The following is a 57,671-nucleotide window of genomic DNA, read 5'->3' as shown; positions in this document are numbered from 1 at the left end:
TGGTAGATGGTAGCGATGGATTTGTCGGGCGGCTGGATATTGTCGATCCTCGCCGAGGCTACCGACACTGGTCGACGGAATTGAAAGCGCGGATTGTTGCTGAAAGTCTTCATCCTGGCGCTCGGGTTGTGGAAGTCGCGCAACGCTATGATTTGAGCGCGAACCAGCTTTCTTATTGGCGCAAGCAGGCGCGTGATGGCCATCTGATCTTGCCAGCAGAGTTGATGCCGTCGGTGCCGGATGCGGAAGGTTGTGAACCTGCGTTTGTGGCGTTGTCGATTGCGGATGAGCCGGAGATGCCTGCCGTCACCTCGTTGATGCCAGAGACGGTAGCGGCGACAGCAGGGATTGTGACGATAGAGATAGGTGCCGACCTCGTGGTGAAGGTGCCGGGCGATGTGTCTGTGAGTCGGGTCGCGGCTTTGGTTGGTGCGATACGAGGATTGGCATGATCGTCGCGGGTCAACGACTGCCCATCCTGATCGCCACGCAACCCGTGGACTTTCGCTGCGGTCATCAGGCTCTGGCCTTGATGGTGCAGACTGAACTGAAGCTTGATCCACATTCCGGGATCACGGTGATCTTCCGGTCGAAGCGGGGTGATCGGCTGAAAATCCTGGTATGGGATGGCACGGGACTGGTTCTGACATATAAAATTCTTGAAAACGGCAGTTTTGCCTGGCCCAGGGTGCAGGACGGGACGATGCGTCTTTCAAGAGCTCAATATGAGGCTTTATTTGAAGGTCTCGATTGGCGTCGCGTGATGGCGCAGCGCGTGACGCCGCCCTCTGCTGCGGGGTGATCTTCCTTCCATTTTGTCATTGTTTTATTTGGATTTTATGGTTCGACAATGCTATAAAAACGCATGTCGCAACCTATTGATCTCAGCCAGTTCCCAGAGCTTCCGCCAGAGGTGGTGAAGGCGTTTGCGGACATGCAATTTGAGCTGTCGGTCGAGCGGGCGGCGCGTCAGCATGAGCAGGCGGTGGTGGCCGAAAAGGATGTGTTCATCACTGAACTGAAGGAACTGATCGAGAAGCTGGAAGGTCGGGTTCAGGAGTACCGGCGCACGAAGTTCGGGCCGAAATCGGAAAAGCTTGATCCGGCGCAGCTGGAACTGGCGCTGGAAGATCTTGAAACGGCGATTGCCGAAACACAGGCGCGGATTGCGGCTGTTGAAGAGAAAATGGCGGCCAGCACTCTTAGTCCCGACAAGGCGGCATCTCCACGCAAGGAACGAAAAGCCCGTGCGCTACCGGCGAACCTACCGCGTGTCGAGCGTGTGGTTGAGCCTCTAAGCATTGCCTGTCCCTGTGGCTGTGGCGACATGGTTCGGATTGGCGAGGACAAGACGGAGCGGCTCGATTACATTCCGGCAAACTATCAGGTAATTGTCACGATCCGCCCGAAATATGCTTGTCCCAAGGGGCGGACGGGGGTGGTTCAGGCCAAAGCACCGGCGCATCTTTTGGAAGGCAGTTGGCCGACAGAAGCGTTACTGGCCCAGATCGCTGTCTCCAAGCATTCCGAACATATGCCGCTGAACCGACAGGCGGTAGTCATGGCCCGGCACGGGGTTCCGATTGACCGTTCTGTTCTGGCCGACTGGATGGGGCGCACAGGCGCACTGATCGCGCCGGTCGTGGACCACATGGCGAAGATGCTGAAGACGGACGGTTCGCGGCTTTATGTCGATGAAACAACGGCTCCTGTATTGGATCCGGGACGCGGCAAGACGAAGACCGGTTATCTCTGGGCGGTTCTGCGCGATGATCGGGGCTGGGGCGGATCTGCACCGCCGGGTGTGGTGTTCCATTATCGGCCAGGGCGTAAAGGAGAATATGCCGCCGAAATCCTCGACGGCTTTAACGGCACGATCCAGGTCGATGCCTATGGCGGCTATTCCCATCTTGCCACGGTGGAACGCACGGGTGGCGATCCGTTACGACTGGCATTTTGCTGGGCACATGGGCGCAGAAAACTCATCGCGGCAACACCGAAGAAGGGTTCGCCTATCGTGGATGAGGCGTTGTTGCGCATCGCTGCGCTCTACAAGATCGAGGAAGCCATTCGTGGCAAGGAACCTGAACATCGCCGCTCAATGCGACAGGAATTGTCTCGGCCACTGGGGGACGAGCTCTTCGCGTGGCTTGCGGCTCAGGCAAAGCGCATCTCGCGCAAATCCGATCTGGGCAAAGCACTTGCCTATATGCTCCGGCGTCAGGACGGCTTCCGGCTGTTTCTCGATGACGGTCATGTCGACATCGACTCCAACCTCGTCGAAAATGCCATCCGCAGTCCGGCCATGAACCGTCGCAATGCGCTTTTTTGTGGTCATGATGAAGGTGGACGCAATTGGGCCCGGTTCGCCAGTCTCATCGGCACATGCCGGATGAACGGCGTCGAGCCCTATGCCTATCTGCGCGATCTCTTCACCAGCCTCGCCAACGGTCACCTCGTCAGAAACATCGACACCCTGATGCCTTGGGCATATGCACGCCGAGTGAATGAGAGCAAAAATTAGCTCATTTGTGAGTAACAAATACGCTCATTCATCGAATGAGCGAAACCGCAAAAGTTCAAGCGCAAACCCAAAATCAATGGGGCAGAGACGGCGCATACGAAGAATACACCGCACCTCCTGAATGTCGGGCGTGAATACGATGGCAAAATACCGACGTTCACCGCATAAAGAGCTGGCGAAACAGTTCCTCTGAACGGCGCAGACCTTCATCCGTCAAGATCAATGATTTCGACTTGTTCACCGGATCACAGATCAGGCCTTTGTCATGCAACCGATCCGTCGTTGACCAGTCAAACCCCTTCCAGGCGCAACGCTCGTTGTGGAGCGTCAGCCACAGCAGGGCCAGAACCACGTCATCGATTTTGTCCTCGTCTATCTCCATCCGTCAATAATACCACGCACAAGCAACATAGTCCTTCAGTTTTGAGCGCGAGCGTCCGTTATAAACATATGACTGCAGGAACCATCGCGTTTTTTCAAGCATTCTTGTTCCATCTCATTTAAGTCGAGTTTATCGGTCTATGCTCTGCACCTGATTGATGCTGTGCTGCTGCCGCTGGACAATTATCTTGTCGCGCGCTTGCTTACGAACGGTTTGCTGAAGAATTTTTAACCTGTTCCGCATTGCCTCAAAATCTGAACGCTGTGCTGACGAGACGTGGTTGATGGCCGTTTTCTCCCCACGCAAAATTGCATCACGTCCGAATCTAAGGTCAAGCGCCCGACTAACCCGTTCAAACTCTTGACGGATGACGGCATCAAGCGAGTTGGCGGCAACATTGGGTTTGGCACCCTTCGTCTTCGTGACATCTGTAAGCTTACGCAATGCATTTTCGGCAGCTGACGACATGCCCGGAATGGCGATTGCCATGCGTCGACGTTCCTCGGTGATTGATTTGATCTGGTTTTCAAGCGCCGTCCTATAAGACGAACCAAGTGACCGGATCTGACTTTCCGCATCACTCAAGGCCTTAAGGGCGTTTCGGCGCTCGCGACCGATTGCCAACAGTCTATCCATGATACGATCAGATCCGCGAATTGCACCATAGGCTGAGGGTTCATTCGCGATGGCTCTAGCAATCCGCTCGCCAGGAAAACCCTTCAAGATAAGAACCTCGATCTGTTCGACAGCGCCAGCCGGGTCACGCCAGATGCGTTTGGCTATTTCAACTAAGGCTATTCGATCATGACGATAGTGTGCAACATCGCGCGCCCTCGCCCGAGCCTCATCTTCAACTGGTATTCGGAACTCCGTCACAGCAGCAAGCATGGGCAACAAGGCTCTCGTTTTCTTCCCCGGCTCCACGCTGGCGGCGGCAACCACCTGCGAACGGTCTTGCCGTTCAGCAAGTTTCTGTTCGTCGCAAAATCGGCGTATGGCTCCAAACAGATCGGTCAGTTTATCGCGTTTACCGGAATCAAAATCCTCCGGCATGCGTTCAATCATGTTGCGTTCGCCGACGGCATCAACATTTTTAGTAAAAGCAGTCCGGCCGAAGCGAGCCGTCAGCGCCTCATTGACTGCCTTTACCTCCTGAACCAGCAAACGATCTTCGACGGCATAAGCAAAAGCAATCTTGTAGGCATCCGGTCCACCGTGTTCTCGCACGTTTTCAATCTCGGTGAGGCGGGCCATTGCCGGCTTCGAGAGTGCCGGGATAGATAAGGTCATATATGAACGACGTTTTTCTTCGCGATTTTTGAAGTGCTCAGCCTGACGTCGGAATTCTGTCGCATGGGCTCGCACCAAGGGAGCGAGTAGCGACAGCGCGTTGAGTGCAGCCTTGCGGTCATTTCGGGCAATACGATCGTCGATCAGGCGACCCGATCCACGCAGATGGCCAAGATGCTGCAGATTATCGGCAAGCCGACGCGGTTCGACGCTGACATCCGATGCAAGTCCATTCAATGTGACCAAAGCGCTATCGGGATCACGATAGATCTTTTCCAAAAACGGCCGGAGGACCGCCTCTTGCTTCTTCCAGCCACCTGAACTGAGCTGAGCACGCCTGGCATCGTCCTCTATGCTACGGACAAATCGGGTTGTCGGTGGAATAAGATAGGCCCGCTCGATGGGGTTGTCGGCCGCACGCTTTTCAGATCGCTCTTCATCATAGGAGACATTTTTCTCATGCTCGATTGTAAAGCCAAGCGCGACATTTGCTCGCTCCCAAAGTTTTGCCACCTGCTCACGCTTTTCCACAATCCATGACCATTGGCGCGCCGCCTTATCTTCTATGTCTGCAGCCATCCCGGAAATTGTGTTGATACCGCGCCTGCGGGCAAAGTCGCGAACATGCGCCTGATAGTCGGCCTCGTTCTCGAAATCGAGCGTTGTGGTTTTTGCGCCTGAACGGCCAAGACGTTCAACCAACTGCGCAAAGAGTTCCGGGCGATGGCTTTCGCGCTCAATGCGCTCAAGACGCATGGCTGCGGTTTCGATCTGCTTTGCCGTCCAGACGTTTCGCTCCACCTGCCTTTCCTCGTAAGTTTTCTTTCCCGTTTCCGTGTTGAGGACCGGAATTGTGACCTTGACGATTTCAACACCGTCTTTTTTCAAAAGAACAGTATCGCCTTCCGATACGCCTGCGTCGGACAACGCCTTGGGCAAGCTGACGCCCCACAGCCGATGCACAATTCCGTCATCAGTCTTCACGTCGGCATAAGGGCTTTCGTCAACATCATCGTCCTGCGGCCGGAACTTTGCCATGCCGGTCTCAACCAATTCCCCAGTAACGCCGGCCGCATGGTCAATACGCGATTTCCCACCCCATTCCGGTTTGGGCTCAAAATCCTCACGTGCTGCATAAAGATCTGTCCGATCCCGATGTCGCGTCATCGCCACATAGGTCAGATGCTGATCCATCATGCCGGTGGCAAGCACGAAGGTCCGCTCGACAGTCGTTCCTTGCGCTTTATGGATGGTTGCAGCATAGCCATAATCAATATTTCGATAGCTATCCTCGCTTATAATAACGTCGCGGCCGTTATCGAGACGGACGGAAAGCAGCGGATCATCATGTCTGCCGCCGGTGGAAACGACAGTACCAAGCAAACCATTCTTGACATATTGTGGGCCAAGCCCGGTTGCCCGCTTTTCAACAAACCTGGAATTTTCGAGGAAGATGATCCGGTCACCAACAGCAAATTCCCGCATACCACGTTCAGTTCGGAATTCCCGCGGCACCGTCAACCCACTTTCCTTCTTCATTTCTTCACGAAGAGCTGCGTTGAGGCGCCTTACATCCTTGTTGGTATGGGCAAGCACGAGCAATTTGTCACAATATGAAAATGCACTTTCCTCTCCCTTTGATTGCTGGAGAAACGAGCGGCGTGCATCTGCCCAATCTGAAACCAGACGGCCGATAATCTCGTCGTGGGTTCGCGCTTCGACAAGGTGTCCATGCTTTACATATGCATCAAGACCTTTTTCGACTTCACCGCGTGCAAACAGATGTGAGGCGTCGCGTGCCCATCCTTCGCGCTGGCGACGAACACCAGCAAGTTCTGCAGAACCTATCCGCTCAGCAATAGCGCGGAACGCTGCCCCGGCCTGAATTGGTTGAAGCTGCATCGGGTCACCGACAAGGACGACTTTTGCTCCGGCATCCTTTGCTGCCTCCAACACACGGGCCATCTGCTGCGACGGCACCATTCCTGCCTCTTCTATGACAAAAACATCGCCGCGTTTCAGCAAATCGCGTTCGTTCGCCCAGGCAAGTTCCCATGCGGCAAGAGTTCGCGATTTGATACCCGAACTTTCCTCCAATCCTTCGGCTGCCTTGCCAGCAAGTGCCGCACCCAAAACGCGATGATGTCCGCTTTCCCACGCAATACGTGCAGCGGAAAGAAGCGTCGATTTGCCCGCTCCGGCAAGACCAACAATGGTGGCAATAGCGCTGTCACCGGTGACATGATGGACAGCGTCAATCTGCTCCTGCTCAAGTCTGAAAGGCTTCTCAGGATCAGCCGTTTCGATGGCCCCCACCGCCGACGCCCTCTGTTTGTCAGTGATCCTGAAGCCAGTTCGCTTGGACAAAACCTCCGCCGAGCCAACCATGTCAAATTCTGTGCGCAAGATCTCTTGCGACGTAAAGACAGCCGGTTGCGCCACCTTACCAGTTTGCCGGTCAACTTGCTGAGGCCTTAACAACACCAGATTATTGGACACCATCACCCGTGTGCGAATACTGACAAAATCGGCTGGATCATCAACATAACGATGTAACGCTCTGGCGATGTCGCGTTCGTTGAAAGTGGAACGTTCGCGCTCAAGCTGCTTTAAAAGAAGTTCAGGCTCTAAAAGAAGCCGATCTGCCATTTCCTGGCGGCGAACAAGATCGGCCGGCGCGAAATACATCTCCATATTCTTGCGCGCCAAAGCAGCCTTCTCCGGTCCAAGATGCTTTTGCGCGATCCCATCGAGCCCCTGTTCGGCATAAGAGCGTCCGTCAAGACGAATGTCATGGCCAGCAAGCGCCAAATGCCGATTGGTCGTTTCTGCCCAGGCAATCTTCCACTCCTTCATCGTCTCCTTGTCACCGGCCCAGCGTGAGTAAACGATAGCACCGTTCGGACGATCGGGCTTGATCACCCGCAACGGCTTGCCGTCGGGTCCAGATACCGCCACCATCTTGCTGCCAAACCCTTGTTCCGTCAGCGGTCTCAACGTCATCATCAGATGGATATGCGGATTGCTGTCCCTGTCGTGATAGACCCAGTCGGCAACCATGCCCTTTGCGGTCAGATTTTCCCTGATAAATTCGCGGACGAGCGCAATGTTTTCTGCACGTGTCAGTTCCTCCGGCAGCGCAATAACAAGTTCACGGGCAAGCTGTGCGTCGACCCGCTTCTCAAAAGCGTCGACCGCATTCCACAAAACCTCGCTTGCCGCGGCGACCGTCTTTCCTTCAATGGCTGTCGTCAGCCAGTTAGGGATTTCATCGGGAAGCGCCAGTTCCTCATGCTTGAGTTCATCAGCCCCGCCACGATAGCTAAATGAAGTTCCCGACTGCTCGTCCATCATCCGTGCACGATGGCGATAGGCAGCAGCCGAGACAATACTGCGCCCCGCTCCTCTGCTGATCACCTGCGCTCTGACGAACATGATCGCCATGACACTCCTCCAGACCTCCAAAGAATGTCGTATCTCGGCACACGAGCTTTGATCGACATCGATTTTTTAGACAGTTAAAACAGCCCTTACCGCACAAATAGTTGCATACTTGCGCTTTATAACATATTTAACTATCTTGTTATATACAGTTAAATAAACAAGGGGCAAAGCGGTGAAATGGGAAGGAACCCGATAGATGGCAGGCAAAAATTCTATTCTTGATATCGACACACAAATCGAGAAGCTGCACGAACGTAGAAAAGAACTACTGGTAAAGTCCGCCGAGCGCTTTGCGCGTGCAGCCACGAAATCCGGTTTGGCGGAAATGGACATCGCCGATACGGAGATCGATCAAATCATTAGTGAAATTACGACACGATTTCGCGAAAGGAAAAAAGGGAACAGCGGTGGCGCATCCGCTGCGTCGCATAGAAAGACAAATGGTGGGACTGGAGCGTCGACGGAGGTTCCTCGTGTCAGTTAAACGCAAGAAAGACCTTCGCAAAAAATACCTACTCGGCGAAATTGTCGTTCGTGCCGGTCTGTCGACGGCAGACCGGGCATTCCTACTAGGTGGCTTGCTGGAACTGGCGCGACTTTTACCGGATACGGCTGAGTTTCAGCGCTTGCGCAATCGCGGTGAAATGGCTTTCCGCGCAAAAGCATCAGATCCTCATTGGCAAGAAGAGCCGGATGCTGCGCAATGACGACTGGCGCAAAACCGCATCCAAGCCAATTGCTCGTCCTGGTGCCAATCGCTGTTTCCAGTTTAGCATTCTATATTGCCAACTGGCGTTGGCCGGAATTGGCCGCTGGCTTATCAGGGAAACCGCAATACTGGGTTTTGCGAGCGTCTCCTGTACCAGCCCTTATATGCGGCCCACTTGCCGGGCTCCTGACTGTCTGGATGTTGCCATTGCATCAGCGGAAACCAATCGCGCTGGCAAGTCTTGCCTGCTTCCTGCTGATAACTGGCTTCTACGCATTGCGCGAAATTACCCGTCTTTCCCCCTTCGTGGAAAGCCGGGCATTGAGTTGGGACCAGGCGCTGTCATACCTTGATATGATCGCGGTCGTCAGCGCTGTCATTGGCTTTATTGCCGCGGCTGTATCAGCACGCATTTCCAGTGTCGTGCCTGAACAGATAAAGCGGGCCCGGCGCGCAAGCTTCGGCGATGCAGACTGGCTGCCAATGCGGGCGCTAGCACGACTATTCCCGGAAGATGGCGAAATCGTCGTTGGCGAACGTTATCGCGTCGACAAGGAGCTCGTTCATAAACTACCATTCGATCCAAATGACTCAGCCACATGGGGACGCGGCGGCAAAGCACCGCTTCTTACCTACAAGCAGGATTTCGATTCAACGCATATGCTCTTCTTTGCCGGATCAGGCGGCTACAAGACGACGAGTAACGTCGTGCCGACAGCGCTGCGCTATATCGGCCCGATCATCTGCCTTGATCCCTCAACCGAAGTCGCCCCGATGGTCATCGAACATCGCCGCAACAAACTTCAGCGCGACGTGATGGTGCTTGATCCAACCAATCCGATCATGGGCTTCAACGTCCTTGACGGTATTGAGACCTCCACGAAGAAAGAGGAGGACATTGTTGGAATAGCCCATATGCTTTTGTCGGAAAGCGTTCGCTTCGAAAGCTCTACCGGTTCGTTTTTCCAGAACCAGGCGCACAATCTCCTGACCGGGCTCCTTGCCCATGTGATGTTGTCGCCGGAGTTTTCCGGACGGCGTAATCTACGTAGCCTGCGCCAGATCGTTTCGGAACCTGAAACGTCTGTGCTTGCCATGCTCCGTGACGTTCAGGAACATTCTGGGTCCACCTTCATTCGCGAAACGCTCGGCGTTTTCGTCAATATGACCGAACAGACCTTCTCCGGCGTCTATTCCACCGCCTCAAAAGATACCCAGTGGCTGTCACTGGACAATTACGCGGCGCTTGTCTGCGGTGACAGTTTCAAATCCGCCGAAATCGCGACCGGCAAGAAGGACGTATTTCTGAATATCCCCGCATCGATCCTGCGTTCCTATCCGGGGATCGGGCGAGTGATCATCGGCTCCCTGATCAATGCAATGATCGAGGCCGATGGTGCATTTGAGCGCCGTGCCCTCTTCATGCTCGATGAGGTCGATCTGCTTGGCTACATGCGCGTGTTGGAAGAAGCACGCGATCGCGGACGCAAATACGGCATCAGCATGATGTTGATGTACCAGTCCGTTGGCCAGCTTGAACGACATTTCGGCAAAGACGGTGCCCTCTCATGGATCGATGGATGCGCCTTCGCAAGCTACGCCGCGATCAAGGCGCTCGACACCGCTCGAAACGTCTCGGCGCAATGTGGTGAAATGACGGTGGAAGTGAAAAGCAGTTCACGCAATATCGGCTGGGATGCAAAAAACAGCGCTTCGCGGAAATCTGAGAACCTGAATTTACAGCGCCGCCCCCTGATCATGCCGCACGAAATTACTCAGTCGATGCGCAAAGACGAGCAGATCATCATTGTACAGGGACACAGTCCAATCCGCTGTGGGCGCGCCATCTATTTCCGGCGAAAGGAAATGGACGAGGCTGCGGAAGTCAACCGGTTCGTCAAACGATAAAGGCCGCAAAACTGCGTTTCATTTAAAGTTTCCTCCCGTCCGGTTAAAGCGGCGAATCGCAACGATACAAAAGCGTGATCTTCATCTCTGCTCGGGGGCCACGCTCCCCTGTCATGACCTTTCGTGGCGAACTAAGCGATAGGTGCCATGGCCATCTGGCAAACTGAACGGCAAATCTCAAACAAACCTGAACGAGATTGGTTTTTAGCTCCGCCTCTTCTTCAGGCTGGATCGCGGTGCTCAATGGTCGGACCAACCTTTCAACAATCGCCCCAACGATACACATTGAGATGATGCGAGCATCTTGTGAAACAAATATAACCTGATGACCAACTTTTCTTCCATGGAATCTGGCCCAAGCCGAATACATGTTTATTCAACCGCGAGCACCACAACATTTCTTGAATTTCTTGCCCGATCCACATCGACAAGGATCATTGCGTCCGACTTTTCAATATCGCTCTCAGTTCAGAGGTTAATTCACCACGTTCGGTTGCCGACATACTCCAGTAATCAGCGATGGCAACCATCACGTCAGGCAGCGCATAGATCGCATCCTCTTCGATCCGCAAAAATCGTCAAATCCCAGATCTGCCCCATCAGTAAATGTGTCTATGTCAGTCAGCATCACGACCGGAGCCAGAAGCACACCAGCTTCAGATCCCATCATCTTTTCCCATCGGCGCGGCCGCAAGGCAATCGCACGCATAAAGCCTTTCACCCAACCGTCAACTATAAACTCATCGGTTTCTGCAATGTGCATTAATATGGGTTCAGCAAGACCCTCCGCTAGCTGACTGACAATCTCATTATAGAGATTGACGATAGCTTGGGTGGCCGCAGATTTCTCCTCATCATCGACGAATGCAGGATCCTCGCCCCAGACCTCTGATAGCCATTCGCCTATCGGAATCTCGTCGTGGCCAACAGCTATTCTCGTCAAGAAGCCATCAAGATTAGTTAATTGCATGCACTCTAAAGGGGCATCCGCCGATTCGAACTAGTCTTCCAGCACTTCCAAGCTCATTGTTTTTACAGCAGACCGGAACTTACTCGTGTCACTATTCATCATCTCGTTCCTATTGCCATTGCTTTCGCGTCTTGGCTGGAGATCACGACAAACAGTTGCCTCAACGAGCCTTTGTCAATCGCGAACTGGATCTCTTCCTCTGCCCATCAGCTCTCACATTCAAGACGAGCACTCTCCAAATCAGGCAAGAATCCGTTAATCATGCTGGTGAAAACCTGTTCAGTCCGCTATTCAGATTTCAGCTATGCATTAATCGAATGGCTTTTATTTCATGGCATCCAAAACGACGCTCAATGCAAAAAATCTCGAAGCACTCGGCGTAGAGAAACTGGCTGAACTGCTGATCGAAATTAGTACCGGAAATGCCAACCACAAGCGACGTCTTCGAATGGAACTTGCTGGTAACTCTAGCGGGGAAGAATTGGCCAGGGAGGTTCGCAAACGTCTCAGCAGTATCGCTCGCGCCAAGAGTTGGATCGACTGGCAGAAAGTCAAGACGGTCAAATCCGATCTGGAAACCCAGCGTAAAACAATCGTCGAAAAAATAGCTCCGACGAATCCCGATGAGGCTTTCGAACTCATATGGCAGTTTTTGTTGTTAGGAGATTCTATTTACGAACGCACACATGACGGTAGCGGATTGCTCACCGAAAGCTTTCATCAGGCAATTGATGACGCAGGACGGATAGCTGGACAGGTCAAGATTTCCACGGAGAGCCTTGTCGGGCGAATTTATGCAGCACTCCAGAATAACAATGGCTACAGTCAATTCGACAGATTGATCCCATCCATGGTACCGGCCCTTGGCGAAGAAGGGCTGCGGCAATTGCAGCAGCTATTCGAAGGCGGAACGAAGACACGCGACACGAAACGAACCAACGAAAGCAGACAACTGACAGGGCTGAGCTCAAACGAGCCTGTTTATCGTGACGATGTCTATGCGAGTAGCGCATTCTTCACAGCAAAAGTGTCCTTGCAGCAAATCGCTGACGCGTTAGGTGACGTGGATCTGTATATCGCTCAGCATGCCGAGCACACGCATATTGTCCCCACAGTAGCGACAGAGATCGGCAGGAGGCTGGTTTCGGCAGGGCGAGCCGAGGAAGCTTTGAGAATCCTTGACAAGGCACAAATCGGTGAGCGGTATCAAGTTCCCTACGATTGGCAGGCGACACGAGCCGACGCTCTTGGAATGCTCGGTCGTGGTGAAGAAGCACAACAGTTTCGCTGGCAATGCTTTGAACAGTCTCTCGATGACGAGATGCTGAAGGAATTTGTGCGCCGATTACCGGATTTTGACGATGTGGAGGCTGAGGAAAAGGCATTTGCATACGCTCAGACCCATCCCGATGTCCAGCAGGCATTAATACTCTTTTTGAACTATCCTTCTCCTGCCGAAGCAGCCAAATTGGTAATGCACCGAGCCGCCGGATTAGATGGTGATCGTTACGAATTGCTCTCTCCTGCAGCAGAAGTGCTAAGCGCAAAATATCCACTGGCAGCGACCCTCCTTCTGCGTGCCATGATCGACTTTACACTCAATTATGCTCGCTCCAGTCGTTACAAGCACGCCGCGCGACATCTCATGGAATGTGCGTCTCTGGCACATCAGATAGAAGAGTTCGCAGAGTTCAAAACGCATGATGACTACGTTGCGGATCTGAAAAAGGTGCATGGTCGTAAGCATGGCTTTTGGAGCCTGATGCGGTAGTTATCTTTCCCCTTGATGTCCCAAAATCGCTCGCATTTGGCGATTTCCAAGCTGGATTGATGGTTTCCGCTGATTGGAGAAAAGCGGCCAGCGATGAGGAGAGCTATTTATCGCTAAAGATGATAAGCGTCTCACAGCACAGTTTGGAAGGTAGCTGATCTGGCTACTCGCCTTAAACACCTAATGCATCAAGCGCAATCTGCCGAGCACGGCGCGCGGTTTCCTCGTCGCAAATGAGTACATTGCCGGTGCCGGAGAGCAGCGCGGCAGCAAGCGCTTCTGCCTTGTTAAGCCCGCCCGACGCGAACACCACAGTCGGCACGCTTTTTAGGGTCTCGAATGACGGCGCTATGGCGCGCCGGTTGATCGGATGGTCGATGGGCTTACCATTCCGGTCAATAAACTGCGCGACGATATCGCCGCAGGCACCAGCTGCAATCAGTTCATCCAACGAAACGTCACTCGGCAATCCGTAGCGGATTAGCAGCGAACGCATCGTCAAGTCGCCAATACTGACAAGGATGATGTCGTTCTTCCTGATCCGCTCAAAAGCGCTTTCGAACACGTCCTGACTGACAATGGCGTCGCGAGATTGGGGGCTGCCAGCGTAAATCGGCGCGGCGAGATAAGCGCATTGCGCATTGAGCTGTCGCGCCAGATCACTCGCAATATCGAAGGTGTTGATCTCGATGCCGTGCGTGAGACCGCCGAGGACGGAATTAACGGAAACATCGGGCCGTTTCAGCTTAGGCATGTGACGCACCATCTCGCGCAATGTCGCGCCCCACCCCACGCCGATCCCCGATATGTCGGTGGTGTTCAGCTGGTCTACGAGATAATCGGCGGTCGCCTGTCCCACCAGCACCGGCACCAGATCAGGATTGTCGGGCGTCGGCACGATACTGGCGTGGCGCAACGAAAAATCGGCGACGAGCTGTCGCTCCAATTCTACGCATGACACCAGTCGCGAGTTCAACGTGATCGTCACCAGCCCCGACCGGCGCGCTTCGGCGATAATCTTGTTGATGCGCAGGCGATTGGTGGAGAAGGCCTGCGCGATTTCTCCCTGTGTGCGACCTTCCATGAAATATTGCCAGACAACGCGCATCTGCATCTGTTCTTCAGAGAGCGCAGCTGGACCGTTCAACAAAGGCTTTCCGTTCATCCTCAGAACCTCATTTGCCAACCGGGCCTCGCCAGGCGGACCCTCTGCCTGTCTGCTTTGGTGTAGCAGCGCTTGTCCTGCACGGAAAGATAGCGACCGTTAGAATGTACGGGACAAATCGCTGATTCCACGGTTTCAATATCGAGTATATTTACATCTGTAATTAAACGTTTACAACTGTTTCAACCTATCTAGACTGAATGTCGTCAGAGTTGAAGCACTACCGGGAGCAATGCCGCACGACTTGATGGCATGGGCGAGCTTGAAATCATCTGGCGCATCGTCACGCCGAGCGCCATGCCGGCAATCGCCGCTTTCGCGGTATTTTCGATCGTCGCGCATTGGAACGACCTTTACTGGCCGCTCATCGTCATTTCCGACAATCAGCTCGCTCCGCCACCGCTTGGCATGCTGCTCTTCGCAGACGCGGAAACTGGCTCGAATTATGGAGCCCTGACGGCGGCCGCCACCATGCTTACAGCCCCGCTCGTGATCTGCTTCCTGATTGCGCGCAAGCGTTTCATCCAGGGCATCACCATGACCGGTGTCAAATAAGAAGCCTCAATAAATAAACGTCTTAATCCAGGGAGGAACATATGAAACATATAGCAAAATTCATCGCCGCCGGAACCCTGACGCTTTGTATGGCGGGAACGGCACCCGCCTCCGAGGTGACACTGGACGTGCTCTACGCACAATCCGGCTTCGCGAAGTTCCATGATCCAATTTCGCAAGCCTTCATGAAGGAACACCCGGATATCAAGATAAAATTCCGGGCTCCTGCCAAGGACTACGACGAAGGCCATCTCCTGATGCAGCGGCTGGCCGTCACCAATCAGCTTCCAGACATCTACTTTCCCGGCTATCATCTTATGCCCGAGCTTGCGCGCACTTTGTCCAAGCGCAATCAGATCGTGGACCTCAAGCCGTTTCTGGATGCCGAACCACAAAACTGGATAACGGAGAATTATTCACAGTCCATGCTCGATATCGGCGTTGTAGATGGTACCAAATACGGTATGGCCTTCAACGCGTCGCTCCCAATTCTTTACGTCAATGAAAGCGCCGTCGAGAAAGCAGGTTTGGACCCCAAGGAGGTACCGGCGACCTGGGACGATCTTCTGGCGCGCGCCAAGAAAATCCATGACGCAGACCCGAAGATGGCGGGTATCGGTTATACAATCTACGATTGGCCCGACGATTGGCTCTGGCAGACCATTTTGCGGCAGAAAGGAACGCAGCTCGTCGAGCCTGAAACGGGAAATGCCGGTTTCGACAATGAAAAGGGTCTGGCAGCCCTCAAAATTCTCCGTCGTATCGTGACTGAGGGCGGCGAGAATTTGTTGGAATTTGAACAGGCGCGCCAGCAATTCGCAGCCGGACAAACAGCCTATTTCATCGATACACCCGCCCGCCTTGCACAGATTATCGGTCTTGTAGGAGACCGCTTCAAACTGAACACGATAAGAGTACCGGTTGACGATAAGGAAAATGGCGGCCTCCCGACGGGCGGCGCGGCGGGCATCATTCTTTCACAAGATGAGGCAGTGCAAAAGGCGGCCTGGGAATATCTGAAATTCGCCACCGGTCCGAAAGGACAGAGTATCGTGGTAGAAACGACAGGATATCTGCCGACGAACAAACTGGCTGACGGCGCTGATTATCTTGCTCCTTTTTACGAAAAGGAACCGCGCTTCAAAACAGTGGCATCCCAAATCGAGCTGGCGCGCCCGTGGGAGGGCTATCCGACCGGATCGTCGGTGCGCATCTGGCGCGCGGAACGCGACATCATTGCCAAGGTTATGCGGGGCGATCTTACCCCCGAAGACGGCCTGCCTATGCTCGTGAAGACGGTCGATGAAATGACGAAGTAAGTCCGTCATCACTAACAGCTAACCCGGTTAATTCATAGCGGAATGGATATGGCGCGCATCGTGCAAATTGCCGTGTGCCGAAGTGAGCGTTTTTCACAGGGGGACATTCGCCGGTTTTAACCGGTCGTTGTGTCATCTGGGTTTGGAAGTTGCGACGAACGGGTTGAGGTTTCGGGGCGTTTACGCCCTTTTTTTACGTTGCCAGCTTTGGAATGCGTTCAAGCACGAGGCGCAGGATATTCTGGCTTGGGCAAGAGGTCGGCAGATGGAGACGGATCTGGGTCTTCATTTCGATCACTCGCGCTGCGATCTTGATCAGGCGCAGCCGCAATGTGTCGAACTGAGCGACGGCGAAGCGTGAGCGTTTCGGCATCGCAGCGCGCAGGCCCCACATCAGCCAATAGGCCCCAGCATGCAGGAAGAGGCGGAACTGGTTGGCGGTGGCTCTGGTGCAAGACGTGCGGTCAGCCGCCAGATGCGTCTTCCACGACTTGATATGGTTCTCGGCCATGCCACGTCGGCAGTAGACGCCCTCATAAAGCGTTTTCGGTCTGTTGCCTGTGAGGTTGGTCACGATGAAGCGGGTATCTGTCCCCTGGGCACCAGCTTCCATACGCGCGATGATGCGTTCCACCCGGCTCCAGCTCGCCGCCCCATCGAAGAATTCCGTGAACCTGCGCACCTTGCCCGCCTTTGCCGAGGTCTCGAAGCGCTTGCGCAGTGTCGTGGTCGGCGCCACGCCAAGGATGAAGTCAACGTCATTGGCGCGACACCAGTCAATGACGAGTGGGCTGGTGTAATGGCTGTCGGCCCGGATCAGAATACAGGTATTGGGCCAGTTGTTTCGGATCATCCGTTCAAGGCGGCGCAGGTGGGCGCGGATTTCAGCGCGCCTGGTCGCTTGGCCGGGCGTAGCACTGCGGCGACGAACCGGCCGTCACCATCGAAGACGACAATCGGCTGAAAACCGTATTCGTCATGATGGGCATTGAACAGGCGAAGCTGCTGGCAACCGTGAACAGCATCAAAAGTATCATCAATATCAAGCACGATCCGCTTCGGTACCTGCCGGAAGGAGGCGCAGTAAAGGTCGATCATGGCCTGGCCCATGGCGAGGAGTTCACGAACGCCCGGAAGGTTCTCCAGCCGACACATCGTTGATTGAGAGGCCAGCGACCGGCCTGAGGGCAAACTATTGTGCGCCATCTTGAAGACCGGATCGCTGCGAAGCCGGTTGGCATCATTGCCATCCTCATAACCTGCTGCAATCATCTGTATGCGGAAGCTGATCATCGTCGAAAGACCATGTACAATCTGATCTGAACGGCGCGGATCCTTGATGCAGCCTGCCAGGCGCTCGGCAATACGATAGCGCTTCTCGACTTCATTCAAAGCCAGAAGGCCACCATCCGATGACAGCATTCCGCCGTCAAACCGGGCAACAACATTCTTGCCATCAATGGGTGACAAACCGCTCAGCGGCACCGTATGATCGTTCATGGCGGATGTAGTCTCCCGGAAACTGCACGGATCGGCTTCGACAACCATTTCTTACGCTGTTTCAAAAGGTTAGGCTACATCCGTCAACTCGACATGAATTATTCAGGCTAATTTTGCCCTGTAGCCCCTAGCAGCGTATAGATTGTATCGCCAGCCTGCCATCGGTCATATAACCGTTGGCAGGCAAATTCCGAAACGGCGCAGGAACACCCATGACAAACGAAACGTTGATCCCTAGCCGGCGCGCTTTTGCATTGAAATGTGGTGAGCGATACATCCCGAGGCCTTGCTGCGGCCGTTTCGCGCAAACCATGATCCGTCACGCCGGGCGACTGGCAACTTGCGGTTCGGTCAATCCGCGTTCTACGAAATCGGTGTAGATGCGCTTGACCACTTCGAGTTCCTCTGGTGGTCCCGGTTTAAGAATGACGCGATCGGTCTGGATGTTCTTGTGTTCGCGTGGGCGAAGTTAACTCTTTGGATTGCCAGCATCATCGATCAGGAAACTGCGCAATCCGAAACCCGAGGGGTCACCTTGACGGAACCCTTTCTTGATGAAGGTCGTCTGGCCCATATGCACTCTCGTCGAGAGCACGCAACTATGTTCCCGGGCGAAGCTTGACGAAATCAGACGGTGAAAGGCAATCTTGAGGGTTTTCATTCCATCCACGTCACCAAGCAATAGCGGTTGGCGTTCCGATGAGGTGGAAATAAGGGTGAAGCGTCCGGCCTTTATCTGGACGATCACAGCTATCGTTGAGGTGACGAAAATGCCGATGACCGTACGTAAGCCCGCGACAGTTGGTGAAATTCTGGTGGAAGAGTTCATGCAGCCTTGGGAATTGACACAATCGGCGTTGTCCGGGGCGATGGGGGTTCCGCGCAAGTATGTGAACGAGCTTTGCAACGACCGCCGTACGGTGACGGCTCCGACCGCGTTCATTCTGGCGCGTGTGTTCGACAATAGCCCTGACTTCTGGGTGAACGTGCAGCGCCGGACGGATTTGTGGGAAGCGATGCATTCGCCGCGCGAGCGTGAGCGGATCGAACGGGCCAAGCTGCTCGCTTCCGCAGCATGAAGGCTAAGCGCTAGCCTTGGCAGGGGCCGCGTGATAGCGCGGATTGAATGTCAGTCAGCGCAAAGTCATCACCGACATAGAGAAGGGGAGCGGAATGCCGCTTTGCCAAGGCATAGGCAAAACAATCACCGAAGTTCAAACCGGCTCTCGTTCCAAATCCCTTGCCGTATTCCACCCGCGCCTTCATCGCAGCTCGTGCAAGCCTGTCATCGATGGACGCAACCAAGATGCCGAAATCAGCAAGGAATGCATCCAGATCGGCAATCGCAGCATGCCGATCTCCCTCCCTGATCCTGCCCGCAAGAACTGTACCGGCCTCGACGTAATTCACCGCCGATATCAGACGCGCCGTATCAGACTGGAGAGCATCCATGCACTCCGGCGCTTCCACCTCATCGAAGAGGATCGCTATGATCGCTGATGCGTCGACAATCATCATTGATGATAGCCTGGCTCTTCTAAGGTATCGCCGACGGCTTCGTCCCATTCCTGTTTCGTAACCGGACGGCGGTCATAACGACTGGCACGCTCACGAACGAAAGCTTTCATACGCGCAACGTAATCGCGCTGCGCCTCGCGCTCGGCACGAAGCCGGTCCAGTCGCTCTCGCATGGCCTGAGTGATAGCGTCAGTCATGGTCTCGCCGGTAAGACGGGATAGTTCCCGCGCCAACCGGTCTGCTTCATCGGTCTTGATGCTCAAGGCCATGGTAATCTCCTCATATAGACACACTTTCTAGATATCATTTCTATATTGTATCTTCAACGGAGAAACGGAATGTGGACGTTATTCATCGTCCTGATTATCGAGCCCGATTTCCAACTCTTATCCCTTTGATTGTCATTTGCAGCCCGCAGGGACTTTTCGAAATCCTCGCGCGCCATCTGCCTGCCGGTCAGCTGGGCACTGGATAATACCACTGCGCCAAGCCGTTTGGCGGCATCGGCCTTGTCATCAGCATCCGGCTTGTCGCCAGCGTGATTGCCGTTGGCTGATCTGCATTCGTTCGCTCGCCTTTTCTGGCCTATCTCCAAGACCGACGGTGGCACAGGCTCTCCCGGCTGCACGGTTCACTGTGCCAATCATTTCCAATACCCAAGGGCCTCCAGGTGGCATAGCTCGACCACCCATGGCGGCCTTTGTCACGAGGCTTCAGCCCGACCGGTTGCCCGGCAAGCCGCTTGTTAACTACCAGACCTATAGACAATTATCTGGGGGGATCCTTCCTCCACTGGTGATACGCGCCTTCGAGGCGCCCTGAACGGCGACAGTTATCGTCTCGCGCAAAGCCGAGCCAGTAAGGCCGGCTGAAACCCTCGCAAAATCGCCGACGCCGCCAGCGGCCTACTTTTACACCGCCCTTTGGCCTGATTTTATTCCGCCGTTGACACGGGTGTGCATACGAAATCAATGGTGATAGATTCCGGTATGAACGACACCGTCCACACCGCACCATGCACGATGCATGCCCGGGCTATTGAAGGGCAGGCAGATATTGCCCTTTGCGTCCACGGCCACAAGCCCGCCTGAACCGCCGATTTCACCAAGTTCGGTCACGACGTCGCCTGCTGCTTTGTGCAAGTCCTGCCCTGCCCAGCGCATACGCGCATCTATCTCGTGTCCAACCGCCCGGCGAATAAAATATTCGCCATGTCCAGTTGCCGAAATGGCCGCAGTGGCATCGTCCGCCCAGGTTCCGGCGCCAATAACGGGACTATCACCGACGCGACCGGGCGTCTTGGCGGTCATGCCACCTGTAGAAGTTGCTGCAGCGAGATGACCGAAGCGATCGAGCGCGACCGCCCCGACGGTTCCGTGCTTGCGAGCAGGATCGCCGTCATCGGGAAGCCCCTTCTTGCGACGGTCCATTTCGACCTTGAGGGCATGGAGCCGATGTTCCGTACCGAACCATTCCGGGCTTTGCATTTCAAGACCGGCATTTTCACAGAAACGCCTGGCGCCATCACCGGCCAGAAATACATGCTCGGTCGTTTCCATCACCGCGCGTGCAGCAAGTATGGGGTGACGCGGGCCGCAAATTCCTGAAATCGAACCGCATTCACGCGTCATTCCATTCATGATGGCCGCATCCATTTCGTGGGTGCTGTCGGTGGTATAGACCGCGCCACGTCCCGCGTTGAACAACGGGTCGTCTTCCAATGCCATGACCGAAGCCGTTACAGCATCGAGCGATGTGCCACCCTCGCGCAGAATATTTAGCCCCGCCTCGAGACAGGCGCGTAAGGCAGCATGATAGGCCGCTTCGCGCTCCGGCGTCATAATAGATTTCAGTATCGTTCCCGCACCACCATGCAGCGCGATAACCGGCATCGTTTCAGACATTCTAACCTCAATGTGGAAGGAGTTCTGCTTTATCCAATCGCGTCAGCGCAACGCGAAACTCATGGCGGAAAGTGCCGTCATCCAGCCGACCACCTCTGCCATTGTCACACAATCAAAACCCACCGTGACGGCATCAACCCGTCTGGCTGGGGGGAGTATTGCCATTTGATCGGCGAGTGCCGCATTGCTCATCAAGAATTCTGTCTTGTATGGCCCATTCAGCCGGAAGGCTTTTTTACTACCAGCTTCTCGGACTGCACGTATCGCCCCTTCCCTTAGCATAGCGCGCGCCCGCTGAACGGATATCTGTCGCGCAGCCCGGTGACCGAAAGATTGTTTGACAACGATAAATTCAGCATCCGGGAAAAATCCAATATTCTCGTCCCTCGTGCAATCATCGCCGGAAACCAGACCAACTGGAACGCCAAGCTCTCCAGCATAAGCACCGTAAATACCCGGTTCCCCGTAAGGCAAGTTGTTGATGCGGACTTCCCGGAAGGCAAAACCGTTTGTGGTGTGAGCAAGCACCCCACCCTTGCCGGCCATGGAATGATGCCCGACCATAAGGAACAGATCGAACTCAGCCGTCAAACCGCAGGCCATGTTCATCGGTTTAGGCTTGCCCAGAAGCAGATCGGCTGCCGGATGCAGCAGAGATGGCAGGATATTTGTCATCGGCCCGTGAGAGTCGTTGACAAGGATTTCGGTCGCGCCCGCTTCTACCAACCCCTCGATTACGGCGTTTACTTCCTCGGTCATGAGAATGCGCGCCTTCTCATATTCCGCATGACCAGCCTGCCCTTGCGCTGGAGCAACTACACCTGCAACTCCCTCAATATCGGCGGAGATATAGATTCGCATAACAACCGCTCCTCAGTCGGATCGTAGCTTCGGATCGAGCGCGTCGCGCAAGCCATCGCCAAAAAGATTGAAGCCCAGCACGGTGACAAAAATTGCGATGCCGGGGAATAACGTCAAATGGTCAGCTACGCCCATATAGGTCCGGCCATCAGCCAGCATGGCGCCCCATTCGGGACTTGGCGGTTGTGCGCCGAGACCGATGAAGGACAAGGCAGCGGCTGTCAGAATGGAGGTGCCTATACGCATCGAAAAATAGACGATGACGTTTGGCAAGGTGCCGGGCAAGATATGACGAAGCATGATAACGCGATCAGCCACGCCGATGGCCCGCGATGCATCGACATAGACGGTTCGCTTCAACTGCAACGTCGTACCGCGCGCAAGTCGGGCAAAAACCGGAATAGAGAAGATTGCGACTGCGTAGATCACATTGGTAATACCAGGTCCGAGCACGGCAATTACAGCTATAGCAAGCAGAATGCCTGGGAAAGCAAGCAGCAGATCGCAGAATCGCATGATAATCGAATCCACCCAACCGCCGTAAAACCCGGAAACGATACCCAGAGTGACACCAAAAAGAGCACCCAGCGTCACCGAAAGAAAGCCAACGGCAAGCGAAATGCGCGCACCCCAGATAATACGGCTGAATATGTCCCGTCCGTAGGCATCCGTTCCTGCCCAATGCCCGGCACTGGGTCCTTGCAGAACAGCATTATAGTCGGGTGTACTCGGATCGTAGGGCGCGAGCACGGGAGCCAGAATTGCCGCCAGTACCAAAGCAATGATGAAGACGAGCGCCACGAGGGCCACCTTCTGCTTTTTGAACCGCCGCCAGAATTCAGCTAATGGTCTGCGCATTTTCTGGGAGGGTTCCACCAAAACGGTTGTCGTGCTCATTTGTAGCGGATCTCCGGGTTTGCAAAGGCATAAAGAACGTCAACCAGCAAATTGATGAAGATGAACTGTAGCGAAAACAGCAGGATCAATGCCTGTATGACGGGATAATCGCGATAGGAAACGGAATCGACCAGCAGTCTTCCTACACCTGGCCAAGAGAAAACGCTTTCGACCACAATCGATCCACCGAGCAGAAAGCCGAATTGCAGACCGACCATTGTAATAATTGGGATCAAAGCGTTGCGCAGCGCATGTTTCCATATGACCCTGCGCTCCGGCACGCCTTTGGCACGTGCTGTGCGAACATAATCCTCCCGCGCAATTTCGATAAACGCTGAGCGGGTAAAGCGCGCCATCACGGCTGCAACTCCTACCCCGAGGGTGAATGAAGGCATCACGTAATGCTGCCACGTACCGTACCCGCCGGTCGGAAACCAGCCAAGTTTCACCGAAAAGATATTGATCAGCAACAGGCCCAGCCAGAATGGCGGAAATGAAATGCCGGATACTGCAACGATCATTCCGGCATAATCAGGCCATTTGCCCCGTTTTACTGCGGAAATCACGCCAATGAGCAAACCGAGAAGCGATGACCAGAGCATTGCAAATACGGTGAGCCAGACGGTAGGCATCAGGCGTTCGCCAATCTCCTCGGTGACCGAACGACGCGTTTTCAGCGAAACACCGAAGTCGCCCTGAGCTGCGCGCGCTATATAGCGCGTGAATTGCTCCGGCAACGGTCTATCCAGCCCAAGCGACGAACGAACTGCGGCAACATCCTGCGGGCTGGCGTCAGGCCCTGCCACGAGGCGGGCGGGATCGCCTGGCAGCATATGCACAAAGGCGAAAACGCAAACCATCACCAGCACGATGACAGGTAGGGTGGCAACAAGCCGTTTGATGAGATAGGAAAACATAAATTCCCTTTCGGAAAGGTAGCGCCGGCCCCCAAAGGCCAGCGCTCTTTTCACGAGCTGTTAGTCAGCAAATGCTGCTTCTTCGAGCAGGAAACCACGATCGGGAAGCATATAGACGCCGGAAAGCGACTTGGTCTTGGCCGATAGGTTCTGGTTCACACCGAGGAATATCCAGGGCGCGCCTTCCCAGGCGGCCTTTTGTGCGTCCGCGTAGAATTCTGCCCGCCTGGCCGGATCAGCCGTGCTGATTGCACCTTCGATGGCAGCATCGACCTTTGCGTCCTTGAAGTAAGCAACGTTGAACATTGCTGGCGGAAAGCTCTGGCCATAAAGCAGCGGACGAATACCCCAATCGGCATCACCTGTCGAAGCAGACCAGCCGCCATAATACATCTGTACGGCAGCATCCTCCGGCTTCTCGATGGACCAGATTTTCTGCGCAGCAACGCCAGCCTCAAGCGGCATTACGTTCACCTTCACATTGATCTGTGCCAGTTGCTGCTGGATGAACTGAACCGCACGTATGGATTCCGTATTGGAGTTCGCCCAGATTTCCGTTTCGAAACCATTCTCCAGGCCTGCTTCCGTCATCAATTCTTTGGCCTTGTCGAGATTGTACTCGTAATTGCCAACCGGAACATGGAAAGCAAGGTTCTTGGGAATGATCGAATCTGCCGGCTCGCAAAGATCGTTATAGACGATCTTGCAATAGGCTTTCTTGTCTACGGCGTAATTGAGCGCGTGCCGGACGCGAACGTCATCGAAAGGCTTTTTCAGATTATTGAGAGAAACGTACCACTCGACGATAGAAGGATCTTTGTCGACCTCGACATTCGGGTTCTTTTCGGCGACCTGCATCAGTTCAGGAGGGAAGGAAGGGATAAACTGGGCTTCACCCGTCTGGAGCATTGCAAAGCGCGCGCCCGATTCCGGCACTGAACGAACCGTAACGCCATCGATCTTGGGAAGCCCCTCTTTCCAGTAGTTGTCATTTTTCACGACTTCAAGCGTATCTGCCGACCAGTTTTTGAACTTGAACGGGCCGGTTCCGACCGGATTGCGTCCGATCTCCTTGCCATATTTTTCAAGCGCGGCCGGTGAAATGATCATAGCACCTGGATGAGCAAGCGAAGCGATCATCGCGCCAAACGGTTCCTTGAGGATCAATTTGACTGTAGCATCGTCAACAATCTGCACTTCCTTGACCATTGAGACCAGGCTGCGGCGCGAAAGCTTGTTGTCTGGGTTGGCAAGACGTTCGATATTGACCTTGACTGCTTCGGCATTGAAATCCGAGCCGTCGTGGAACTTGATACCTTTGCGAATCTTGATGGTAAATTCGGTCGCTTCGCCATTGGCTTCATAGCTTTCTGCCAGCAGAGGAATGAGTTTCATATCCTTGTCGAAGCCAAAAAGACCCTGATAGATAAGACGAAGCGAGGTCTGCGACAGCGTGTCATTGATGTTCGTTGGATCAAGACCTGTCAGGTTATTTGGTACCGCAACGGTAAGGGATTTCGCCCAGGCCGTCGCGCCCGGGAGCATCATCACGGCGGCCAACGCCGACGAAAACAGCAAGTTCTTCAGTTTCATTGTCAACTCCTTCCTAAGATCAATGAAAATCGCCGATGGGATGGCGTGCTACGAAATGGCCAGGCTCCACCTCGATAAGAGAGCTGACGAGCGGCATGTCGTCCGGTGAACGCACCGGGCTTGGGATTTCCCCCTCGATAAGCGGGCGACTGCGCTCACGTCGCTGGGGATCGGCAATTGGAACCGCAGAGAGAAGCCGTCGCGTATAGGGATGTTGTGGATTCTCGAAAATCTGGCGCCGCGGACCAATTTCAACGATCTGCCCGAGATACATCACCGCCACACGATGGGATATCCGCTCAACAACCGCCATGTCGTGACTGATGAATATGTAGGAAAGTCCGCGTTTTTCCTGCAGTTCCATCATCAGATTAATGACCTGAGCCTGAATGGAGACATCAAGCGCGGCAACCGCCTCGTCGGTAATGAGAATATCGGGGTCTCCCGCAAGAGCACGCGCTATACAGATGCGCTGACGTTGCCCGCCCGAGAACTGATGTGGATAACGATGTGCATGTTCTGGCCGCAGACCTACATCCCGAAGCAATTCCACTACACGCTCGTGAATTTCCGCCCCTTTTGCGAGTCCGTGGGTGATTAACGGTTCCGCAATTGAAAAGCCTACAGTCAGGCGCGGATCGAGGGATGCGAACGGGTCCTGAAAGACGTATTGGATCTTGCGGCGAATGGATTGCTTTTCCGCTCTTCCAAGTTTGAAAATATCCTTGCCATTGTAGAGGACCGCTCCAGAAGTGGCTTCCTGAAGCATCATAATTGTGCGTCCGGTCGTTGACTTGCCACAACCCGATTCACCGACCAGCGCCAGTGTTTCACCCTGGTGCAAACTGAAACTGACCTGTTCCACAGCATGCACGCGACCAGTGAGTTTCGAGAAGAGCCCGTTCCTGATATCGAACCGTGTCACCAGATCACGCACCTGCAATACCGGGTCAGGTGATTTGATCGTGTCTTGCGGAGGATACTCGGCAAAACTGTCCGAGCCGCTGTCATCTGCTTTCAATAGAGGAAAACGACGCGGAAGGTTTTCACCGTTAAGGGCTCCAAGACGTGGCACTGCGGCAAGCAACGCGCGGGTATAAGAGTGTTGCGGTGCAGCAAAAATGGTTTCTACTGTGCCTTCTTCCACTTTCTCGCCGCTACGCATAACAAGTACCTTGTCTGCGACTTCCGCCACAACGCCCATATCGTGAGTGATGAAGAGTACGGCCATGCCCATCTCTTCCTGCAGCAAGCGGATGAGACGCAGAATCTGCGCCTGAATGGTGACGTCCAGAGCCGTGGTAGGCTCATCGGCAATCAGCAGGCGCGGCCGGCAAGAAAGAGCCATGGCAATCATGACACGCTGACGCATGCCACCCGACAACTGGTGCGGATGACGGTCAAGTATGCGCCTGGCATCGGGAATACGGACCTTTTCCAACATGCGCAGTGCTTCAGCCCGTGCTTCAGCAGAAGAACATTTCTGATGCAAACGCACCGCTTCGGCAATCTGCTCGCCAACAGTAAAAACCGGGTTGAGAGAGGTCATCGGCTCCTGGAAAATCATCGCGATATCGTTGCCGCGAATACCTTCCATCTCATCAAGCGCGAATCTGGTAAGGTCGTGTGTAACTCCATCGCGGTTGGTAAATTCGATAGCGCCTTCCGTAATCTTGCCGCCACCGAATTCCACAAGGCGCATGATCGCAAGAGAGGTGACAGATTTACCGGATCCGGATTCGCCCACAACTGCCAGCGTTTCACCCGGTCGGATCTCGAACGACAAATTCCTGACCGCACGAAACGTGCCATCATCGCCCTTGAAATCAACACTGACATTTTCAACGCGTACGATCGGTGCTTCTACCGGCTTATTCGGTTTCACTGACATCCGTGGTCCTCGATTTGGACTGCGGCAGATCTTCATCCTCCGCATAAAGATAGGGCATGAGAGAGCGCGTTACGGAGACGGCATCCGAGACGCTCTGATGATGTGCCGTCAGCACGGCAATAATCGCTTCGAAGGCAGCGAGTGCCCCAATCGTCGAACTGTGCAAAACGGGGTGGCTCGCAGGCACAAAAATCTGTTCATGACTGTGTGGGCACAGCGGCGAGGCAGGGCCATCGGTTACGGCAATGCAATAGGCTCCCCTGCCCCTCGCGAGTTTCAGAAAATCAACGGTTGCCTGTGAATAGCGTGGCAAGGCCATCGCTATCACAAGATCTCCAGGCCCCAGCCGAAGCACTTTCTGGGCAACACGTTCAAGCCCGCCTGCCCCGTTCAGCATGATCTGCGACTGGGTAGAAAGGATCGATTTATCAGCGAGATATTGCAGCATGTTCGCACTGACGCCAAAACCGAGAAAGGCAACACGCGGCGCGTGCATCATCTGGGCGGCAACGCCCTCCCATGCGGTATTCCCGGCTTCACTCATAACCTGCCGCAGGCTTTCCGCCGCACTTTGGAAGGAGTCCTCCGCAATTTTTCCGGGCGGGATGTGACGGGCGCGGTCGACATTTTCCACGGGGCGCAGCAATGACTGATAGCCTTGCACCGCGAGCCCTCTGAAATCTGTAAAGCTCCCCAATCCGAGCGCCCGCACAAAACGGGTAATCGTTGCCGACGAGGTAGAGGTTGCCTGTGCAAGCTCCTCAATACCCATTGTCGCGACCGCGAATGGATTGGCGAGCACAAAATCTGCGATCTTCTGCTGGTTTGAGGTCAGACTACCCCGGCACGACCCGATCAAAGTTGACAGATTCACGTGGTTCCCGTTTGTTTTTATCTTTATGAAAATATTGTTATCAGAAATATTTCAATTTGAAAATCTTTTTCACATCAGTTCACAACAGTTGCAGAGCAGCGAAGTCAGATAAGCTTTAGCCATTGTGCGAACGGTGGAATCTATGCGCTTTGATTGGAGGCGCGGTTGGAAGATTTTGCATCAGGTTTTGGCAAGCCGTCACATTTACCCGTGGCCATTCTCCGGCAGGCCGCCGAAACACGCCCTCACCACATGGACCGTGACCGACGACTGGCCCGATCCCGTTCCGGTCACGGAAACCGAGATCGAGGTGTTCGAGCGATGGTTCGGCGACCTGTTCGATGAAATGTTCGGCCCCGACGCTGGATCGCCCGATTCGGGAGCCAAAATCGAGCTTGAAAACGGTACTAAAAAATGATACTGGATACTCCATGAAAAAGCGTCACAGAGCCACGCTGGAACTGATCTTCGCCCGCCCAGTCAACGGTTCGATCCGCTGGGCGGACATAGAGGCGCTGTTTGTAGTTCTCGGGGCGGAAGTCAGCGAGCGGGAAGGTTCGCGCGTCGGCGTGTTCCTGTTCGGCGAAGTGCGCGTCTTTCATCGCCCGCATCCGTCACCGGATACGGACAAAGGTGCGGTTGCCAGCATCCGTAAATGGCTGGACGAACACGGAGTAAAGCCATGAACAATGTCGTTGAAATCAATGGTGAGAAGGCAGTCATCGCTTTCGATCCCGAGATTCAGATGCTGCGCGGCGAGTTTGTCGGCCTGAATGGTGGGGCCGACTTCTATGCCGAGAGCGTCCACGATCTGATTGAGGAAGGCCGCAAGTCGCTGGCCGTGTATCTCGAAATGTGCCGGGAGAAGGGCATCGAGCCGCGTCGGAAGTTCTCTGGCAAGTTCAATGTCCGCCTCACGCCTGACGACCATGCCGCCGCAGTCATTGCCGCAGCAGCATCGGGCAAGAGCCTGAATGAATGGATCGTCGGGACGATCCGGGAGGCCGCTGAATAGCGGCCCCGTTCGGTTCGACCGGATTGAAAGGAGATGGCATGAATGCTTTGTGAGCGGCGCAAGCGCCCGATGATTTCTATATTGTTGGGAGAGGCGGATAGGTTCCAGCCTGGATGTCAATTTAGGGCGCTTGACCCTGTATAAGGAGATTAGCGAGGAAGCTCATCGCAGTGGAGAGCACGCCGGAGCGTTCGTTATCGGATTTATTGAGCAGTTCGCGGGCGGCGCTGGCAATGACGGGATGCGGGCCTTTCTCGCCGACGTACGGGGTGGTCATCATGGCGGATAGCGCCGACTCGATCGGCCGGCGCGGATCAGAGAGGAAGGCGGCAACGCCGGCGAGCGTCTTGTCCTTTTCGGCATAGAGGACGTGCAGGATCGCGCCGACCAGCAGCGAGTGGTATGTCTTCTCCCAGTGATTCCCGCTTCTCCAGCGAGCCTTCGGGATCCACCAGCACATCGGCAACGTTCTGCACATCCCTGGCTTCCCATTCGCCTTTCCGCACCTCGAGCAGTGGATTATAGGCCGCCGACTTCGTATTGGTCGGGTCGAAGAGCAGCACGCGACCGAAGCGGGAGCGCAGGCTTCCGCTGATTGTCGGACGAATAGCGGGCATAGAGGGCGGCACGGGTCATGAATCGGTTCCCCTTCACTCGGCAATGCACTGCGTCTGCATGGCTCGTCGCGGCTGGCGCTGCCTGTCAGCGCAGGCCCGCCTTCCTGCCTCACAAGCCCTCGCCGGGACGGAGCCGGCCGGTCAAGGCTGACGCGGAACGCGCCACCGCGGTAAGCGGCTCGGCCTTGAGGGGCGGCTTCGTTCCGGCCCCCTCAAGCAAGCAAAAAAGGCTTTCACCGTAGATGCCTGCCAGCACATCATTGCATCACATCTTGTCTTCCGGCACGGGCATAACATCCGGCGCTTTGTCCAGAAAGCCTGTCAGAGCACCGCGTTTCGTCGTACCCGCACGTGCCTTGAGGAATTCGCTGGCCGTCTCCACGGCCCCGATCTTCTGTGCGACGGCGGAAATGATCCACTGATTGAGCGACACACCATCCTCCTGCGCCAGACGCGCGGCGGTCTCCTTCAAGGATTGCGGAAGTTGCAGCGGATATTTATAGCGTTGGGTCTGCGTCATGTGTTCAGTCTCCTGACGATCTCTCCCGGTGTTATCACGGTCATACCCAGTCCAAGTGCCGGACGGAAATCCTTGACATTGTGCGTCACGATGGCCTCCGCCTGCCCGTTCAATGCAGCTTCCAGCACCATTTCGTCCGCGACATCCGACAGCATGGGCCGCGTGCGAAACGAAATATCGACGCCTTCGGCAATGGTGGCGAGCGCACGCATCACCGCAGCGACGTCCTCAAGACCATACCCTGTTGCCTGCCGGATTTCCTCCCGGCTCAGCTGGTTTCGATCACACAGGAAATGGGTGATGACCCCATGCATGTCATGATGCGACAGATCATGGCACTGTTTGACGAATACCAGTCCAAGGAAAACGCCAAGTGAAGGCGGTCGCGAATTGTGCGGCGGATGTAGTTTTTATCGGCACGGACTCCCCTTTTAAGCCGTCATGGGGAGCGGGTCGGTTCCCTCGCTCAAGATGGCGAGATATCGCCGGTAACTGAACACGCGCCCCCGTTTGCGCCCGGTGATTTCCTCAACGATGCCAAACCGTTCCAGATCGGCGAGTGCCGCATTCACGGTCGGAGCCGAAAGCCCTGTTTGTTGGACGAGCTGGTTGGCCGTCAGGAACGGGTTCTGCTGGAACAAATCGTGGATACGCAGTGCGGAGCCTGCCCGGTCGCTCTCTGTCGTAATCCGCTCGCGGTCTTCCTTGAACAGATCAACAATACGGGTAGCGGCCTCGAACGCCTGATTGGCCGTTTCCGCAACTCCGGTAAGGAAGAAATCGAGCCAGGCTTCCCACGCCCCGTGCTCGCGCACCTCTTGAAGAAGGCGGTAATAGTCGGCGCGATGCGTTTTCAGGTACAGGCTCAAATAGAGGAGTGGCTTGCGCAGCACACCGTTGACGCAGAGATACAACGTCACCAGCAAGCGGCCGATCCTGCCATTGCCATCAAGGAACGGGTGGATGGTCTCAAATTGGACATGCAGCAGTCCGGCCTTTATGAGAGCGGGTAGACGGGAGCCGTCCTCGTGCATGAAGCGCTCAAGCGCATCGAGGCAATCGTCCATCTCGGTCGGCGGCGGCGGTACGAACAGCGCGTTGGCGGGACGTGAGCCGCCGATCCAGTTCTGAGACCGTCGAAACTCGCCGGGATTTTTCGTCCCGCCGCGTCCGCTTTGTAGCAAGCGTTCGTGCATCTCGCGGATCAGACGCAGTGACAGCGGTAGCTCCTCCAGCCGTTCCAGCCCATACATCATCGCATCGACGTAGTTCGAGACTTCGCGGATGTCGTCAATCGGCTGGCCGACCTGCGCCTCGGTCTCGAAGCGGAGCAGGTCCGAAAGAGTCGATTGTGTGCCTTCGATCTGGGATGAAAGGACGGCCTCCTTCCTTACATACATGTAGAGGAACAGCTCCTGACGCGGGAGCAACATCGTGATCCCGTCCAGACGACCCAACGCGCGTTCGGCCAGGCCTAGCCGCTCCAGAAGGGCCAGCACGTCGATCGGCGGTTCGGGCGGCAGTGAAGGCGGCACGAAGGCACGCACGATTTCGCCCGCAACAGGGGTCTTGACGAAGCGGCCTAGCCGAAGGTTAGAATCTGATTCGGACATGCCCAATTATGCGGGCGCAGTGTTATTTAAGCAATTGGCCCTTAGCTTAAATAAGCATTAAGTTAAGGTAAGCGCTCTTAAATAACCATCGATACTATCATGGGCGCGCACACGCAAAAGGTTCGTAACAATATTCTGTTGAATTTCATCTCAAATTGAACCAGTTTTCCGTTTGACCATGTCCCAGTCAGTTGAATTCATGCTCTTGAAAACACAATGGTATCTGTCTCGCAATTGGATCAGAGCGAAATGGAAAACTGGTTCAAACTCAATTGAAACTCAACACTTGCATTTAGAATTCTTCTTGTCGGCCAAGGTCTTCCCTACCAAGGCAGATCGCTTGATGGCAATCGGCGAATTCAACGGTCAGATCATTATCGTCGTCGTCTTCAAGCCGATTGGTTCGGAAGCCTCTCCGTTATCTCCATGCGTCCAGCAAGCCAAAAGGAAAGGAAGCTATGATGGGTATCAAATTTTCCTCTAAGCGCCCTCTCACTCAGGAAGAAGAGGCAGCAATCCAGAAGATGATCGCAAGTGATCCTGATGCGCCAGAAGCCACCGATGAACAACTTGCCAAGGCAAAACCCTTCAAAGAAGCCCTCCCGGAAATGGCCGCCAAGATGGAGAAGGCCATTCGGGGCCGACCGCGTATCGACGATCCCAAGACACCGGTTACGATCCGGCTCGATCAGGATGTGGTTCAACGCTTCAAGGCTACTGGCAAAGGTTGGCAGAGCCGCATGAATGAGGCTCTGCGCAAGGCTGTTGGCCAATAAGTGAATACACTATCCACGACGAGCTATCATTCTTGAGAAGCATTGAGCTCAAGCCTCGTGGGGTCAAGCAAAGCCTCTTGAACCACAGTCACCGTCCCCGGGGCATGAGATATTCAATTTTGGCCATGGTACAGGTCTCCTCAAACTTCGTGCCGCATCGAGCGTGGATGCGCGCAGATGATTGCCGCCCCGCGGGTAACAACTACCTCTCATGCGGCTGTCCATTCCTCTGCGCGACCTCCTCGCACATCGGATCACGTACTGCATCGGCGAACTCTGGCAAACGGGCTTTCGAACTTTCTTCCGACAGACGACCCGCAAGTGCATCTATCAGGAGACCGACGTCCAGGTTCAGGTCCGATGTTCGATCCCACCCTCTGCGTCCTGCTCAAAGATAACCTTGTTCTGGTTTGACTGAGTCTGAGCCCATTTCGATATGTCGTCAGCGGTTCACTTTCGCTCATCTTCTCGCCACACACCTAAAGGCGTCGCGCACCGCCTTTTCTCCATCGCTCATCACCACGTCTCTTGAAACGAAGCAGCATGGAGTGGTTTGAAGCCGGCCCCTGCAGGTCGGCTTCGGGAGGCCCACTCCCAACTTCAACACAGTTGCGCCGGCACACACAAACGCCAGCTCAAGGCACACGGAAATAAGGACTGTCGAGGTAACGGGCGCAGACGGCCTCATCCGACAGGTTGAAGGTGTGCTTGAGGATTGCAGGTCCTGCCATCAGCCGCGTCAGGGTGGCAGGCCACCACCATCCTTGTAAACTTCCCCGAAGTGCTTTTCCAGAAACGCCCAGTCAATCGTCTGCGCCATCCAGACCAATCTTACAATTTTTGTCTCGATGGTATTCTTCAGATCAGCTCAGCGACGACGCCGTTCCGCGCCGCACGGATATCGCCCTTGCGCGCGAGCCGTTTCCCGATATTCAAGCTCAGATTGCCGATCTGATGATGTCTCCGGCCCGTGCCGTCGCGACCGATCAACGTTTCCGTCAGCAATGGCAGCCTGGCGGATATTAGTGGCGCTAGGACATTACACCATCCAGTGATTTACGCGGCCGAAATTGTCGCCCATGCTGTTAGCTCTGAAGATTTTATGATCGTCATCCCGCTTCGCGCAGCCGTTCCGCCGTCTGCAAGTCCACAGAAACAAGCTGACTCACGCCCTGCTCACCCATCGTCACGCCGAAGAGACGGTTCATGCGCGCCATAGTGATCGGATTATGCGTGATGACCACGAAGCGCGTTTCGGTCGAAGCCGCCATTTCATCCATCAGATTGCAGTAACGCTCCACATTATGGTCATCCAGCGGTGCGTCCACTTCATCGAGTACGCAGATCGGTGCCGGATTGGTGAGGAACACAGCAAAGATGAGCGCCATGGCCGTCAGTGCCTGCTCGCCGCCGGAAAGCAGTGTCATGGTCTGCGGCTTCTTGCCAGGCGGGCGGGCCAGAATTTCCAAGCCGGCTTCCAGCGGATCGTCGCTTTCGATCAATTGCAGTTCAGCCGTGCCGCCGCCAAACAGATGCGTGAACAGACGCTGGAACTGCACATTCACCACGTCGAACGCAGCCAGCAGGCGTTCGCGTCCCTCACGGTTGAGGCTCTGGATTGCCTGGCGCAGTTTCTTTATCGCCTCAATCACGTCCTCACGCTCGGAGACGATGATGCCCAGACGTCCGGACAGTTCTTCTTGTTCCTCATCGGCGCGCAGATTAACCGCCCCGAGCCGCTCGCGATCGATCTTCAACCGCTCCAACTGGCGTTCTAGTTGGTCAGGATCAGGCAAAGCTTCGTCCGGCCCTAAACCTGTCTGGCGGATAGCTTCATGCGGTGGGCAGTTCAAAGCTTCGGCAATACGGGCTTCGGCGTCCTTGCGCCGCTCTTCCGCCGCCGCAAGACGTTCTTCGGCACGCGCACGCTGTTCGCGACTTGCTGCCAATTGCTGGATAGCAAGGGCCGCCGTCTTGTCGAGTTCCGCCTGTGCAGCCTCAGCCTCGGCCAGAATATCGCCAGCCTGTTTTCGAAGGGCATCGGCCTGCGAAAGTTCGTTCAACAGTGCCCGGCGGCGACCCTCGATTTCGTCAGGCGCTTCGGCAAGCACCTCGGCCTCATCTGCCGTTTCCGCACGGCGATCATTCAAAGCAGCTATATGACGGTCCGCATTTTCGGCGCGGGTTTTCCAATTGCGGCGCTCCAACGCAATCATTTCCAGCCGCCGTTTGCGGGCATCGGCCTCGCGCCGCAGCCCTTCGTAAGCAGCGCGCGCTTCGGCCAGAGCAGTGCGGTCCGACATGACTTCGCTGCTCAATGCGGCAAGGCGTTCGCCAATCGCATCGATATCCGGCATTGCGTCAAGCCGGTCTTCGGCTTCCGTGACACGGATCTGCGCTTCTTCGAGATTTTCTTTCAGATGTGCCTTGCTGTCTTCCAGACCGGCACGGCGTGTTGCCAACTGGCCTGCTGCACGCTCAGCAGCCGCCAGAGCCTCACGCGCTTCATCAAGCTTGCGCTGCTTAGCACGCCATTGATCACGCGCGACGCGTTCCTGTTCGACCGCCTCGCGGACGCCGGCTTCGGTTCGCTGCACATCCTGCTCAGCCTGCTCGGCACGTTTGCGCGCGGCAATCGCCTCCTGTTCGAGCTCCGCCAGCCGGTTTTTTTGTGCCAGTCGCTGGGCTGCCGGGGTCGGCGCATCGGCGCTCGCTGTATAACCATCCCAGCGCCAGAGCGCACCAGTCTTGCTGACGAGCCGCTGGCCGGGCCGCAACATGGTTTGCAGGCGCTTGCCTTCACTTTCCGAGACAACGCCGACCTGTGCCAGCCTACGGCGCAATTGCTGCGGCCCTTCTACCAGCCGATCCAAAGGTGTCACGCCGTCGGGCAGAGCGGGATCGGCATTGGCTGCGGGATTGTAAGCCCAGTAGACCGGTGCGTGTTCATCGCTGGCCGCATCAAGATCTTCGCCGAGTGCCGCACCAAGTGCTACTTCATAGCCTTTCTCGACACGCAGTTCTTCCACCACCGGCGGAAATTGTCCCGTTTCGCTGGCATTCAAAATGCGGGCCAGCGTCTGCGCTTCCGTTTCGATACGGTTCAGCTCCGTGCGCGCTTCGCTCAAAGGCTGGCGGCTGGCGGCCTCGGCTTCGCGCGCACTTGCAACAAGCTCCTCCGCGGTGGCAACCATTTCCTCGGCGAATGCCAGCGCTTCCATACAACTGTCGACCACGATGCGCTTTTCCGCAGGATCGAACAGGCCACCGATCTGTTCCGCGACAGCAGCGATGTCGCGCTCGATCGCTTCCATCTGGACAGAAAGACGGTCACGACGATCACGTGTTTCCTTCAATGCCCGCTCGATCTGCACACGCTCTGCGGCAGCTTCGGCACGTTCAGCCGTAACGCGGGACAAAGCGTTCTCGCTGTCCTGCAAGCGAACTTCCGCTTCCTCAAACAGTGCATGCAGTTCCTGATCGCGCTCGCCGGATTCTTCGGCGGCAGCGATCAGTTCCTGTTCTTCGTCATCGAGACGCGCCAGAATATCGGCGTTCTCACGCATCATTTCTTCTTCGCGCGCGACGTCGGCGGAAAGCTGCTCAAGACGCTTTATCAACTCTGCCCGGCGGGCACGAAGACGTTCGCCTTCCTCATCAAGCTGCGTTCTGGCAATGGAAAGACGCTGCAATGCAGCCGCAGCTTTCGCTTCAGCTTCACGCAGTTCGGGCAGTTTGTGTGCGCCGACCGCCTGTACTTTCGCCGCGTTCATCTGGGCTTGCGCCATGTCACCGACAGCCGAGGTTGCCTGCGCCAGGGCGCTTTGCGCCTCGCCTTCCTGCATCTTTGCCTGCGACCAGCGCAAATGCAGAAGTGCGGCTTCCGCCCGGCGAATATCTGCGGAAAGTGCCTTGAACCGGTTCGCCTGACGCGCCTGACGTTTCAGACTTTCAATCTGACTTCCCAACTCGCCAACCACATCGTCCAGACGCTCGAGATTGGTTTCAGCAGCACGCAAGCGCAGCTCGGCCTCATGACGGCGCGTATGCAGGCCCGAAATGCCAGCCGCTTCTTCCAGAAGCGCACGACGGGCTTGAGGCTTTGCCTGAATAAGCTCACCAATACGCCCCTGCCCGACCATCGACGGTGAACGTGCGCCGGTGGACTGGTCCGCAAAGAGAAGTTGCACGTCCTTGGCGCGCGCTTCCTTGCCATTGATGCGATAGACCGATCCCGACTCCCGTTCAATGCGGCGAGAGACCTGCAATTCGTCCGCATCATTGTAAGCTGCAGGCGCGGTGCGGTCAGAATTGTCGAGAAAAAGCGTGACTTCCGCAGTATTGCGCGCGGGCCGCGTGGCCGAGCCGGAAAAGATCACATCGTCCATGCCGGAGGCGCGCATGTTCTTGTATGAGTTTTCACCCATCACCCAGCGCAGCGCTTCGACCAGATTGGATTTGCCGCAGCCATTCGGGCCGACAACGCCCGTCAGCCCGCCTTCGATGACGAACTCCATGGGCTCGACGAAAGATTTGAAACCGACAAGGCGCAGCCTGGAGAAGCGCATCAGAATGCCCCTCCTGCAGCGAGAGCGGTGCCTGTTAAAACCGGGTGGTGGAACCGCTCCAGCTCATTGTTTGTACGCATTATCCCACGCAAAACCGCTTCGCACTTTTGCTGGAAATGCTCTATCTCAAAAACGCAAAAAGCGGACGCAAAAGAGCGCCCGCTTTTCGATCTGAAAACCGGATCAGAGAAGCTTGTCGATGATTGCCGACATTTCGTCAACCGAAAGCGCTCCAGCGTATTTTTGTCCGTTAATGAAGAAAGTCGGCGTTGCACTCACACCAAAATCCTTCGACCCACGCTCCATCGTCGCTCTCACATCATCGAGAACTTGCTGGTTCGTCAAGCAAGCCTTGAAGGACTCCTGTGTAAAACCGGCAAGTTTTGCAATTTGCAGGAGAGCTGCTTCACCATCTTCGGCGGTCGCCCACTGCTGCTGCTGCTTGAAGAAAACGTCGACCATGGGGAAGTAACGGTCTTCCGGTGCGCAGCGCGCCAGCATGAAAGCGGCAGTCGCGCGCGGATCGAACGGGAACTCACGAAAGATGAGCCGTGCCTTGCCCGTATCGATATATTTTTCCTTGATTTTCGGGAATGTGTTGATCGTAAAATCTGCGCAATGCGGGCAGGTCAGCGATGCATATTCAACGATGGTGACCGGCGCGTCAGCCTTGCCATAGACCATATCCTTGAGCTTGCCGGGTTCGGCAATCTTGGCCGCATCAACGGTGCCTTCAGGATCGCGCTGCTGCGCATTCGCACCACCGGCAAACGCCAGCCCGGCAGCCGCTGCTCCGGCGAGAGAAATAACGTGTCTGCGATTAAACGCTGCAGGCATCCGAATCATCCAGTCCTGTTTCAATAGTTGACTTCGACATACAATCTAAAGCGGCAGATCGCACTTCGCTAGACCCGCAGCGTTCACATGAAAGTCAGCACCTTGTGTTTTTTGTCTTCATATTTGCGACAATCAATTGGAGTACCTAGTTCAAACTGCTGAAAGCTTGCATCAATTTTATGGCAGCAAGCCGAATTCAGCTGTCCTTACCGTCTTTTCGACCGATCGTCCGCTTCTCTGCGAGAATGTTCTTGCCAAGACGCGCCAGTGCTGCGCGAAGCGCGTCATCTTCAATACCGTCCGTGGCCTTGTCGATGCGGCGTTCTTCCGCTGGACCAAGCGGCGCCAGCCTCTTTATCCGACGCTTGGCTGGAATGACCGGCGGCTTCTGTTCGATGCGAATGCGCCCGACTGCCGAGAAGCCGAGAAAGCCATTGATACGGCTGATGATTTCCCCTGTTTCATGCTGAACTTGCAGGGCTGCGAAGCCTTCACAGGCGATAATCAGCGTTGCTGGTGAAAACGGATCATCCTCATGCAGACGACGGGGCCAGATAATGCGCAGCGGACGCGACGTTGCACCGATGGCAGGCCCGACAATATCTTCCCACGACTGAAGCAAAGCGAGATTGATACCGGCACGCTTTTGCAGCATCGGGTCCACCAGACCCGAAGCCATGTCTGCTAGCGGCCTGAAGCCGCGTCTGGATGCTGGTTCGCTCATCGCGCTCCATTATAGCCGCGAAACCACTCGACAAACAAAGGAATCCCCTGATCGAGTGTCGTTTTCGGGCTAAAGCCAAGATCGCCAGCAGCAAGCGTGATGTCGGCGTAAGTACGCGGCACGTCGGCAGCTGGCATGGGTTCGAGCTTACGGATTGCTTCCTTGCCCGTCGCTTTCTCGATTGCAGCAATGAAATCGTTCAGCATTACGGGCCGGTTGTTGCCGAGATTATAAACAGGTGCGGTATCTTCCGGTTTGTCGAGTATGCGCCGTGCCGCACCGACTACACCGCTGACGATATCGTCCACGAAGGTGAAGTCCCGCTGCATCTCACCATTATTGAACACCCGGATCGGCTCACCCTTGAGGATCGCGGACGTGAACAGCCATGGCGCCATGTCAGGCCGCCCGTAGGGACCGTAGACGGTAAAGAAACGCAAGCCCGCAGAGTGGAGCTTGTGCACGTGACGGTAGGAGTAGGCCAGCAATTCGCCCGAACGCTTTGTCGCGGCATAGATCGAGACGGGATGATCGACAGGATCGCTTTCGGAGAAAGGCACCTTTTCATTCGCGCCATAGACCGACGATGAACTGGCATAGACGACAGGCGGTCGCTTATCCAGTCTGAGCGCTGTTTCGAAGACCGTGACCTGTCCCTGCACATTAGCGGAGATATAGACGGTGGGGTTCTCAATGGAGTATCGCACACCCGCCTGCGCTGCCAGATGCACGATGATATCTGCATCCCGATCAGCACCGATTGCCGCATTGAACGCTTCCGCATCGGAAATATCCGCCTTTGCAAACCTGAAGCCTTCCCTCATATGAAGTTTGGAGAGCCGGGTTTCTTTCAGGGCAACCGGATAATAGTCATTCACATTGTCTATGCCGATGACCTGCCAGCCTTCATCCAGCAGTCGTTGCGCCGTGTGGAACCCGATAAATCCGGCTGCGCCCGTTACAATGGCTTTCATGCGGCTGATTTCTTTCCAAAAATATACGAGATGAGACCTGCGCGGCGCGCAGCCATCATTCGTCGCGATGCAGCCGCATTCAGTGCTGCGAGGAAGAACATGGTCGAGGCGATGGTCACCTCGTGCAAAAGCGGATTGTGCAGCATGCCGTAGCTGCCACAGATAACAGCGAAATAAATTAATGCTCGCCGCATCGCCCAACTATCGGCGGTCCGCCACAGATAGACGAAGATCGAGATAAATGCGCCGGCCATGAAGATAAGACCAACAATGCCATCGTTCAGCAGTTCATCGAGAATCGTGTTGTGCACGTGACGGAAGCCGTTCAGCATCGTAGCCTTATCGCCAGCCTCAGCCTTTACGAAATCCATCTTCGAATAGGAGCCAACACCTGTAAACGGATGGGTCGCAATAACACGAGACGCACTTTTCCACATGACTTCGCGGATATCGGCTGAGATCTTGTCTTCCCAGTCAGCGGCACGCCCGGTATCGTAATATTCGACCATTCCAGAAAAACGCTTGGAAATGATGCTTCCGACAGGGCCGACAACGACCAGAGCCGCTGTTGCGGCAAACAGTATTGCGTAAGCCGCGCCCTGTTGCCTGATGCTGAAACGCTTCAGGAAGATGAGGATTTCCACAGCGACAAATATCGGCAACACCACAATGACTGCACGTGTTTCAGAGGTCAAAACAGCGGCGAACCCGAGAACCAGCCAATGCGGACCATTCGGCAAGTAGCGTGATGTGTTGCGCAGCGGGATCGCAGCAGAGATCGCCGCTACCCCAGCAACGAATGCGAAAACGGCCTGATTGCCGCCAATGCCAATGCGTCCACCGTCGACGATAGAAAGGCAGACCGCGATAATGACGGCAAGCAGCGTTCCAACGCGTGCGCCAAGGACATAGGCTCGCAGTGGATCACGGATAAGCACCATTCCGGAACCGGCAAAAGCGAAAATGGTGATCAGCAGAGTATAGCCGATCTGCCGGTTATCGTGGAAAGGCTCGCCGCGAAACAGGATCAAGCCTAACGACCAGACAGCATATAAGACGATGAAAAGATAGAATTTTTTTGCGAACATACGTGTCGTCGCATGACGTCCGCAGGCGAGATAAATACCAATGCATGAAAAGACGAAAAGTATCAGCGGTCCAAAACCGATGCGAATGGGCATCGCGGCCGACGCTATCCCGAGCACCCAGGAATCTATCCGGCGCCGCAGGAGAAAAGACTTTTTAAAATAACTCAATCTCTGCCCTCTCTTAAGCCCTTCTTATCAAGAGCGTAGGCGATTCGTCGGACATAGTCAGTTGCTCGAAACAGAAGGGTAGTTATCCTTTTGTATACGGGTAAACGCTTCTTGGCGTAGGCAGAACGCCCCTGAGCGATCGTAGAAATCGCAATATCCGAAAACTCAACGACCGGCTTGTCGGTCGTAAAAACCTGATACGCACCAGCCCACCCGCGTTCCAATGCAACATCATAAGGCAGTCGCATGGGCCGGAGCGCTTTCAGCATTTTCGACGCACCTTCCCTGGTTACGACATATGCTGCTGAACTGCCCAGCGGACCATGCAGACAGCGACCTATGGAGAACTGATCACCGGCTTTTTGAAATGGGCGGAAGGCAGCCGTCCTGTGATTCACGAGCTTAACCGCATCCCAACCCGTCACCTTTGTCAAATACGTCAGGAACGGTTGAAAAGCAGGAGTGAAAATTACGTCATCTTCCACAATGACCGCAAAAGATTCAGGTGCTGCGGCTATTATCTCCAGCACTTGGATATGGCTGAAATAACAACCAATTTCTGCGGGCAGTACAGTTTTACCATGCCAACGACGAAAGCCTGCATCATCGAAATCCGTCAGTTCTTCCGGGGACAGAAGTTTTCCCTCAACAGCTTCCACGCGCCTCAGATCGATCGAAAGCGCATCCGCATTGGACTTCAGCCTGTCCCAGCGATCCCGTGACCGCGCAAGATTGATGACATAGACAGGTACAGAATGGTCCACTTATTCTCTTTCCAACCGAGCACATCAGAAGGCCCACGGTGAGACTTCTATGCGCTAGGATCTATTATGCACAGCGTTGTTTCTATCAATTCTAAAAATAAGGCATTAATCAGAATGCTGCCCAACTGTTAACCGATGTCCTTCTCATGCTGAATTCTACCAATTCCAATCAATCCACAAAGCTCCTGCGCTGGTATGACCGGCACCATCGCGTTCTGCCGTGGCGCGTGAGCCCGTCCGAACAGGCCTCCGGCGTCAAACCCGATCCCTATCGCGTCTGGCTCTCCGAGATTATGCTTCAGCAGACGACGGTGGAGGCGGTCAAGTCCTACTTCGTGAAATTCGTAGAACGCTGGCCCACCGTTCAAGCCATGGCAAAGGCGAGTGAGGACGATATCCTGCGTGCATGGGCCGGGCTCGGTTATTATTCGCGTGCACGTAACTTGAAAAAATGTGCCAACGCCGTGGCCCTACAGCACGATGGCAAGTTTCCAGACAATGCCATTGCACTGAAGGAACTGCCGGGCATCGGCGATTACACTTCGGCGGCGATCGCCGCAATCGCGTTTGGCGAGGCGGCTGCCGTCGTCGACGGCAATGTGGAGCGTGTAATTTCGCGGCTCTACACAATTGACACGCCCCTGCCCGCTGCAAAAGCTGAAATCCGCGCACTCATGGGTCAAATGACGCCTATCGACAGACCGGGAGACTTTGCTCAGGCCATGATGGATCTGGGTGCAACCATATGCACGCCACGACGGCCAGCCTGTGCGATCTGCCCGTTCAACAATGATTGCTCGGCTCTCAAATCGCGCGATCCGGAGGAGTTTCCGGTGAAGGCCCCCAAGGCAGAAAAGCCAATTCGTACCGGGGCGGCATTCATCGCCATTGCGGGGGATGGTTCAATTCTCCTGCGCAAGCGGAAAGGTGAAGGCCTGCTTGCCGGAATGACCGAAGTTCCGGGTAGCCACTGGACGGCGCGTATCGACGGAGATGCAACAATCGCCGCAGCACCGTTCCCAGCACATTGGAACGCTTCCGGTTCAATCACGCATGTTTTTACACATTTCGAACTGAGATTGACGGTCTATCGTTCCGAGAATGTCAGCAAGAGTGCGTCTGCGGATGGATGGTGGTCCCGACCAGACGAGCTTTCCGATGAGGCGCTACCCACCGTCATGAAAAAGGCGATCATCGCCGCCATACCAGAAGCATTCAAACGAGGGAGGAGAAACCATTGAGCAGTCCCGTCAAGCATGTAGTCTTCGATATTGGCCGAGTTCTGATCCACTATGATCCTGAACTTGCTTATCTCGACGTCATTCCCGATGCTTCGGAACGGCGGTGGTTTCTGGAAAACATCTGCACCAGCGCATGGAATATCGAGCAGGATCGCGGCAGAAGCTGGCAGGAAGCAGAAGCACTCCTGATCGATACATATCCCGAGAAACGCGATCATATTCGTGCGTTCCGGCAAAACTGGAACCGCATGGTTCCCCATGCGTACGAGGACAGCGTCGAAATTCTGCGCGGCCTGATAGGCCATGGCAATGACGTCACCATGCTGACGAATTTCGCTTCAGACACTTTCCGCGAAGCACAGGTTCGCTTTCCCTTTCTAACCGAAAGTCGGGGCGTCACCGTATCGGGCGACATCCATATGCTGAAACCCGACCGCGAAATCTACGATCATCATGTTGCATCGTTCGACCTTGATCCCGCGGCAACGCTTTTCATCGATGACACGATGCACAATGTGGATGGCGCCAGACAGGCTGGCTGGCAGGCCGTGCATTTTACAGATGCGGACAAGCTGAGCTCCGATTTGAAAGCCCTGAGCCTCACCTTCTAGAGCCTGTCTCCCGAAAATGGGACCGGTTTCGGGATAAAGACACGTGTAAAAACAAACGAATAGAACACTTCCAATAATTCAATCAAAACAGGAAATGCTCCAGATCTAAAATAGCGAAGGCGCCCGAAGCCAATGCTTCGAGCGCCTCACTATCAGACTATGCTGGAGGCCGTCCGATAACTAATCGTTTGCGCATCTTATCCGAAAACCGCTTCGCACTTTTCAGGATGCGCTTTAAGCGCCTGCAACTGCCATCTGGTCGCGAATGACCTTGCGCAAGGCATCAATTGGCTTCAACGCGCCGTTTTCCTCGTAGTGCCAGAAAGTCCATCCATTGCAGGCATCAAAGCCCTGAACCTTTGCACCGATACGATGGATCGAACCCGCTTCACCGTTGGCAGCCAGCGTACCATCCGCGCGAACAATGGCAGCAAAACGGCGACGTTCATCACAAAGCACCGTGCCGGGACGAAGAAGCCCCGCTTCGAGGACGCTGGTGAACGCGACACGCGGTTCGGCCCGTTTGCCCGTCATCACCGTCAGTTCGGCTTTGCCGAGCGGTTCAACAGCGTCGATACGGGCCGTCGCTGCATCGATATAGCTCTGTTCGCGCTCGATACCGACGAAGTGGCGTCCGAGGCGCTTGGCAACCGCACCCGTCGTTCCAGAACCGAAGAACGGATCAAGAATGACGTCACCCGGCTTGCTGGAGGCCATCATGATGCGAGCAAGTAATGCTTCCGGCTTCTGGGTTGGATGAACCTTGTCGCCATTTTCGTCTTTCAGGCGTTCAGAACCCGTGCAGATAGGGAACAGCCAGTCCGAGCGCATCTGTACGTCGTCATTGGCGGCCTTCATCGCTTCATAATTGAAGGTATAGCCTTTGCCCTTCTGATCACGCGAAGCCCAGATCAGCGTTTCATGAGCATTCTGGAAACGACGACCGCGGAAATTCGGCATCGGGTTCGTCTTGCGCCAGATGACATCATTCAGGAGCCAGAAGCCGAGATCCTGCAATTGCGAACCGACCCGGAAAATATTGTGGTAGGAGCCGATGACCCAGATGGTGCCATTCGGCTTCAGGACACGACGGCAGGCCATAAGCCATGCACGCGTGAAGGCATCATAGGCCTGAAAGCTCTCGAACTGATCCCAGTGATCGTCAACTGCGCTGACCATCGACTGGTCAGGGCGATGCAAATCGCCGCCAAGCTGGAGATTATAGGGAGGATCGGCAAAAATGACGTCCACGGAATGATCCGGCAGGCGTTCCAGAGCCGCGACGCAATCACCTTTGATGATGGAGTCAAGCCAGGCGGTACGCGGAGCCTCAATGGGCAACTCATGTGCAAGACGTACAAGAGACATGGGATACTCGATTACCTGTGGACGCAAAAAACTTGTCCTTATGGTTACCGGGTAGGGTAAATATGCAGTTAACGCCAAGTGATTGAAATCGTAAATCTTTTCTTAAACGAGGTGGAAAGTCCGCAGTTCCGGGCTTTTCATGGTCAATTGACCCTCGACATTTTGCCACCTGTCATCTTAACGCCGCGATCGCTATGCAATTGTAACTTTAACTTCTTGCCCTTGATAAGGCTTGGTTATCCCTTTTTGCCTATAATCGGCAGTCAACTTCTGAATTTGCGTGGCGGACATGCGCGCCGCCCCGCTTGTCCGGTGTATTTTATGATGAATATCGCTGAACTGCGGCATAACCGGTATTTGCGGGTTCTCTTTGTACCCTTTCGCATGCGTGCACTGGTTCGCGGCAGCGAAATAGGCCTCGTTATCGCCGGCACTGTCATCGGCATCATTTCAGGGCTGATGGTTGCCGCGATTGGCAGCATTTCCCAATGGATGCATCAGGCAATCTTCGCTCTTGAACCCGGCGAAAAACTGAGCTCGGCGGCATCATTGCAACCCAGCGCTTATATCGCGCCGCTCGCGGGCGGCATCTTGATGGGGATCGTGATCTGGGTTCTCGCGCGCTGGCGCAAGCGGCCCATCGTCGACCCTATCGAAGCAAATGCACTTCATGGCGGACGCCTGTCGCTGACGGACAGCTTCATCCTCGTCGGACAGAACCTGATTTCGAACGGTTTCGGCGCATCGGTCGGGCTTGAAGCCGCTTATACGCAGCTTGCGAGCGGTTTCGCATCCCGTATCGGTCGGGCACTCAAGCTTCGTCGTGCAGATTTGCGAACACTGGTCGGCTGCGGCGCTGCGGCAGCTATTGCCAGCGCCTTCAATGCTCCGCTGACTGGGGCATTCTATGCATTCGAACTCATCATCGGCGTCTATTCGATTGCCACGCTGGCGCCTGTCGTCGTGGCGGCGATCGTCGGTGCGCTGGTGACGCAGGCAATTGGCGGAGCGCCCTTTGTCATCGATATCGGTCAGATCAACGACATCACCCCGCGCGACTACGTGCCAGCGCTCGTTCTCGGCTTCTTTTCGGCAGGTATTGCCATCCTCATCATGCGCGGGGTTACCTTTGTTGAGAAGGTCGCTCGACGCAGCGTGGTGCCGAATGTTATGGCGCCAGCAATCGGTGGGGCCGTCGTCGGCATGATCGCTTTCATTTCGCCTCAGGTTCTGGCCTCAGGACATGGGGCGCTGCATCTCGATCTCAATGCAAATATCACTATTCCGGCGCTCCTGCTCCTGATCCTCAGCAAGTCGCTTGCCTCTGCCGTCTCCATTGGCGCAGGTTTTCGCGGCGGTCTGTTCTTCGCATCGCTATTTCTCGGCGCGCTGACGGGCAAGCTGTTTGCCGCCGTGGCCGGAGCGGTGCTGCCTGCCGGCCTGGCACTTGCACCTGAGGTCTATGCCGTTATCGGCATGAGCTCTCTTGCCGTGGCGGTTGTCGGCGGCCCGATGACCATGACCTTTCTTGCGCTGGAAATGACCGGTGACTTTCCTATCGCGATGCTCGTTCTTGGAGCCGTCGTCTCGTCCTCGCTGATGGTGCGGAAGACCTTCGGTTACTCCTTCGCAACGTGGCGCTTTCACCTGCGCGGCGAGGCTATCCGGTCCGCGCACGACATTGGCTGGATACGCAATCTGACCGTAAACCGGATGATGCGTCACGATGTGCGAACCGTGCTGATCGATACCGATATAGAAACCTTCCGGCACGATTTCCCTCTTGGCTCGACCCAGCGCGTCATCGCGGTCGATGCCGATGGACGCTATGTCGGCATGATCCCGGTTCCAGAGGTCTATGCCGACAGCTTCGACACATCCGACGGCGAACACAGCATCAGCGAGCTTCTCAAATATCAGGACGAGTTCCTGCTGCCCCAGATGAACGCCAAGGAAGCCGTCGCCCGTTTCGACCGGGCAGAAAGCGAAGCTCTGGCCGTGGTAAACAACGCACAGGAGCGTAAGGTGCTCGGTCTTCTCAGTGAAGCGCACACCCTGCGTCGCTACAGCGAGGAGCTGGACCGACGGCGGCGTGAAGTTTCCGGTGAGGTCTGAACCCGAACCAGCCGCGATTTGACGACTTCGCCATAAAGGTGTAGCTCAATCGCGGTGTTTCCGGCTGCTGCCGGTGCCCACTCCTCCCAATAAAAGGCTATGATCATGGCGGCACCGTCCCTCATTATTTTCGATTGCGATGGCGTTTTGGTGGATTCCGAAATTATCGCAGCGGAAGTCGAATCCACGCTTCTAACCGAAGCCGGTTATCAGATCGCCGCAGATGAAATGGCTGAACGTTTTGCCGGTCTGACGTGGCAGGATATTCTCCTCACCGTGGAGCGCGAAGCAGGGATTCCGCTTTCGGCATCGCTTCTCGACAAATCCGAAAAGATTCTGGACGAGAAGCTCAAGAACGAAGTTCAGGCGGTTGAGGACATCGTGGAAGTTGTATCGGCGCTGAAGCTGCCGAAGTGCATCTGTTCCAATTCGACCAGCCATCGATTGGAAAGCATGCTGAAGCGTGTCGGTCTTTATGAATTGTTCGCGCCCAATATCTTCTCAGCGAAGGAAGTCGGCACCAAAAAGACCAAGCCTGCTCCAGACGTGTTCCTTTATGCAGCCAAGCAATTCGGCGTCGATCCGAAAGATGTCATCGTGATTGAAGATTCCGCGCATGGCATTCAGGGCGCTCGCGCCGCTGGAATGCGTGTGATCGGCTTTACGGGCGGTGCTCACACCTATCCCGGCCATGCCGACAAGCTGACCGATGCCGGTGCGGAAACCGTCATCCATCGCCACAAAGATTTGCCGAGCGTTATCGAAGCCCTGTCCATCTGGACTGATGCCTGAACGAGATAATCCGACGCCTGGCTTTTGTCAGGCGGCGGATTGCTTGTTGCGCCCCTTGGGCGGAGCATTGAGAATGGCCAGAAGCTCTTCGGCTTCGCTCTCAGAGAGGCCGATCAGCATACGGGTTCCCATGATGACGGGCTCGCCAGTAGACGTATCGAAGATCGCCCAGGTGTCCGTCGGTTCAAGAATGCGTTCATATTTCTGTTTCATGAGACCACACTAGCGCAAACCTGTTGCCATTCATTTCACGCAGGCAGTCGCATTTAATTCGAATTTTATCGATCTGCATTTATTCACAAGCATTGGCGCAATCAAACTTTTCAGCGACGGTTTTGCTGCACTTCTGTCTTGTTTTCCGCAAACGGATCGCTACCGGCGCCATACATCTTCGTGCTTGCGGCTGAACCACTCGTTCATCTGACGGCAGATAGTCGTTTAATCTAAAAAAGAACATTAATTTCAATATGATCAACACATAATAATATTATCAATCGAAACTGTTGCAACGTTGATTAAATTTGCATAGTCTGCGTCTGCAACAGTTTGTTGTAAATTATGTCGGTTATGTTGATATGATTGATTTTATAGAATTAAATAATGATCAGAGGCGTGAAAAGGTTAACTCCGATCAACGCTATGAAGCCTTTCAGCAAGCATCTGCAACGGTCAAAAGCTTCCGTGGTTCATTAGTTTGGCATAGTGTTGGCGGAACCGAACATTTGATGCGCAGCTATTATAATTCTGCCGGAGTCAGACGTCAAAAGGTGGAAGGTCGCCGCTCACCAGAAACTGAGGCGATAAAAGTCAAATGGGATGCAGCTCGTCAAGCCGCGCAAGAGGTCTTGAGCGCGCGCAAATCTCAAATGGAACGCCAGACAGCTGTTAATCGCGCACTACGGCTTGGCCGCGTACCTCATCTTACGGCTCGGATTATTCGAGCCGTCGACAATGCTGGTTTGCTTGGTGCCGGGATTCGGATCGTTGGTACTAATGCGATATTTGCTTACGAAGCAATCGCCGGTGTGTTTGTGGATCCAGGCATCACTGCCACTGACGATATCGATCTGCTCATGGATGCGCGTCGTTCTCTCAAAATGGTCGTAGATGACGACATAAAGAATAACTCACTCCTCGGCCTCCTGAAGAAAGTCGATAAATCTTTTGAACGTACACGTTCCAGCTATCGCGCCGCAAACCGAGAGGGATATTTGGTTGACTTAATCAAACCTCCAGCCAAACCCATTTGGAGGGAAAGCCGTGAAAGCATTGGTAACGGTGAAGATGAACTTGTTGCTGCTGCGATCGAAGGGCTTGATTGGCTCGAAAATTCGCCACCCTTCGAGGCAATTGCGATTGATGAAAAGGGCGAGCCTTTGCGTATAGTCGCTCCGGACCCACGTATTTTTGCCGCTCATAAATTCTGGATCTCCCAAAGGGGAGATCGTGAACCAGTTAAGCGTCAACGTGATCGTGCGCAGGCAGAAACCGTTGCCCAATTGACGACCACTTACTTTAAACATCTTCCATATGAGGCGTCCGAGCTACGTGCACTGCCACGAAACGTTTTTGAAAATGCAGCACCCTTGTTCATCGATACTTAACCGCAAAATTATTCGAAGCCAGGATCAAGAAAATCATACCTGTTATATTGATATCGTAAAAGGTTGCGTTTCTAACAGTCTCTAATGACCATGGCATTCAACGTGCCAAGCATGCACTCTGTAAGTTTTTGTCGGCCCACTGAGCAAAACTTCAAGCCGAATACTATTAAATGGAAAAACCAAAATTAAATAATGCGCGGAAATATCTTTCCGCGCATTATAACTAAAAGAACGATTTCATGATCATGCGCCTGACGGCAATTCATTATTTCGTGTTGTAAGGACCTTCATCGAACCCTACGAAAATCTGGATATTGTTCTTGTCCGCCATCGGCACGGTGATCGTCTTGTCATTGAAGACGAACTGTGTAGCGGTATCTCCATTGGCTATCGTAACCGCCTGCTTGTGCAGCTTGGAATAGATAACCTGATCGCCCTGGCGGACGGCAACACGGATTGGCATGGTGATGGTGCCGCTCTTGTATTTTGGTCCAGGTACGACCTTGCCGGCAGCAGCGACGTCAATCGTCATGGTCCCTGCGCCATGCTGACAGGCGCGGGTCGTATCTGTCAGGGCGGCTTGATAGATCACACGCGCGGGATCCTTGTCACCGCCCTTCTCATACGTATTGAAGAAGGCTGTGCCGTCACGCAGCGAAACCGAAGGGCAGAAAGCGCGCAGCTCGGATTCCTTGATGCGCTGGTCGCCGGTAGCGGCGGGAGTGGTCAAGGAAGAACCTGAGCCTCCGTCGGCAGCCTTGTCGGTGCCACTGGTTGTGCAGCCTGCGAGGGCTGCGAGCAAAACCGTTGCAAAGACTGGAAACAACGATGAACGATTCTGTGGTGCTGTTTGCATAAACCGGGCTTCCCTGCACTGATCGACCTGTCTTCTACATCACGCATGTGTGTAGCGCGATGACGTTTTCCCGTTTTTTGCTCCGGAGAGCAACCCCATACGCGTCAACATGCTTTAAAACCTTGCGGCTTTTTTAGGGAGGCTCTATTGCATTACCCGGCTCAAAACCGCGCCGATCTGAAATGAAGGCCCAAGAAATGAAATATGTAAGCACGCGTGGGGAAGCGCCGGTCCTGGGGTTCAGCGATGCATTGCTCGCCGGTCTAGCCCGGGATGGCGGTCTCTATCTGCCACAGGATTATCCTCAGTTTTCACCAGAACAGATCCGCGACCTGCGCGGAAAATCCTATGTGGATATCGCGCTGGCCGTGCTCACTCCATTTGTCGATGGCGAAATTCCGCATTCGGATTTCCGCCGTATGGTGCATGAAGCTTACGGTACTTTCCGTCACGATGCGGTCTGCCCACTGGTTCAAACCGGCGCTAATGAATTCGTGCTTGAGCTTTTCCACGGCCCGACGCTTGCCTTCAAGGACGTCGCCATGCAGCTTCTCGCTCGCATGATGGACTATGTGCTGGCACAACGCGGCGAACGCGCAACTATCGTCGGCGCCACATCGGGCGACACGGGTGGTGCAGCCATTGAAGCCTTCGGCGGTCGCGACAATACCGACATCTTTATCCTGTTCCCGAACGGTCGCGTATCGCCGGTGCAGCAGCGTCAGATGACATCGTCCGGCTTCTCCAACGTTCATGCCCTTTCCATCGAAGGCAATTTCGACGACTGCCAGAACCTTGTGAAAGGCATGTTCAACGACCTACAGTTTCGCGATGCGCTGTCGCTTTCGGGTGTAAACTCGATCAACTGGGCGCGCATCATGCCGCAGGTCGTCTATTACTTTACGGCGGCGCTGAGCCTCGGCGCGCCGGATCGCGCGGTATCTTTCACCGTACCAACGGGCAATTTCGGCGATATTTTCGCGGGCTACGTCGCCAAGCGCATGGGTCTCCCCATCGACCAGCTGATTATCGCCACCAACGATAACGACATTCTCTCACGCACGCTGGAAACCGGCGCGTATGAAATGCGCGGCGTTGCACAGACGACATCGCCGTCGATGGATATCCAGATTTCCTCGAACTTCGAGCGCCTCCTGTTCGAAGCACATGGACGCGATGCAGCAGCACTGCGCGGCCTGATGGACAGCCTGAAACAGTCGGGCGGCTTCTCGATCTCCGAAAAGCCGCTCTCGGCGATCCGCAGCGAATTTTCTGCGGGCCGCTCGACGGTCGATGAGACCGCGGAAACGATCAAATCCGTGCTTGAGGCGGACGGCTATCTGCTTGATCCGCATTCGGCAATTGGCCTGAAGGTCGCTCGCGAAAATGTGTCCAATACAGCGCCGATGGTTGTTCTAGCAACCGCACATCCGGCCAAATTCCCTGATGCTGTAAAGGCTGCAAGCGGTGTCGAACCGCAGCTTCCGGCATGGCTTTCAGACTTGATGGAACGAAAAGAAAGCTTCACAGTTCTTCACAACGACCTGAAAATCGTGGAAGAATACGTTCGCCGCCATTCGAGAGCTTAAAAAGACCGGCTCCGAGACGAGAACCAGAGCGGGAATGCAGGGAGCAGTTTGCTTATGGGTGTTGAAGTAACGCGTCTTTCCAATGGATTGACGATAGCCACCGATACAATGTCCCACGTGGAAAGCGTGGCGCTTGGAATCTGGGTCAAGGCCGGTGCGCGAAACGAAGCTGCCGACAGGCATGGCATTGCTCATCTTCTTGAGCATATGGCATTCAAGGGAACCGAAAACCGCACTGCCTGGCAAATAGCATCGGATATTGAAAATGTCGGCGGCGAGATCAATGCCGCCACCAGCGTCGAAACCACATCCTATTATGCGCGTGTTCTGCGCAATGACGTGCCGCTGGCTATCGACATTCTCTCCGATATCCTGACCGCGTCCAAGTTCGACGAAGCTGAGCTGGAACGCGAGAAACAGGTCATCATGCAGGAGATCGGCGCGGCACACGACACGCCCGACGATATTGTTTTCGACCGTTTCACGGAAACAGCCTACCGCCATCAACCGATCGGACGCGCCATTCTCGGCGAACCTGAGACAGTGATGTCTTTTACCTCCGCCGATCTGCGCCAGTATATGGACGAGCAGTATAGCGCCGACCGCATGGTCGTGACGGCTGCGGGCGGTGTCGATCACGATGCATTCGTGAAGGAAGTCGAAAAACGCCTCGGCGGTTTCCGCGCCCACAATACAGCGCCGACCCTTGACCTTGCTCACTATGTTGGCGGTGATTTCCGTGAAAATCGCGAACTCATGGATGCACAGGTTCTGATCGGCTTCGAAGGCCGTGCCTACCATGTGCGCGATTTCTATGCCTCGCAGCTTCTCTCCATGGTCCTCGGCGGCGGCATGTCCTCACGCCTCTTCCAGGAAGTGCGCGAGAAACGCGGCCTCTGCTATTCGGTCTATGCCTTCCATTGGGGCTTCTCGGATACCGGTTTGTTCGGCATCCACGCTGCAACGGGTCGCGATGAGCTGGTCGAACTGGTTCCCGTCCTCATCGATGAACTGCATAAGGCAGCTGACTCCATCAGCCTCGAAGAAGTGGACCGCGCCCGCGCACAGTATCGTGCAAGCCTTCTCATGTCACAGGAGAGCGCTGCAAGCCGTGCAGGACAGGTCGCGCGCCAGTTCCTGCTCTATGGTCGCCCTGTCGAGAACAGCGAGCTGATGGATCGTCTTTCGCTGATTACGCCAGAACGGTTGACCGATCTGGCAGGACGCCTGTTCCTCGACAGCAAGCCCACCATCGCCGGTGTCGGCCCGGTTGGGCGACTGATGAGCTTCGACGGGCTATCGGATGCACTTTCGACCAGCGCGCATGCGAGGAAGATCGCTGTATAATTGAGGCAATAGGGCATTAGGGGAGTAGGGGAGTAGGGGAGTAGGTCAGTATGTTTAGCTCGGCGAATACGTCCACCCTTCCCTATTGCCTTACTGACTTACTGCCATATTGCCTTATCCCGTCATGATCGGCCTGCCCTTCCGTAGAAGCAATCCGACCGTCTTGCGTGGCCAGCGCATTTATCTGCGTGAGCCGATGATGAGCGATTTTGCGAGTTGGGCCAGTCTGCGGGAACAGAGCCGCGCCTTTCTTGCCCCGTGGGAGCCAACATGGCCCGACGACGACCTCACCAAGAGCGCCTTCCGCCATCGGATGCGCCGTTTTCAGGACGAAATATCGGCTGGAACCGGCTATCCATTTTTCGTGTTCCGCAATAGCGACAACAAGCTCGTCGGCGGCATTACGCTCGGCAATATCCGGCGTGGCGTCGGCCAGAACGGCATGATCGGCTACTGGAGCGGCGAACCTTACGCCGGCAAGGGTTATATGACCGAGGCCCTATCGCTGGTTATCCCCTTCGCATTCGACCAACTCCGGTTGCACCGGATTGAAGCAGCCTGTATCCCTCATAACGAGCGTTCGATACGGCTTCTCGAAAAAGCCGGATTTGAGAGAGAAGGACTGCTGCGTTCCTATCTCAAGATAAACGGCTTCTGGCAGGATCACCTGCTTTTTGCCCTTATAGAAAGCGACAAACGTATGACGGATAGCCGCATGATCAATGGCAAGGTTGGACGCTCGTGACGGGTTTTGCGGATAAGTGGTTTGTTGCTGGTGCGCGATTTCTCGCGCTCATGGTTTTTCTGACCGTTTCGGTCGTCCAGGCATCGGCCATTGAACCGATCAAGATTTCCAAGGAAGATACTGCCCTCGACCTGTCTCGCGCTGTCGAACTTCTGCGCAACAAGGGCGAGAGCGTGCAGGTATCGACTGCACCGGGTCCTGACGGCATTGTGCGCCGTATCGAAGTGCAGGCCGATCAGAACAGCAAGGCATCCGGCGACTGGGCCGCTTTCTCGATTGCAAACCCCACCGACGAGCAGATTGACCGCCTGATTGTGGCTCCGCATTTCCGTCTTGTCGGCTCCGGCGTCATTTGGCCCGATCTTGGCTCCCCGCGTATTGCATCGATCACACCAAGCGAGGGCTTTGCCCTCGACCGCCAGCCAAGCGCCGATGCAGACGTTTTCCGCATTACGCTCAATCCGGGCAGCGTTGTCACCTTCGTGGCCGAACTGTCTTCGCACAACCTGCCCCAGCTCTATCTCTGGGAGCCGGAAGCCTACAAGGATGCGGTCAATTCCTACACGCTTTATCGCGGTATTCTGCTTGGCATTTCCGGCCTGCTGGCGCTGTTTCTGACCATCCTTTTCGTCGTCAAGGGCACTTCGCTGTTCCCTGCAACCGCCGCGCTTGCATGGGCGGTTCTGGCCTATATCTGCGTCGATTTCGGCTTCTGGAACAAGCTGATGGAGATAACGCCGGGCAATGAGCAAATCTGGCGCGCGGGCACCGAGGTGGCACTTGCCGCCTCGCTTGTGATTTTCCTGTTCACCTATCTCAATCTCAACCGCTGGCACGATCATTTCAGCTACGGCGCGGTAACATGGGTTCTGGGTCTGCTGGCACTTGCAGGGGTTGCCGTCTTCGATCCGCCCGTGGCTTCCGGTATTGCGCGTATTTCGCTGGCACTTACCGTTGTGTCCGGTGTCGCTATTATCGGCTATCTGGCGGTCAAAGGGTATGATCGCGCCGTCATGCTGATACCAGCCTGGCTTCTTACCCTCATATGGCTTCTAGGTGCCTGGATGACGGTTTCCGGCAGGCTCGATAATGATATCGTGCAACCTGCCCTTGGTGGTGGTCTTGTCCTGATCGTTCTTCTGATCGGCTTTACAGTCATGCAGCATGCCTTCGCTGGCGGAGCGCTGCAACAGGGCCTTCTGTCCGACATGGAGCGACAGGCTCTCGCCGTCATCGGTGCGGGGGATATCGTATGGGATTGGGACGTACCGCGCGACCGCGTGGTGACGACGCCCGACATCGCCAATTATCTTGGCAATACGGCCAACAGCCTGCAAGGCCCGGTGCGCAACTGGCTTCCCGCCATGCACGCCGATGACCGCGACCGCTTCCGCTCGACGCTTGATGCCATTTTGGAAAACCGGCGTGGACGTATCGGTCAGATTTTCCGGCTCCGTGCCAATGATGGCCACTATCACTGGTATGCGCTTCGTGCACGCCCCGTCATTGGTTCAGATGGCGAAGTGGTGCGTTGTGTCGGCACGCTGGTCAATGTAACGGAACAGAAAAAGGCCGAAGAACGCCTGTTGCACGATGCGGTGCACGACAATCTGACCGGCCTTCCAAACCGCGAACTGTTCCTCGACCGTCTCAGCAATGTCATGAACATGGCGCGTGGTGAAAGCAATCTGCATCCGACGGTATTCATCATCGACATAGACCGCTTCAAACAGGTCAACGACAGCCTTGGTATGTCAGCGGGCGATACGATCCTCCTGACGATTTCGCGCCGTCTGGCGCGCCTCATGAAGCCGCAGGATACACTCTCGCGCCTGTCTTCCGACCAGTTCGGGCTGCTGCTCGCCTCTGAAAGCGATCCGGGACGCATCGCCTCCTTTGCCGAGGCTCTGCGTCAGGCCGTCCGTGCACCAATTGCCTATGCAAAGCGCGAAATTGTTCTGACAGCGTCCGTCGGCCTGATTACCTGGACGAAGACAGCAACAACCGCCGAAGACTTCGTGAAAGACGCCGAACTTGCCATGTATCAGGCAAAGCGCTTCGGCGGTGACCGCATCGAGCCATTCCGTCCTGCCTTCAGGGCTATCGGCAGCGACAAGCTCCAGCTTGAATCCGATCTGCGACGCGCGCTGGAACGTGACGAGATCAGCCTTGTCTATCAGCCCATCGTCAAGCTCGACGAGGGCACGATTGCCGGTTTCGAAGCGCTCATGCGCTGGGAACACCCACGGCGCGGCGCCATTTCGCCCTCGGAATTCATTCCGATTGCCGAGAATTCCGGCCTTATCATCCAGCTTGGCCTGTTTGCGATGCAACGGGCTGCAGAAGATCTGTTCGCATGGCAGGAACAATTCCCGAAGCTCGACCTTTTCGTTTCGGTCAATCTGTCATCTACACAGCTCATCCGTCAGGACCTCATCAACGATGTCCGCTCGGTGCTTTCGCGCATTCATCTCAATCCGGGCAGCCTCAAGCTTGAACTGACTGAATCCGTCCTCATGGAAAATCCGGAACAGTCCACGCACGTTCTGGCCCGCCTTAAAGCGATGGGCATCGGCTTGTCGCTTGACGATTTCGGAACCGGCTATTCCTCACTGGCATATCTCACGCGCTTCCCGTTCGACATCATCAAGATCGACCGGTCGTTCGTGAAGGGCGACCAGCCGCAGAAAGCCACCCTGCTGCGTTCAATTGTGAGCATGGCGCATGATCTTGGTCTTGCTGTCGTGACCGAAGGTGTGGAGAGCGAAAGCGATGCGCTTCAGCTTCGTCAGATGGGTTGCGAATATGTGCAGAGCTTCATGTTCGGCCAGCCGACGAGCCGCGACGAAGCAACCCGCATGATCCGTGAACAGCTCAACGCTGCAGCGGCCTGATTAGGGCAGTAGGAAAATATGGCCGTTTCGGCCGTACGCAATTTAAACATATTGCCTTACTGCCCTATTGCCTTAATCCTGCTCTCAAGCATGCCCTGCATCGGAAACAAGCCGGGACATATCGATGCCCATATGGAGCATCAGGCGCGAATATTTGCCCTCTATATCGCTGTCGAACAGCATGTCGAGCGGCGCGTCGCAGGTTAGCCAGCCATTCTCGGCAAGTTCCACCTCGATCTGGCCCGGCGCCCAGCCGGAATAGCCTAGCGCCATCAGCGCGCGTGACGGCCCCCTGCCCCCGTAAATGGCGCGCAGAATATCGACCGTTGCTGTGAGGCAGACTTCCTCCGAAACCGGCATTGTGGAATCAACCATGTAATCATCGGAATGCAACACGAAGCCACGCGTACGGTCCACAGGCCCGCCATTGCGTACCATCATATGCTGCGCGCGATCCGGCAGAATAATCAGTTCATCCTCATCGATGACCCCGATCTGACGCAGGAGGTCTGGAAATTCGACCGGCTGAAGCTGATTGATGATGAAGCCCATCGCGCCTTCATCGGAATGCGCACAAATATAGACCACCGACCGGGCAAAACGCTCGTCGCTCATTCCGGGCATGGCAAGCAGGAACTGCCCGTTCAGAAAACCCTGCTCCTTGTTTGGCGCCTTGAGAATGGTCATGAATATGAAGGTAGCAAGACTACGCAAAATAACAATGGTCATTTATTTCCCGCCTCGGATTCGACGTGAAAACTCGTTCGGATAACCAACTAGGCGGCGTGGACGAATTGGTTGACGAATTGATCGCAGCTTGATTCAAGACTGCTTTTTGGAGGCAGTCATGAGC

Annotated in this window: 49 protein-coding genes and 6 pseudogenes (1 of these 55 running past the window's edge); 25 read left to right on the top strand and 30 right to left on the bottom strand. The window is 55.1% G+C overall.

Features of this window, described 5'->3' with window-relative positions; genetic code table 11:
- From KWJ32_RS21505 to KWJ32_RS21495, 3 genes are all read left to right on the top strand, one after another.
- Window positions 1–452, top strand: the 3' portion of a protein-coding gene (locus KWJ32_RS21505) for a transposase (protein ID WP_151615950.1). The gene continues 1 nt to the left of window position 1, outside the view; 452 of the gene's 453 nt are visible here — the last part of the coding sequence; only part of the start codon is in view: it crosses the left edge, with 2 bases visible at window positions 1–2; the stop codon is at window positions 450–452.
- Window positions 449–802 carry an IS66 family insertion sequence element accessory protein TnpB gene (tnpB, locus tag KWJ32_RS21500; protein ID WP_112702494.1) on the top strand — a complete coding sequence of 118 codons (354 nt, stop codon included), beginning with the start codon at window positions 449–451 and terminating at the stop codon, window positions 800–802. Before KWJ32_RS21505 ends, tnpB begins: the two co-directional genes overlap by 4 nt.
- 63 nt (window positions 803–865) lie before the next feature.
- The gene (locus KWJ32_RS21495) at window positions 866–2,524 is read left to right on the top strand and encodes an IS66 family transposase (protein ID WP_256886225.1); all 1,659 of its coding nucleotides are present in this window, start codon (window positions 866–868) and stop codon (window positions 2,522–2,524) included.
- A 157-nt stretch (window positions 2,525–2,681) separates the two neighbouring features.
- Here the strand turns inward: KWJ32_RS21495 and KWJ32_RS21490 are convergent, their stop codons facing one another.
- On the bottom strand, window positions 2,682–2,906 hold the full coding sequence (locus KWJ32_RS21490) for a DUF6429 family protein (protein WP_256886224.1): 225 nt from the start codon (window positions 2,904–2,906) through the stop codon (window positions 2,682–2,684).
- 129 nt (window positions 2,907–3,035) lie between these two features.
- Window positions 3,036–7,640: a Ti-type conjugative transfer relaxase TraA gene (gene traA, locus KWJ32_RS21485; protein WP_256886223.1), complete on the bottom strand. Its 4,605-nt coding sequence runs from the start codon at window positions 7,638–7,640 to the stop codon at window positions 3,036–3,038.
- Between the two features lie 196 nt (window positions 7,641–7,836).
- Here traA and KWJ32_RS21480 point away from each other — a divergent pair, with 196 nt between their 5' ends.
- From KWJ32_RS21480 to traG, 3 genes are read left to right on the top strand one after another with little or no spacing between them, the layout of a single operon-like run.
- The gene (locus KWJ32_RS21480) at window positions 7,837–8,124 is read left to right on the top strand and encodes a TraC family protein (RefSeq protein WP_012090907.1); all 288 of its coding nucleotides are present in this window, start codon (window positions 7,837–7,839) and stop codon (window positions 8,122–8,124) included.
- Window positions 8,114–8,347 (top strand): conjugal transfer protein TraD, encoded by a 234-nt coding sequence (locus tag KWJ32_RS21475; RefSeq protein ID WP_012090906.1) that lies wholly within the window; start codon window positions 8,114–8,116, stop codon window positions 8,345–8,347. The genes KWJ32_RS21480 and KWJ32_RS21475 overlap by 11 nt, the downstream gene beginning before the upstream one ends.
- A complete protein-coding gene (gene traG / locus KWJ32_RS21470) occupies window positions 8,344–10,257 on the top strand; it encodes a Ti-type conjugative transfer system protein TraG (protein WP_256886222.1) in 1,914 nt (637 codons plus the stop codon). The genes KWJ32_RS21475 and traG overlap by 4 nt, the downstream gene beginning before the upstream one ends.
- Before the next feature lie 529 nt (window positions 10,258–10,786).
- Here the strand turns inward: traG and KWJ32_RS21465 are convergent.
- A pseudogene (locus KWJ32_RS21465) lies at window positions 10,787–11,242 on the bottom strand (UPF0149 family protein); the annotation flags it as partial.
- A gap of 316 nt (window positions 11,243–11,558) precedes the next feature.
- Here KWJ32_RS21465 and KWJ32_RS21460 point away from each other — a divergent pair.
- Entirely contained in the window at window positions 11,559–12,998 is a 1,440-nt protein-coding gene (locus KWJ32_RS21460; protein WP_256886221.1) for a DUF6880 family protein, read from the top strand.
- A 172-nt stretch (window positions 12,999–13,170) separates the two neighbouring features.
- Here the strand turns inward: KWJ32_RS21460 and KWJ32_RS21455 are convergent, their stop codons facing one another.
- Window positions 13,171–14,163 carry a sugar-binding domain-containing protein gene (locus tag KWJ32_RS21455; RefSeq protein ID WP_125302009.1) on the bottom strand — a complete coding sequence of 331 codons (993 nt, stop codon included), beginning with the start codon at window positions 14,161–14,163 and terminating at the stop codon, window positions 13,171–13,173.
- 231 nt (window positions 14,164–14,394) lie between these two features.
- On the opposite strand from KWJ32_RS21455, the pseudogene KWJ32_RS21450 reads away from it, so the two are divergent.
- Both KWJ32_RS21450 and KWJ32_RS21445 read left to right on the top strand, forming a co-directional pair.
- Window positions 14,395–14,718, top strand: a pseudogene (locus tag KWJ32_RS21450) (carbohydrate ABC transporter permease); the annotation flags it as partial.
- 41 nt (window positions 14,719–14,759) lie between these two features.
- Window positions 14,760–16,037: an ABC transporter substrate-binding protein gene (locus KWJ32_RS21445; RefSeq protein WP_012090895.1), complete on the top strand. Its 1,278-nt coding sequence runs from the start codon at window positions 14,760–14,762 to the stop codon at window positions 16,035–16,037.
- A 193-nt stretch (window positions 16,038–16,230) separates the two neighbouring features.
- Here the strand turns inward: KWJ32_RS21445 and KWJ32_RS21440 are convergent.
- A pseudogene (locus tag KWJ32_RS21440) lies at window positions 16,231–17,459 on the bottom strand (IS1380 family transposase).
- Window positions 17,460–17,877: 418 nt separating this feature from the next.
- Between KWJ32_RS21440 and KWJ32_RS21435 the strand changes: the two are divergent.
- Window positions 17,878–18,159 (top strand): hypothetical protein, encoded by a 282-nt coding sequence (locus tag KWJ32_RS21435; protein ID WP_256886220.1) that lies wholly within the window; start codon window positions 17,878–17,880, stop codon window positions 18,157–18,159.
- Between the two features lie 148 nt (window positions 18,160–18,307).
- A complete protein-coding gene (locus tag KWJ32_RS21430; RefSeq protein ID WP_012090893.1) occupies window positions 18,308–18,616 on the top strand; it encodes a HigA family addiction module antitoxin in 309 nt (102 codons plus the stop codon).
- Window positions 18,617–18,626: 10 nt separating this feature from the next.
- Here KWJ32_RS21430 and KWJ32_RS21425 read toward each other — a convergent pair whose 3' ends face one another.
- The 9 genes from KWJ32_RS21425 to KWJ32_RS21385 form a co-directional block, all read right to left on the bottom strand.
- Entirely contained in the window at window positions 18,627–19,055 is a 429-nt protein-coding gene (locus tag KWJ32_RS21425) for a type II toxin-antitoxin system VapC family toxin (protein WP_012090892.1), read from the bottom strand.
- Entirely contained in the window at window positions 19,052–19,324 is a 273-nt protein-coding gene (locus tag KWJ32_RS21420) for a type II toxin-antitoxin system VapB family antitoxin (RefSeq protein WP_151615797.1), read from the bottom strand. The genes KWJ32_RS21425 and KWJ32_RS21420 overlap by 4 nt, the downstream gene beginning before the upstream one ends.
- Before the next feature lie 699 nt (window positions 19,325–20,023).
- Window positions 20,024–20,959: an isoaspartyl peptidase/L-asparaginase gene (locus KWJ32_RS21415; protein ID WP_012090889.1), complete on the bottom strand. Its 936-nt coding sequence runs from the start codon at window positions 20,957–20,959 to the stop codon at window positions 20,024–20,026.
- 42 nt (window positions 20,960–21,001) lie between these two features.
- Window positions 21,002–21,820 carry a M55 family metallopeptidase gene (locus tag KWJ32_RS21410; protein WP_012090888.1) on the bottom strand — a complete coding sequence of 273 codons (819 nt, stop codon included), beginning with the start codon at window positions 21,818–21,820 and terminating at the stop codon, window positions 21,002–21,004.
- 12 nt (window positions 21,821–21,832) lie between these two features.
- Window positions 21,833–22,717 (bottom strand): ABC transporter permease subunit, encoded by an 885-nt coding sequence (locus tag KWJ32_RS21405; RefSeq protein WP_012090887.1) that lies wholly within the window; start codon window positions 22,715–22,717, stop codon window positions 21,833–21,835.
- Entirely contained in the window at window positions 22,714–23,634 is a 921-nt protein-coding gene (gsiC, locus tag KWJ32_RS21400) for a glutathione ABC transporter permease GsiC (protein ID WP_012090886.1), read from the bottom strand. The genes KWJ32_RS21405 and gsiC overlap by 4 nt, the downstream gene beginning before the upstream one ends.
- Before the next feature lie 60 nt (window positions 23,635–23,694).
- On the bottom strand, window positions 23,695–25,227 hold the full coding sequence (locus KWJ32_RS21395) for a glutathione ABC transporter substrate-binding protein (RefSeq protein ID WP_040129733.1): 1,533 nt from the start codon (window positions 25,225–25,227) through the stop codon (window positions 23,695–23,697).
- 19 nt (window positions 25,228–25,246) lie between these two features.
- A complete protein-coding gene (locus tag KWJ32_RS21390) occupies window positions 25,247–27,118 on the bottom strand; it encodes a dipeptide ABC transporter ATP-binding protein (protein WP_051917513.1) in 1,872 nt (623 codons plus the stop codon).
- Complete coding sequence (locus tag KWJ32_RS21385; RefSeq protein WP_012090883.1) at window positions 27,099–27,992, bottom strand: MurR/RpiR family transcriptional regulator; 894 nt, start codon at window positions 27,990–27,992, stop codon at window positions 27,099–27,101. The genes KWJ32_RS21390 and KWJ32_RS21385 overlap by 20 nt, the downstream gene beginning before the upstream one ends.
- Window positions 27,993–28,134: 142 nt before the next feature.
- Between KWJ32_RS21385 and KWJ32_RS21380 the strand changes: the two genes are divergently transcribed.
- The 3 genes from KWJ32_RS21380 to KWJ32_RS21370 are packed head-to-tail and all read left to right on the top strand — an operon-like array spanning window position 28,135 to window position 29,007.
- Window positions 28,135–28,410 carry a hypothetical protein gene (locus KWJ32_RS21380; protein ID WP_235915181.1) on the top strand — a complete coding sequence of 92 codons (276 nt, stop codon included), beginning with the start codon at window positions 28,135–28,137 and terminating at the stop codon, window positions 28,408–28,410.
- 13 nt (window positions 28,411–28,423) lie between these two features.
- Complete coding sequence (locus tag KWJ32_RS21375; RefSeq protein WP_040129739.1) at window positions 28,424–28,678, top strand: type II toxin-antitoxin system HicA family toxin; 255 nt, start codon at window positions 28,424–28,426, stop codon at window positions 28,676–28,678.
- Entirely contained in the window at window positions 28,675–29,007 is a 333-nt protein-coding gene (locus tag KWJ32_RS21370; protein WP_012090880.1) for a type II toxin-antitoxin system HicB family antitoxin, read from the top strand. Before KWJ32_RS21375 ends, KWJ32_RS21370 begins: the two co-directional genes overlap by 4 nt.
- 154 nt (window positions 29,008–29,161) lie before the next feature.
- Here the strand turns inward: KWJ32_RS21370 and KWJ32_RS21365 are convergent.
- From KWJ32_RS21365 to KWJ32_RS21350, 4 genes and pseudogenes are all read right to left on the bottom strand, one after another.
- Window positions 29,162–29,588 (bottom strand): annotated as a pseudogene (locus tag KWJ32_RS21365) (type IV secretory system conjugative DNA transfer family protein); the annotation flags it as partial.
- Between the two features lie 301 nt (window positions 29,589–29,889).
- The gene (locus KWJ32_RS21360; protein ID WP_125301843.1) at window positions 29,890–30,144 is read right to left on the bottom strand and encodes a toxin-antitoxin system HicB family antitoxin; all 255 of its coding nucleotides are present in this window, start codon (window positions 30,142–30,144) and stop codon (window positions 29,890–29,892) included.
- Entirely contained in the window at window positions 30,141–30,458 is a 318-nt protein-coding gene (locus KWJ32_RS21355) for a PIN domain-containing protein (protein ID WP_012090878.1), read from the bottom strand. The genes KWJ32_RS21360 and KWJ32_RS21355 overlap by 4 nt, the downstream gene beginning before the upstream one ends.
- A gap of 117 nt (window positions 30,459–30,575) precedes the next feature.
- Window positions 30,576–31,757 (bottom strand): Fic family protein, encoded by a 1,182-nt coding sequence (locus tag KWJ32_RS21350; RefSeq protein WP_012090877.1) that lies wholly within the window; start codon window positions 31,755–31,757, stop codon window positions 30,576–30,578.
- A 238-nt stretch (window positions 31,758–31,995) separates the two neighbouring features.
- Between KWJ32_RS21350 and KWJ32_RS28295 the strand changes: the two are divergent.
- A pseudogene (locus tag KWJ32_RS28295) lies at window positions 31,996–32,219 on the top strand (hypothetical protein).
- The gene (locus tag KWJ32_RS21345) at window positions 32,219–32,533 is read left to right on the top strand and encodes a BrnA antitoxin family protein (RefSeq protein ID WP_125301902.1); all 315 of its coding nucleotides are present in this window, start codon (window positions 32,219–32,221) and stop codon (window positions 32,531–32,533) included. The pseudogene KWJ32_RS28295 and the gene KWJ32_RS21345 overlap by 1 nt, the downstream one beginning before the upstream one ends.
- 644 nt (window positions 32,534–33,177) lie before the next feature.
- On the opposite strand, the pseudogene KWJ32_RS21340 reads toward KWJ32_RS21345, so the two are convergent.
- The 8 genes and pseudogenes from KWJ32_RS21340 to KWJ32_RS21305 form a co-directional block, all read right to left on the bottom strand.
- Window positions 33,178–33,362, bottom strand: a pseudogene (locus tag KWJ32_RS21340) (IS5/IS1182 family transposase); the annotation flags it as partial.
- A 29-nt stretch (window positions 33,363–33,391) separates the two neighbouring features.
- Window positions 33,392–33,538 (bottom strand): hypothetical protein, encoded by a 147-nt coding sequence (locus KWJ32_RS21335; protein ID WP_158304318.1) that lies wholly within the window; start codon window positions 33,536–33,538, stop codon window positions 33,392–33,394.
- Between the two features lie 104 nt (window positions 33,539–33,642).
- Window positions 33,643–37,101 carry a chromosome segregation protein SMC gene (smc, locus tag KWJ32_RS21330; RefSeq protein WP_094514879.1) on the bottom strand — a complete coding sequence of 1,153 codons (3,459 nt, stop codon included), beginning with the start codon at window positions 37,099–37,101 and terminating at the stop codon, window positions 33,643–33,645.
- A gap of 183 nt (window positions 37,102–37,284) precedes the next feature.
- Window positions 37,285–37,938 carry a DsbA family protein gene (locus KWJ32_RS21325; protein ID WP_010658427.1) on the bottom strand — a complete coding sequence of 218 codons (654 nt, stop codon included), beginning with the start codon at window positions 37,936–37,938 and terminating at the stop codon, window positions 37,285–37,287.
- Window positions 37,939–38,134: 196 nt separating this feature from the next.
- Window positions 38,135–38,662, bottom strand: a complete 528-nt coding sequence (locus tag KWJ32_RS21320; RefSeq protein WP_012090872.1) for a DUF721 domain-containing protein — start codon at window positions 38,660–38,662, stop codon at window positions 38,135–38,137.
- Complete coding sequence (locus KWJ32_RS21315; RefSeq protein ID WP_012090871.1) at window positions 38,659–39,636, bottom strand: SDR family NAD(P)-dependent oxidoreductase; 978 nt, start codon at window positions 39,634–39,636, stop codon at window positions 38,659–38,661. The genes KWJ32_RS21320 and KWJ32_RS21315 overlap by 4 nt, the downstream gene beginning before the upstream one ends.
- Window positions 39,633–40,724 (bottom strand): O-antigen ligase family protein, encoded by a 1,092-nt coding sequence (locus KWJ32_RS21310; protein ID WP_235819927.1) that lies wholly within the window; start codon window positions 40,722–40,724, stop codon window positions 39,633–39,635. Before KWJ32_RS21310 ends, KWJ32_RS21315 begins: the two co-directional genes overlap by 4 nt.
- Before the next feature lie 164 nt (window positions 40,725–40,888).
- Window positions 40,889–41,656 carry a glycosyltransferase family 25 protein gene (locus tag KWJ32_RS21305; RefSeq protein WP_012090869.1) on the bottom strand — a complete coding sequence of 256 codons (768 nt, stop codon included), beginning with the start codon at window positions 41,654–41,656 and terminating at the stop codon, window positions 40,889–40,891.
- A 146-nt stretch (window positions 41,657–41,802) separates the two neighbouring features.
- Here KWJ32_RS21305 and mutY point away from each other — a divergent pair, with 146 nt between their 5' ends.
- Window positions 41,803–42,897, top strand: a complete 1,095-nt coding sequence (gene mutY, locus KWJ32_RS21300; protein ID WP_012090868.1) for an A/G-specific adenine glycosylase — start codon at window positions 41,803–41,805, stop codon at window positions 42,895–42,897.
- Complete coding sequence (locus KWJ32_RS21295) at window positions 42,894–43,508, top strand: HAD family phosphatase (protein ID WP_012090867.1); 615 nt, start codon at window positions 42,894–42,896, stop codon at window positions 43,506–43,508. Before mutY ends, KWJ32_RS21295 begins: the two co-directional genes overlap by 4 nt.
- Window positions 43,509–43,742: 234 nt before the next feature.
- On the opposite strand, the gene KWJ32_RS21290 is transcribed toward KWJ32_RS21295, so the two are convergent.
- Entirely contained in the window at window positions 43,743–44,876 is a 1,134-nt protein-coding gene (locus KWJ32_RS21290) for a site-specific DNA-methyltransferase (protein WP_012090866.1), read from the bottom strand.
- 324 nt (window positions 44,877–45,200) lie between these two features.
- Here KWJ32_RS21290 and KWJ32_RS21285 point away from each other — a divergent pair, with 324 nt between their 5' ends.
- Window positions 45,201–46,991, top strand: a complete 1,791-nt coding sequence (locus KWJ32_RS21285; protein WP_040130233.1) for a chloride channel protein — start codon at window positions 45,201–45,203, stop codon at window positions 46,989–46,991.
- 105 nt (window positions 46,992–47,096) lie between these two features.
- A complete protein-coding gene (locus tag KWJ32_RS21280; RefSeq protein WP_040130235.1) occupies window positions 47,097–47,783 on the top strand; it encodes an HAD family phosphatase in 687 nt (228 codons plus the stop codon).
- A gap of 27 nt (window positions 47,784–47,810) precedes the next feature.
- Here KWJ32_RS21280 and KWJ32_RS21275 read toward each other — a convergent pair whose 3' ends face one another.
- On the bottom strand, window positions 47,811–47,996 hold the full coding sequence (locus KWJ32_RS21275; RefSeq protein WP_012090863.1) for a hypothetical protein: 186 nt from the start codon (window positions 47,994–47,996) through the stop codon (window positions 47,811–47,813).
- Window positions 47,997–48,304: 308 nt separating this feature from the next.
- On the opposite strand from KWJ32_RS21275, the gene KWJ32_RS21270 reads away from it, so the two are divergent.
- Complete coding sequence (locus tag KWJ32_RS21270; RefSeq protein WP_235822996.1) at window positions 48,305–49,387, top strand: nucleotidyltransferase domain-containing protein; 1,083 nt, start codon at window positions 48,305–48,307, stop codon at window positions 49,385–49,387.
- A 265-nt stretch (window positions 49,388–49,652) separates the two neighbouring features.
- Here KWJ32_RS21270 and KWJ32_RS21265 read toward each other — a convergent pair whose 3' ends face one another.
- Window positions 49,653–50,243 (bottom strand): hypothetical protein, encoded by a 591-nt coding sequence (locus KWJ32_RS21265; protein ID WP_012090861.1) that lies wholly within the window; start codon window positions 50,241–50,243, stop codon window positions 49,653–49,655.
- Between the two features lie 197 nt (window positions 50,244–50,440).
- Between KWJ32_RS21265 and thrC the strand changes: the two genes are divergently transcribed.
- The 4 genes from thrC to pdeA all read left to right on the top strand — a co-directional run bounded on the left by thrC (window position 50,441) and on the right by pdeA (window position 56,818).
- On the top strand, window positions 50,441–51,832 hold the full coding sequence (gene thrC, locus KWJ32_RS21260) for a threonine synthase (protein ID WP_040129755.1): 1,392 nt from the start codon (window positions 50,441–50,443) through the stop codon (window positions 51,830–51,832).
- 54 nt (window positions 51,833–51,886) lie between these two features.
- Window positions 51,887–53,179 carry a pitrilysin family protein gene (locus tag KWJ32_RS21255; RefSeq protein WP_012090859.1) on the top strand — a complete coding sequence of 431 codons (1,293 nt, stop codon included), beginning with the start codon at window positions 51,887–51,889 and terminating at the stop codon, window positions 53,177–53,179.
- A gap of 124 nt (window positions 53,180–53,303) precedes the next feature.
- The gene (locus KWJ32_RS21250; RefSeq protein WP_012090858.1) at window positions 53,304–53,924 is read left to right on the top strand and encodes a GNAT family protein; all 621 of its coding nucleotides are present in this window, start codon (window positions 53,304–53,306) and stop codon (window positions 53,922–53,924) included.
- A complete protein-coding gene (gene pdeA, locus KWJ32_RS21245) occupies window positions 53,921–56,818 on the top strand; it encodes a phosphodiesterase PdeA (RefSeq protein WP_012090857.1) in 2,898 nt (965 codons plus the stop codon). The genes KWJ32_RS21250 and pdeA overlap by 4 nt, the downstream gene beginning before the upstream one ends.
- 84 nt (window positions 56,819–56,902) lie before the next feature.
- On the opposite strand, the gene KWJ32_RS21240 is transcribed toward pdeA, so the two are convergent.
- Window positions 56,903–57,505 (bottom strand): YqgE/AlgH family protein, encoded by a 603-nt coding sequence (locus KWJ32_RS21240; protein ID WP_029925498.1) that lies wholly within the window; start codon window positions 57,503–57,505, stop codon window positions 56,903–56,905.
- Window positions 57,506–57,671: the final 166 nt, after the last annotated feature.

This window comes from Ochrobactrum sp. BTU2, from assembly GCF_024539785.1.
Taxonomy (GTDB): Bacteria; Pseudomonadota; Alphaproteobacteria; order Rhizobiales; family Rhizobiaceae; genus Brucella; species Brucella anthropi.
This window is presented reverse-complemented; position numbering and strand designations above follow the sequence as displayed.

Bases quoted from the DNA above. Each gene is read 5' to 3' on its own strand.
- KWJ32_RS21370 (WP_012090880.1), top strand. From the start codon at position 28,675: ATGAACAATGTCGTTGAAATCAATGGTGAGAAGGCAGTCATCGCTTTC.
- KWJ32_RS21480 (WP_012090907.1), top strand. From the start codon at position 7,837: ATGGCAGGCAAAAATTCTATTCTTGATATCGACACACAAATCGAGAAG.
- KWJ32_RS21375 (WP_040129739.1), top strand. From the start codon at position 28,424: ATGAAAAAGCGTCACAGAGCCACGCTGGAACTGATCTTCGCCCGCCCA.
- KWJ32_RS21460 (WP_256886221.1), top strand. From the start codon at position 11,559: ATGGCATCCAAAACGACGCTCAATGCAAAAAATCTCGAAGCACTCGGC.
- KWJ32_RS21350 (WP_012090877.1), bottom strand. From the start codon at position 31,757: ATGTCCGAATCAGATTCTAACCTTCGGCTAGGCCGCTTCGTCAAGACC.
- KWJ32_RS21240 (WP_029925498.1), bottom strand. From the start codon at position 57,505: ATGACCATTCTCAAGGCGCCAAACAAGGAGCAGGGTTTTCTGAACGGG.
- KWJ32_RS21250 (WP_012090858.1), top strand. From the start codon at position 53,304: ATGATCGGCCTGCCCTTCCGTAGAAGCAATCCGACCGTCTTGCGTGGC.
- KWJ32_RS21425 (WP_012090892.1), bottom strand. From the start codon at position 19,055: ATGATGATTGTCGACGCATCAGCGATCATAGCGATCCTCTTCGATGAG.
- KWJ32_RS21490 (WP_256886224.1), bottom strand. From the start codon at position 2,906: ATGGAGATAGACGAGGACAAAATCGATGACGTGGTTCTGGCCCTGCTG.
- KWJ32_RS21415 (WP_012090889.1), bottom strand. From the start codon at position 20,959: ATGTCTGAAACGATGCCGGTTATCGCGCTGCATGGTGGTGCGGGAACG.
- KWJ32_RS21410 (WP_012090888.1), bottom strand. From the start codon at position 21,820: ATGCGAATCTATATCTCCGCCGATATTGAGGGAGTTGCAGGTGTAGTT.
- traA (WP_256886223.1), bottom strand. From the start codon at position 7,640: ATGGCGATCATGTTCGTCAGAGCGCAGGTGATCAGCAGAGGAGCGGGG.
- tnpB (WP_112702494.1), top strand. From the start codon at position 449: ATGATCGTCGCGGGTCAACGACTGCCCATCCTGATCGCCACGCAACCC.
- KWJ32_RS21430 (WP_012090893.1), top strand. From the start codon at position 18,308: ATGCCGATGACCGTACGTAAGCCCGCGACAGTTGGTGAAATTCTGGTG.
- KWJ32_RS21455 (WP_125302009.1), bottom strand. From the start codon at position 14,163: ATGAACGGAAAGCCTTTGTTGAACGGTCCAGCTGCGCTCTCTGAAGAA.
- KWJ32_RS21325 (WP_010658427.1), bottom strand. From the start codon at position 37,938: ATGCCTGCAGCGTTTAATCGCAGACACGTTATTTCTCTCGCCGGAGCA.
- KWJ32_RS21310 (WP_235819927.1), bottom strand. From the start codon at position 40,724: ATGTTCGCAAAAAAATTCTATCTTTTCATCGTCTTATATGCTGTCTGG.
- KWJ32_RS21285 (WP_040130233.1), top strand. From the start codon at position 45,201: ATGAATATCGCTGAACTGCGGCATAACCGGTATTTGCGGGTTCTCTTT.
- KWJ32_RS21280 (WP_040130235.1), top strand. From the start codon at position 47,097: ATGGCGGCACCGTCCCTCATTATTTTCGATTGCGATGGCGTTTTGGTG.
- KWJ32_RS21320 (WP_012090872.1), bottom strand. From the start codon at position 38,662: ATGAGCGAACCAGCATCCAGACGCGGCTTCAGGCCGCTAGCAGACATG.
- KWJ32_RS21255 (WP_012090859.1), top strand. From the start codon at position 51,887: ATGGGTGTTGAAGTAACGCGTCTTTCCAATGGATTGACGATAGCCACC.
- thrC (WP_040129755.1), top strand. From the start codon at position 50,441: ATGAAATATGTAAGCACGCGTGGGGAAGCGCCGGTCCTGGGGTTCAGC.
- KWJ32_RS21495 (WP_256886225.1), top strand. From the start codon at position 866: ATGTCGCAACCTATTGATCTCAGCCAGTTCCCAGAGCTTCCGCCAGAG.
- KWJ32_RS21265 (WP_012090861.1), bottom strand. From the start codon at position 50,243: ATGCAAACAGCACCACAGAATCGTTCATCGTTGTTTCCAGTCTTTGCA.
- KWJ32_RS21390 (WP_051917513.1), bottom strand. From the start codon at position 27,118: ATGTCAGTGAAACCGAATAAGCCGGTAGAAGCACCGATCGTACGCGTT.
- KWJ32_RS21420 (WP_151615797.1), bottom strand. From the start codon at position 19,324: ATGGCCTTGAGCATCAAGACCGATGAAGCAGACCGGTTGGCGCGGGAA.
- smc (WP_094514879.1), bottom strand. From the start codon at position 37,101: ATGCGCTTCTCCAGGCTGCGCCTTGTCGGTTTCAAATCTTTCGTCGAG.
- gsiC (WP_012090886.1), bottom strand. From the start codon at position 23,634: ATGTTTTCCTATCTCATCAAACGGCTTGTTGCCACCCTACCTGTCATC.
- KWJ32_RS21445 (WP_012090895.1), top strand. From the start codon at position 14,760: ATGAAACATATAGCAAAATTCATCGCCGCCGGAACCCTGACGCTTTGT.
- KWJ32_RS21290 (WP_012090866.1), bottom strand. From the start codon at position 44,876: ATGTCTCTTGTACGTCTTGCACATGAGTTGCCCATTGAGGCTCCGCGT.
- KWJ32_RS21275 (WP_012090863.1), bottom strand. From the start codon at position 47,996: ATGAAACAGAAATATGAACGCATTCTTGAACCGACGGACACCTGGGCG.
- KWJ32_RS21315 (WP_012090871.1), bottom strand. From the start codon at position 39,636: ATGAAAGCCATTGTAACGGGCGCAGCCGGATTTATCGGGTTCCACACG.
- KWJ32_RS21405 (WP_012090887.1), bottom strand. From the start codon at position 22,717: ATGAGCACGACAACCGTTTTGGTGGAACCCTCCCAGAAAATGCGCAGA.
- KWJ32_RS21360 (WP_125301843.1), bottom strand. From the start codon at position 30,144: ATGACGCAGACCCAACGCTATAAATATCCGCTGCAACTTCCGCAATCC.
- KWJ32_RS21380 (WP_235915181.1), top strand. From the start codon at position 28,135: ATGCGCTTTGATTGGAGGCGCGGTTGGAAGATTTTGCATCAGGTTTTG.
- KWJ32_RS21345 (WP_125301902.1), top strand. From the start codon at position 32,219: ATGGGTATCAAATTTTCCTCTAAGCGCCCTCTCACTCAGGAAGAAGAG.
- traG (WP_256886222.1), top strand. From the start codon at position 8,344: ATGACGACTGGCGCAAAACCGCATCCAAGCCAATTGCTCGTCCTGGTG.
- KWJ32_RS21395 (WP_040129733.1), bottom strand. From the start codon at position 25,227: ATGAAACTGAAGAACTTGCTGTTTTCGTCGGCGTTGGCCGCCGTGATG.
- KWJ32_RS21355 (WP_012090878.1), bottom strand. From the start codon at position 30,458: ATGCATGGGGTCATCACCCATTTCCTGTGTGATCGAAACCAGCTGAGC.
- mutY (WP_012090868.1), top strand. From the start codon at position 41,803: ATGCTGAATTCTACCAATTCCAATCAATCCACAAAGCTCCTGCGCTGG.